Source organism: Streptomyces sp. NPDC048331 (genome assembly GCF_043201215.1).
In the GTDB taxonomy this organism is placed as follows: Bacteria; Actinomycetota; Actinomycetes; order Streptomycetales; family Streptomycetaceae; genus Streptomyces.
In genome coordinates, this window is record NZ_JBICYT010000004.1 from 311646 (window position 1) to 366725 (window position 55080).

Annotated in this window: 57 protein-coding genes (2 of these 57 running past the window's edge); 33 read left to right on the plus strand and 24 right to left on the minus strand. The window is 72.4% G+C overall.

The genetic code is table 11. The annotated features are described in order from the left end of the window. The 3 genes in view from ACGFYY_RS09440 to ACGFYY_RS09450 are tightly spaced (each overlapping or abutting the next) and all read left to right on the plus strand, a layout consistent with a single transcriptional unit that may run on beyond the window. A protein-coding gene (locus tag ACGFYY_RS09440) for an FAD-dependent oxidoreductase (protein WP_393707869.1) crosses the window boundary here: on the plus strand, positions 1–263 show its final stretch. The gene continues 1414 nt to the left of window position 1, outside the view; 263 of the gene's 1677 nt are visible here — the last part of the coding sequence; the start codon falls outside the window, past its left edge; its stop codon occupies positions 261–263. Beyond that, entirely contained in the window at positions 260–1747 is a 1488-nt protein-coding gene (locus ACGFYY_RS09445) for an ATP-binding protein (RefSeq protein WP_393707870.1), read from the plus strand. The genes ACGFYY_RS09440 and ACGFYY_RS09445 overlap by 4 nt, the downstream gene beginning before the upstream one ends. Beyond that, the gene (locus ACGFYY_RS09450; protein ID WP_393707871.1) at positions 1744–2097 is read left to right on the plus strand and encodes a UBP-type zinc finger domain-containing protein; all 354 of its coding nucleotides are present in this window, start codon (positions 1744–1746) and stop codon (positions 2095–2097) included. The genes ACGFYY_RS09445 and ACGFYY_RS09450 overlap by 4 nt, the downstream gene beginning before the upstream one ends. 53 nt (positions 2098–2150) lie before the next feature. Here ACGFYY_RS09450 and ACGFYY_RS09455 read toward each other — a convergent pair whose 3' ends face one another. Together ACGFYY_RS09455 and ACGFYY_RS09460 are read right to left on the minus strand one after the other, a co-directional pair. After that, positions 2151–2741 (minus strand): DJ-1/PfpI family protein, encoded by a 591-nt coding sequence (locus tag ACGFYY_RS09455; RefSeq protein ID WP_393707872.1) that lies wholly within the window; start codon positions 2739–2741, stop codon positions 2151–2153. 5 nt (positions 2742–2746) lie between these two features. Continuing rightward, positions 2747–2890, minus strand: coding sequence for a hypothetical protein (locus ACGFYY_RS09460; RefSeq protein WP_393707873.1), 144 nt, complete (start codon positions 2888–2890; stop codon positions 2747–2749). A 197-nt stretch (positions 2891–3087) separates the two neighbouring features. On the opposite strand from ACGFYY_RS09460, the gene ACGFYY_RS09465 reads away from it, so the two are divergent. Further along, entirely contained in the window at positions 3088–3546 is a 459-nt protein-coding gene (locus ACGFYY_RS09465; RefSeq protein ID WP_393707874.1) for a flavodoxin family protein, read from the plus strand. A 65-nt stretch (positions 3547–3611) separates the two neighbouring features. Here ACGFYY_RS09465 and ACGFYY_RS09470 read toward each other — a convergent pair whose 3' ends face one another. From ACGFYY_RS09470 to ACGFYY_RS09480, 3 genes are all read right to left on the minus strand, one after another. Further along, on the minus strand, positions 3612–4394 hold the full coding sequence (locus tag ACGFYY_RS09470) for a crotonase/enoyl-CoA hydratase family protein (RefSeq protein ID WP_393707875.1): 783 nt from the start codon (positions 4392–4394) through the stop codon (positions 3612–3614). A 71-nt stretch (positions 4395–4465) separates the two neighbouring features. Then, positions 4466–5182, minus strand: a complete 717-nt coding sequence (locus ACGFYY_RS09475) for a response regulator (RefSeq protein WP_393707876.1) — start codon at positions 5180–5182, stop codon at positions 4466–4468. 15 nt (positions 5183–5197) lie between these two features. Next, a complete protein-coding gene (locus ACGFYY_RS09480; RefSeq protein ID WP_393707877.1) occupies positions 5198–6484 on the minus strand; it encodes a sensor histidine kinase in 1287 nt (428 codons plus the stop codon). 262 nt (positions 6485–6746) lie between these two features. On the opposite strand from ACGFYY_RS09480, the gene ACGFYY_RS09485 reads away from it, so the two are divergent. Continuing rightward, a complete protein-coding gene (locus ACGFYY_RS09485; protein ID WP_365271428.1) occupies positions 6747–7181 on the plus strand; it encodes a hypothetical protein in 435 nt (144 codons plus the stop codon). Between the two features lie 119 nt (positions 7182–7300). Here ACGFYY_RS09485 and ACGFYY_RS09490 read toward each other — a convergent pair whose 3' ends face one another. Further along, positions 7301–8089, minus strand: a complete 789-nt coding sequence (locus ACGFYY_RS09490) for an SDR family NAD(P)-dependent oxidoreductase (protein ID WP_393707878.1) — start codon at positions 8087–8089, stop codon at positions 7301–7303. Between the two features lie 72 nt (positions 8090–8161). Between ACGFYY_RS09490 and ACGFYY_RS09495 the strand changes: the two genes are divergently transcribed. From ACGFYY_RS09495 to ACGFYY_RS09520, 6 genes are all read left to right on the plus strand, one after another. Next, the gene (locus tag ACGFYY_RS09495; protein WP_365271434.1) at positions 8162–8797 is read left to right on the plus strand and encodes a WHG domain-containing protein; all 636 of its coding nucleotides are present in this window, start codon (positions 8162–8164) and stop codon (positions 8795–8797) included. Positions 8798–9179: 382 nt separating this feature from the next. Beyond that, positions 9180–10655 (plus strand): ATP-binding protein, encoded by a 1476-nt coding sequence (locus tag ACGFYY_RS09500; RefSeq protein ID WP_365271437.1) that lies wholly within the window; start codon positions 9180–9182, stop codon positions 10653–10655. Between the two features lie 6 nt (positions 10656–10661). Continuing rightward, on the plus strand, positions 10662–11069 hold the full coding sequence (locus ACGFYY_RS09505) for a roadblock/LC7 domain-containing protein (RefSeq protein ID WP_030713382.1): 408 nt from the start codon (positions 10662–10664) through the stop codon (positions 11067–11069). Then, positions 11066–11425, plus strand: coding sequence for a DUF742 domain-containing protein (locus ACGFYY_RS09510; RefSeq protein WP_365271441.1), 360 nt, complete (start codon positions 11066–11068; stop codon positions 11423–11425). The genes ACGFYY_RS09505 and ACGFYY_RS09510 overlap by 4 nt, the downstream gene beginning before the upstream one ends. After that, positions 11406–12026, plus strand: a complete 621-nt coding sequence (locus ACGFYY_RS09515) for an ATP/GTP-binding protein (protein WP_393707879.1) — start codon at positions 11406–11408, stop codon at positions 12024–12026. Before ACGFYY_RS09510 ends, ACGFYY_RS09515 begins: the two co-directional genes overlap by 20 nt. Continuing rightward, positions 12023–13420, plus strand: a complete 1398-nt coding sequence (locus ACGFYY_RS09520; RefSeq protein WP_393707880.1) for a cytochrome P450 — start codon at positions 12023–12025, stop codon at positions 13418–13420. The genes ACGFYY_RS09515 and ACGFYY_RS09520 overlap by 4 nt, the downstream gene beginning before the upstream one ends. Positions 13421–13480: 60 nt before the next feature. Here ACGFYY_RS09520 and ACGFYY_RS09525 read toward each other — a convergent pair whose 3' ends face one another. Beyond that, positions 13481–14542 (minus strand): hypothetical protein, encoded by a 1062-nt coding sequence (locus tag ACGFYY_RS09525; protein ID WP_393707881.1) that lies wholly within the window; start codon positions 14540–14542, stop codon positions 13481–13483. A 206-nt stretch (positions 14543–14748) separates the two neighbouring features. Beyond that, positions 14749–15666: a methyltransferase domain-containing protein gene (locus ACGFYY_RS09530; RefSeq protein WP_365271453.1), complete on the minus strand. Its 918-nt coding sequence runs from the start codon at positions 15664–15666 to the stop codon at positions 14749–14751. 665 nt (positions 15667–16331) lie between these two features. On the opposite strand from ACGFYY_RS09530, the gene ACGFYY_RS09535 reads away from it, so the two are divergent. Beyond that, on the plus strand, positions 16332–17369 hold the full coding sequence (locus ACGFYY_RS09535) for a PP2C family protein-serine/threonine phosphatase (protein WP_365271458.1): 1038 nt from the start codon (positions 16332–16334) through the stop codon (positions 17367–17369). A gap of 37 nt (positions 17370–17406) precedes the next feature. Here ACGFYY_RS09535 and ACGFYY_RS09540 read toward each other — a convergent pair whose 3' ends face one another. From ACGFYY_RS09540 to ACGFYY_RS09560, 5 genes are all read right to left on the minus strand, one after another. Further along, positions 17407–17841 carry a hypothetical protein gene (locus tag ACGFYY_RS09540; RefSeq protein WP_393707882.1) on the minus strand — a complete coding sequence of 145 codons (435 nt, stop codon included), beginning with the start codon at positions 17839–17841 and terminating at the stop codon, positions 17407–17409. A 120-nt stretch (positions 17842–17961) separates the two neighbouring features. Continuing rightward, positions 17962–18108, minus strand: a complete 147-nt coding sequence (locus tag ACGFYY_RS09545) for a hypothetical protein (protein WP_393707883.1) — start codon at positions 18106–18108, stop codon at positions 17962–17964. 135 nt (positions 18109–18243) lie between these two features. Then, positions 18244–18654: a DUF4259 domain-containing protein gene (locus ACGFYY_RS09550; RefSeq protein ID WP_393707884.1), complete on the minus strand. Its 411-nt coding sequence runs from the start codon at positions 18652–18654 to the stop codon at positions 18244–18246. 93 nt (positions 18655–18747) lie between these two features. Further along, the gene (locus ACGFYY_RS09555; protein ID WP_393707885.1) at positions 18748–19578 is read right to left on the minus strand and encodes a tetratricopeptide repeat protein; all 831 of its coding nucleotides are present in this window, start codon (positions 19576–19578) and stop codon (positions 18748–18750) included. A gap of 134 nt (positions 19579–19712) precedes the next feature. Further along, positions 19713–19907: a hypothetical protein gene (locus tag ACGFYY_RS09560; RefSeq protein WP_393707886.1), complete on the minus strand. Its 195-nt coding sequence runs from the start codon at positions 19905–19907 to the stop codon at positions 19713–19715. 305 nt (positions 19908–20212) lie between these two features. Here ACGFYY_RS09560 and ACGFYY_RS09565 point away from each other — a divergent pair, with 305 nt between their 5' ends. Then, entirely contained in the window at positions 20213–22963 is a 2751-nt protein-coding gene (locus ACGFYY_RS09565; protein WP_393707887.1) for a LuxR C-terminal-related transcriptional regulator, read from the plus strand. 167 nt (positions 22964–23130) lie between these two features. Here the strand turns inward: ACGFYY_RS09565 and ACGFYY_RS09570 are convergent, their stop codons facing one another. From ACGFYY_RS09570 to ACGFYY_RS09595, 6 genes are all read right to left on the minus strand, one after another. Beyond that, on the minus strand, positions 23131–24063 hold the full coding sequence (locus ACGFYY_RS09570; protein ID WP_393707888.1) for a Crystal protein ET79: 933 nt from the start codon (positions 24061–24063) through the stop codon (positions 23131–23133). Positions 24064–24161: 98 nt separating this feature from the next. Beyond that, positions 24162–24455 (minus strand): hypothetical protein, encoded by a 294-nt coding sequence (locus ACGFYY_RS09575; protein ID WP_393707889.1) that lies wholly within the window; start codon positions 24453–24455, stop codon positions 24162–24164. A gap of 242 nt (positions 24456–24697) precedes the next feature. Beyond that, positions 24698–25291, minus strand: a complete 594-nt coding sequence (locus tag ACGFYY_RS09580) for a hypothetical protein (RefSeq protein WP_393707890.1) — start codon at positions 25289–25291, stop codon at positions 24698–24700. A gap of 94 nt (positions 25292–25385) precedes the next feature. Further along, positions 25386–25679, minus strand: coding sequence for a hypothetical protein (locus tag ACGFYY_RS09585; RefSeq protein WP_393707891.1), 294 nt, complete (start codon positions 25677–25679; stop codon positions 25386–25388). 232 nt (positions 25680–25911) lie between these two features. Continuing rightward, positions 25912–26658, minus strand: a complete 747-nt coding sequence (locus tag ACGFYY_RS09590) for a hypothetical protein (RefSeq protein ID WP_393708018.1) — start codon at positions 26656–26658, stop codon at positions 25912–25914. Positions 26659–26785: 127 nt separating this feature from the next. Further along, positions 26786–27691 (minus strand): LysR family transcriptional regulator, encoded by a 906-nt coding sequence (locus ACGFYY_RS09595; protein WP_393707892.1) that lies wholly within the window; start codon positions 27689–27691, stop codon positions 26786–26788. 74 nt (positions 27692–27765) lie between these two features. On the opposite strand from ACGFYY_RS09595, the gene ACGFYY_RS09600 reads away from it, so the two are divergent. The 5 genes from ACGFYY_RS09600 to ACGFYY_RS09620 all read left to right on the plus strand — a co-directional run bounded on the left by ACGFYY_RS09600 (position 27766) and on the right by ACGFYY_RS09620 (position 34334). Continuing rightward, the gene (locus ACGFYY_RS09600; protein ID WP_393707893.1) at positions 27766–28773 is read left to right on the plus strand and encodes a threonine/serine dehydratase; all 1008 of its coding nucleotides are present in this window, start codon (positions 27766–27768) and stop codon (positions 28771–28773) included. 70 nt (positions 28774–28843) lie between these two features. Then, positions 28844–29938: a polyprenyl synthetase family protein gene (locus tag ACGFYY_RS09605; RefSeq protein WP_393707894.1), complete on the plus strand. Its 1095-nt coding sequence runs from the start codon at positions 28844–28846 to the stop codon at positions 29936–29938. 368 nt (positions 29939–30306) lie between these two features. Then, positions 30307–31773: a hypothetical protein gene (locus ACGFYY_RS09610; protein WP_393707895.1), complete on the plus strand. Its 1467-nt coding sequence runs from the start codon at positions 30307–30309 to the stop codon at positions 31771–31773. A gap of 19 nt (positions 31774–31792) precedes the next feature. Further along, positions 31793–33292, plus strand: a complete 1500-nt coding sequence (locus ACGFYY_RS09615) for a hypothetical protein (RefSeq protein WP_393707896.1) — start codon at positions 31793–31795, stop codon at positions 33290–33292. 13 nt (positions 33293–33305) lie between these two features. Further along, positions 33306–34334 carry a beta-ketoacyl-ACP synthase 3 gene (locus ACGFYY_RS09620; protein ID WP_393707897.1) on the plus strand — a complete coding sequence of 343 codons (1029 nt, stop codon included), beginning with the start codon at positions 33306–33308 and terminating at the stop codon, positions 34332–34334. 31 nt (positions 34335–34365) lie between these two features. On the opposite strand, the gene ACGFYY_RS09625 is transcribed toward ACGFYY_RS09620, so the two are convergent. Next, positions 34366–35145, minus strand: a complete 780-nt coding sequence (locus ACGFYY_RS09625; protein WP_393707898.1) for a lysophospholipid acyltransferase family protein — start codon at positions 35143–35145, stop codon at positions 34366–34368. 206 nt (positions 35146–35351) lie between these two features. Between ACGFYY_RS09625 and ACGFYY_RS09630 the strand changes: the two genes are divergently transcribed. The 3 genes from ACGFYY_RS09630 to ACGFYY_RS09640 all read left to right on the plus strand — a co-directional run bounded on the left by ACGFYY_RS09630 (position 35352) and on the right by ACGFYY_RS09640 (position 37189). Continuing rightward, complete coding sequence (locus tag ACGFYY_RS09630; RefSeq protein ID WP_365279649.1) at positions 35352–35603, plus strand: acyl carrier protein; 252 nt, start codon at positions 35352–35354, stop codon at positions 35601–35603. Next, complete coding sequence (locus tag ACGFYY_RS09635) at positions 35600–36805, plus strand: beta-ketoacyl-[acyl-carrier-protein] synthase family protein (RefSeq protein ID WP_393707899.1); 1206 nt, start codon at positions 35600–35602, stop codon at positions 36803–36805. Before ACGFYY_RS09630 ends, ACGFYY_RS09635 begins: the two co-directional genes overlap by 4 nt. Before the next feature lie 171 nt (positions 36806–36976). Further along, on the plus strand, positions 36977–37189 hold the full coding sequence (locus ACGFYY_RS09640; protein ID WP_393707900.1) for a hypothetical protein: 213 nt from the start codon (positions 36977–36979) through the stop codon (positions 37187–37189). 103 nt (positions 37190–37292) lie between these two features. On the opposite strand, the gene ACGFYY_RS09645 is transcribed toward ACGFYY_RS09640, so the two are convergent. Then, the gene (locus ACGFYY_RS09645; RefSeq protein WP_365279640.1) at positions 37293–37607 is read right to left on the minus strand and encodes an NIPSNAP family protein; all 315 of its coding nucleotides are present in this window, start codon (positions 37605–37607) and stop codon (positions 37293–37295) included. A gap of 126 nt (positions 37608–37733) precedes the next feature. On the opposite strand from ACGFYY_RS09645, the gene ACGFYY_RS09650 reads away from it, so the two are divergent. The 5 genes from ACGFYY_RS09650 to ACGFYY_RS09670 all read left to right on the plus strand — a co-directional run bounded on the left by ACGFYY_RS09650 (position 37734) and on the right by ACGFYY_RS09670 (position 45572). Next, positions 37734–38981 carry a TerD family protein gene (locus tag ACGFYY_RS09650; RefSeq protein ID WP_393707901.1) on the plus strand — a complete coding sequence of 416 codons (1248 nt, stop codon included), beginning with the start codon at positions 37734–37736 and terminating at the stop codon, positions 38979–38981. Positions 38982–39107: 126 nt separating this feature from the next. Continuing rightward, a complete protein-coding gene (gene lanKC, locus ACGFYY_RS09655) occupies positions 39108–41768 on the plus strand; it encodes a class III lanthionine synthetase LanKC (protein WP_393707902.1) in 2661 nt (886 codons plus the stop codon). Beyond that, the gene (locus ACGFYY_RS09660; RefSeq protein WP_365279627.1) at positions 41765–41905 is read left to right on the plus strand and encodes a SapB/AmfS family lanthipeptide; all 141 of its coding nucleotides are present in this window, start codon (positions 41765–41767) and stop codon (positions 41903–41905) included. The genes lanKC and ACGFYY_RS09660 overlap by 4 nt, the downstream gene beginning before the upstream one ends. Positions 41906–41979: 74 nt before the next feature. Then, positions 41980–43776 carry an ATP-binding cassette domain-containing protein gene (locus ACGFYY_RS09665; RefSeq protein WP_393707903.1) on the plus strand — a complete coding sequence of 599 codons (1797 nt, stop codon included), beginning with the start codon at positions 41980–41982 and terminating at the stop codon, positions 43774–43776. Further along, a complete protein-coding gene (locus tag ACGFYY_RS09670) occupies positions 43773–45572 on the plus strand; it encodes an ATP-binding cassette domain-containing protein (protein WP_393707904.1) in 1800 nt (599 codons plus the stop codon). The genes ACGFYY_RS09665 and ACGFYY_RS09670 overlap by 4 nt, the downstream gene beginning before the upstream one ends. A 31-nt stretch (positions 45573–45603) precedes the next feature. On the opposite strand, the gene ACGFYY_RS09675 is transcribed toward ACGFYY_RS09670, so the two are convergent. Further along, complete coding sequence (locus ACGFYY_RS09675; protein WP_393707905.1) at positions 45604–46218, minus strand: response regulator transcription factor; 615 nt, start codon at positions 46216–46218, stop codon at positions 45604–45606. Positions 46219–46610: 392 nt separating this feature from the next. On the opposite strand from ACGFYY_RS09675, the gene ACGFYY_RS09680 reads away from it, so the two are divergent. Together ACGFYY_RS09680 and ACGFYY_RS09685 are read left to right on the plus strand one after the other, a co-directional pair. Then, entirely contained in the window at positions 46611–47018 is a 408-nt protein-coding gene (locus ACGFYY_RS09680) for a YciI family protein (protein WP_393707906.1), read from the plus strand. A gap of 8 nt (positions 47019–47026) precedes the next feature. Further along, positions 47027–48205, plus strand: coding sequence for an RNA polymerase sigma factor (locus tag ACGFYY_RS09685; protein ID WP_393707907.1), 1179 nt, complete (start codon positions 47027–47029; stop codon positions 48203–48205). Here ACGFYY_RS09685 and ACGFYY_RS09690 read toward each other — a convergent pair. Together ACGFYY_RS09690 and ACGFYY_RS09695 are read right to left on the minus strand one after the other, a co-directional pair. After that, positions 48154–48561 (minus strand): DUF2809 domain-containing protein, encoded by a 408-nt coding sequence (locus ACGFYY_RS09690; RefSeq protein WP_393708020.1) that lies wholly within the window; start codon positions 48559–48561, stop codon positions 48154–48156. The genes ACGFYY_RS09685 and ACGFYY_RS09690 overlap by 52 nt on opposite strands. 139 nt (positions 48562–48700) lie before the next feature. Further along, positions 48701–49765, minus strand: a complete 1065-nt coding sequence (locus ACGFYY_RS09695; RefSeq protein WP_393707908.1) for an alkene reductase — start codon at positions 49763–49765, stop codon at positions 48701–48703. Positions 49766–49908: 143 nt separating this feature from the next. Here ACGFYY_RS09695 and ACGFYY_RS09700 point away from each other — a divergent pair, with 143 nt between their 5' ends. From ACGFYY_RS09700 to ACGFYY_RS09720, 5 genes are all read left to right on the plus strand, one after another. Beyond that, positions 49909–50448: a MarR family winged helix-turn-helix transcriptional regulator gene (locus ACGFYY_RS09700; protein WP_393707909.1), complete on the plus strand. Its 540-nt coding sequence runs from the start codon at positions 49909–49911 to the stop codon at positions 50446–50448. A 115-nt stretch (positions 50449–50563) separates the two neighbouring features. Next, a complete protein-coding gene (locus ACGFYY_RS09705; protein ID WP_393707910.1) occupies positions 50564–50878 on the plus strand; it encodes a three-helix bundle dimerization domain-containing protein in 315 nt (104 codons plus the stop codon). Positions 50879–50909: 31 nt separating this feature from the next. After that, complete coding sequence (locus ACGFYY_RS09710) at positions 50910–51884, plus strand: polyphosphate kinase 2 family protein (RefSeq protein WP_365278269.1); 975 nt, start codon at positions 50910–50912, stop codon at positions 51882–51884. A gap of 63 nt (positions 51885–51947) precedes the next feature. After that, positions 51948–54668, plus strand: coding sequence for a cation-translocating P-type ATPase (locus ACGFYY_RS09715; protein ID WP_393707911.1), 2721 nt, complete (start codon positions 51948–51950; stop codon positions 54666–54668). 13 nt (positions 54669–54681) lie between these two features. After that, positions 54682–55080, plus strand: partial view of a SulP family inorganic anion transporter gene (locus tag ACGFYY_RS09720; protein ID WP_393707912.1) — the beginning only. Its footprint extends 1377 nt past the window's final position; only the first 399 of its 1776 coding nucleotides appear in the window; its start codon is at positions 54682–54684; its stop codon lies beyond the right edge, outside the window.

The following is a 55080-nucleotide window of genomic DNA, read 5'->3' on the forward strand; positions in this document are numbered from 1 at the left end:
CGGCCCCGCTGACCGACTGGCTGGACGGTACGGTGCTGCGCGACGAGCACGGTTTCATCCTGGCCGGACCGGACCTGACGGCGGACGGGCGCCCGCCGGCCGAGTGGGGACTGGACCGGCCGCCCTACCACCTGGAGACCAACATTCCCGGTGTGTTCGTGGCGGGCGACGCACGCGCCCAGTCCGCGAAGCGCGTCGCCTCCGCCGTCGGAGAGGGAGCCATGGCCGTCATGCTCGTCCACCGGTACCTGGAGCAGTCATGAGCGGACAGGCCATGCCCTGCAGCCCGCAGGAGATCGCCTCGTTGTTCCTGTTCGAGAAGTTGACCCCCGAGCAGCTCGGGCGGCTGTGCGCCGAGGGGCGGGTGGAGCGGTTCGAAGCCGGACCGGTGTACACCGAGGGCGGCACCGCCACCTGCTTCTACGTGATGATCGAGGGCACGGTCGTACTGTCCCGGCGGGTCGGCGGCGACGACGTCGAGGTGAGCCGGACCTCGCAGCGCGGCGTGTACGCGGGGGCGATGCAGGCGTACCTGGGCGAACAGGTGCCGCAGGCGTACACCAACTCGATGCGGGTGACGGAGCCGACGCGGTTCTTCGTGCTGCCCGCGCAGTCGTTCGCGGACATCATGCGGGAGTGGTTCCCGATGGCGGCACACCTGCTGGAGGGACTGTTCTTCGGCTCCAAGAACACCCAGCGGGCCATCGGGCAGCGCGAACGGCTGCTGGCACTGGGGTCGTTGTCGGCCGGCCTCACCCATGAACTCAACAATCCGGCGGCGGCGGCCGTCCGGGCCACGGCGACACTGCGGGAGCGGGTCGGCAAGATGCGGCACAAGCTGGCCCACATCTCCCAGGGCCAGTACTCGCGCGAGACGATCGCCGACCTCATCGAGATCCAGGAGCGGACCGTCGAGCGCGTCGCGAAGGCGACGGCGCTGAGTCCGTTGGAGGCCTCCGACCGGGAGGACGAGCTCGCCGACTGGCTGGACGAGCACGGCATCGCGGAGGGCTGGCGGCTCGCCCCGACGTTCGTGCAGGCCGGGCTGGACACGGACTGGCTGGAGCAGGTCGCGGCGACCGTGGCCGAGGAGATCCTGCCGTCGGCGATCGGCTGGCTCAACTACACGGTCGAGACCGAGTTGTTGATGGACGAGATCGACGACTCCACCACCCGCATCTCCCACCTCGTGGACGCGGCCAAACAGTACTCGCAGCTCGACCGAGCCCCGTATCGGGTCGTCGACGTCCACGAACTCCTCGACAGCACGCTGCTGATGCTGTCCGGCAAGATCGGCTCACGGGTGCGGGTGGTCAAGGAGTACGACCGCTCCGTACCCGACGTGCCCGCCTACCCGGCGGAGCTCAACCAGGTGTGGACCAACCTCATCGACAACGCCGTGTTCGCCATCGGGAGCACCGGCGCGCAGGGCACGCTGACGGTCCGGACCGCGCGCGAGGGCGACCGCCTGCTCGTGGAGTTCGGAGACACCGGACCCGGCATCCCGGCGGACATCCGCAGCCGCATCTTCGACCCCTTCTTCACCACCAAGCCGGTCGGCGAGGGCACAGGTCTGGGCCTCGACATCTCCTGGCGGATCGTCGTCAACAAGCACCACGGCAGCCTCCAGGTCGAGTCCGCCCCCGGTGACACCCGGTTCCAGGTGCTGCTGCCCCTGACCGCCCCGGCCCCCGAGACCGAAGCAGAAGCCGAAGCCGCGACCGAAACAGCTGAGGAGCGCGCATGAGCGAGATCGAGGGAATCGACCCGGGCGCCGCGCCCACCGGCACCGGCTGCGTCGAGTGCGACGAGCTGGGCGGCTGGTGGTTCCACCTGCGGCGCTGCGCCCAGTGCGGCCACATCGGCTGCTGCGACTCCTCCCCGGCCCAGCACGCCACCGCCCACTGGAAGTCCACCGGCCACCCCCTGGTGCAGAGCTTCGAGCCGGGTGAGGACTGGTTCTGGAACTACGCCACGGACGCCCTGTACGACTCCGGCCCCGAACTGACCGCCCCCCGCGACCACCCGGCGGACCAGCCGGCCCCGGGCCCGGCCGGCCGGGTACCCGAGGACTGGACCCGGCGCCTGAACCGCTGACCCGCGACCCCGCCGGGCGGCGCCGGCGGGGTCGCGAGGGTGCGACGGTTCGCTCAGGCCCCGTCGCCGACGGGCGGCGTCCATACCGTGCCGCGGGCCTCGTATTCGAGCATGGTCTCCACGCTCGTCGCCACCTCCGCACCGAGTTCGCGGCGTACGAGCCACAGTGCGAGGTCCAGCCCGGAGGTGATGCCGCCGGCGGTGACCAGGTCGCCGTCGTCCACCACACGACCGTTCTTCAGGAGGCCGCCCCGCTTCTCCAGGTCGGGCCGCGCCTTGTGGTGGGTGGTGCAGGGGCGGTTCGTGGTGAGGCCCGCGGCGGCCAGCAGCATGGTGCCCGTACAGACGGAGCTGACGGTGAGGCCGGGGCGTACGGCCGCGGCCAGTTGCCTCGGGAGGACGCCGCCGCGGATCTCGGCCCATACGCCGGGGCTGTCACGGCGGGCGTATCCGCCGCCGGGCACGAGGAGGATGTCCGCGGCGCGCGGATCCCAGCCGTGCTCGACGGTCACGCGCGTGCCGTAGGCGGCCCGCACGACCCCCGGCCCGGAGGTGGAGACGTAGCGGACGTCCACCTGCCGGCCGGTGAAGAACCGCGCCGCGCAGAAGACCTCGTAGGGCGCGGCGAAGTCGAGCTCCTCCACACCGTCTACAGGACCACGTGGACGCGTAACGGCCCCGCCGGCTTCCCGACGAGTCGCGGTTCCGCCGCCGCGGCCACCCCGGCGGCGCTCGCGAACGCGGCCGCGGCGCCGACGGCGACCTGGGCCCGGAGCACGTTCCTGCGGTTCATCCGACGGTTCCTTCCGTTCAGCGCGGCTGAGCCCCGGTGACCGGCCCGCCGCTCTCCAACAGGAGTCGGGACGGCCTCCGGCCGGGTTCCCGGGCCACGTTGTGGCGGGCACCACAGCGGGGTGTCACATCCGGCGGGCCTGTCCGGTCCCTGCTGCGGAAGGCGCCCTGCGAAGTCGACCGACGAAGGAGACGCTCATGAAGACCTTGCTGGTGTGCACGTCCGTGTCCCACGGCAACACCCGCCGCGTCGCGGCGGCGATGGGAGAGGTGCTCGGCGCCCGTGTGGTCACGCCGGAGGAAGTATCGACCTCGGAGCCGGGGGGCTACGATCTGGTGGGCTTCGGCTCCGGTGTGTTCTCCCGGCGGATGCACCCGGACCTGCTCGGTTTCGTCCGTGCGCTGCCGGCGTCCTCGGGGCGAGCCTTCGTCTTCGCCACGAGCGGTCTGCCGCCATGGACGAGCGCGCCGTTCACCCGCCCGGCGGTACGGCTCCTCGAAGGCAAGGGCTACCAGGTCGAAGGCACCTTCACCTGCCGCGGGTTCGACACGTGGGCCCCGTTCAAGCTGGTCGGCGGCATCAACAGGCGGCGTCCGGACGGGGACGACCTGGCCGCCGCCCGCGCGTTCGCCGAGGGCCTACGGCTCGGCCGATGACCGGGCGGCCGGGGTGCGGGAGGCTTGCGGTGACCGGGTACGCCGCTCCTCCCAGCCCCGTGCCGCTACTGCCCGAAGGCGCCGTGTCGGCCCGCTCCGGCGGCGAACCGGCCCGCGCCGGCCTGCGTCTCGCCCGCGGTCAGTGGCACCATGCCGTGCCGGCACTCCCCCGCCAGTGCGTCCTCCTCGGACAGTCCGTGCTGTTCCAGGACGGACAGCCGGTCGTGGCGCAGGCAGATCCGGGGGAATCCGGCGATCTCGCGAGCCAACTCCTCGGCTGCGGTCCTCGATCCGCCCGCCGGGACCACACGGTTGGCCAGCCCGATCCCGTGCGCCTCGGACGCCGATACCGGACGGCCCGTCAGGATCAGGTCCATGGCCCGGCTCTCGCCGATCAGGCGGGGCAGCCTCACCGTACCGCCGTCGATCAGGGGGACGCCCCAACGGCGGCAGAACACCCCGAACACCGCGTCCTCCTCCACCACCCGCAGGTCGCACCAGAGCGCCAGCTCCAGGCCGCCCGCCACCGCGTGCCCCGCGACGGCCGCGATCACCGGCTTGCCGAGCCGCATCCGGGTGGGCCCCATGGGTCCGTCGCCGGAGGCGAGCACCTGGTTGCCGCGCTCGGTGCCGATGGCCTTGAGGTCGGCGCCCGCGCAGAACGTACCGCCCTCGCCCCAGAGCACGGCCACGGCCGCGTCCTCGTCCGCATCGAACTCCCGGAACGCGTCGGCCAGTCGTGCCGCCGTCGGCCCGTCCACGGCGTTACGTACCTCTGGCCTGCTCAGGATCACCGTGTACACGGGGCCGTCCCGCTCCACGCGTACCGAGGCCCGCTCGTCCGCCATGCCCGTTCCTTTCCCGCTCGCCGATCTCCATGGTGGGGTGGGGTGGCCGCCGCGCGCGGGACCCCGGACGCTCAGCCCGGCCGGCCCACGTCAGCTGGGGAGCAGGGCGGGCCCGTCGGGCCGCCGGGCGTCACGAGCGCGGTCTCGTAGGCGAAGACGACGACCTGCGCGCGGCTGGAGAGCCCCAGCTTGGCCATCGCGCGGTTGAGGTGGGTCTTCACGGTGGCTTCGCTGATGAAGAGTTGCTCCGCGACTTCCGTGTTCGTCGCACCCGTGGCCACGAGTCGCAGCACATCGCGCTCCCGGCCGGTCACGGTGTGCCATTCCGGGGCGATCACCCCCGGTGATGTCGGCCCGGGACGGTACGCCTCGATCAGGCGTCTGGTGACGGTCGGCGCGAAGAGCATGTCGCCCGAGGCGACGGTGTGGACGGCGGCGACCAGGCGTTCGGGAGGGGTTTCCTTGAGCAGGAACCCGCAGGCCCCGGCACGCAGGGCGTTGTAGACGTATTCGTCGAGGTCGAAGGTGGTCAGCACGAGAATCTTCGGCGGTGTGACACCCGCGTCACCCGCCCGGCGAAGGATGCGTTCCGTCGCGGTGATGCCGTCGGTACCCGGCATCCGGAGGTCCATGAGGATGACATCGGGGGCGGTGGCCTCGGCCAGTCGGAGGGCTTCTTCCCCGTCGCGGGCCTCGCCGACCACGCACAGCCCCGGAGCGGCGTTCAGCAGAGCCACCAGTCCGGCACGGATGAGTAGTTGATCGTCGACCACCAGTACCGTCGGCATCGGGGAATGCGGTCCTCATCGGATAGGGACGTCCCCGGAGCCCGGGGCCGGCAGACCACCCGGCCGGTCACCGGTGGTGGGGGCCGGAAGGGTGAGTCGCACCTCGAATCCGCCGAGGGGGCGGGGGCCGGCGGTGACCGACCCGCCGTAGATCTTCGCGCGCTCTCTCATACCGATCAAGCCGTGACCAGGTGACATCTCCTGGTTTGGCTGGAACTTGTCGCCCTCGTCGTTCATCACGCGCACCACGATGGTGCGGCGTTCGTAGCGGATGGTCACGGCCGCCCTGGTCGGTCCCGCGTGCTTGAGCACATTCGTCAGCGCCTCCTGGACCACGCGGTACACGCACAGGGCCATGCCCTGCGACAGCCGGGGCGGGGAGCCCGTGACCTCCAGGGTGACCTCGACCCCCGCGCCGCGCACCCGCTCCAGCAGTCGTTCCAGTAGGTCGATCCCGGGGGCCGGGGCGTGATCGACGCCGTCCTCCAGCGCGTGCGCGCCGCCGGGGACGGTTCCCGCGTCCCCCTGTTCCTCCTGGCCGACCCTCAGGAGTACGAGCATCCGGCGCATCTCCTCCAGCGCCTCCCGGCTGGTGTCGGCGATGGTGTCCAGGGCCCGGCGGCTCGCCGCCGGGTCCGTGGGGAACACGTACGAGGCCATGCCCGCCTGGAGCGAGATGACCGACATGTGGTGGGCGACCACATCGTGCAGTTCCCGCGCGATGCGCACCCGCTCCTCCGTGAGCGCCTGGAGGGCCTTCTCCTCCTGCTGTCGACGCAGTTGGAGGGTCAGTTCGGCGAACTGCCTGTTCCGTTCGGCGAGCGCTCCCGAGCCGCGTCCGACCACGAACACGACGGCCGGGAACAGGACCGCCTGGGCGAGGACGGTCGGCATCGAGCTGTGCTCGATGTTGCCGATCCCGGCGTACACCCACACTCCCCCTACGACGGCCGCGCAGACGAGCGCGGTGGGGAGGCGACGGGTCGCCGCCACCGTGTACAGGCCCAGGAGCGCCGGCATCGAATTGACCACCGGCCAGTACCCGCAGGCGATGAACAGGACCCACAACACACAGGCGGCGGCGAACACCACGACGGGCGCGAGCCGGCGGGCCACCATGACCAGACCGACCAGAGCGGTCAGGACCGCCCCCAGCACGTCCACCGACCGCCATCCGGTCGGCGGCCGCTCCTGCCCCAGCAACAGGCCGGCACCGATGTAGCCCAGTGCGAGCAACAGGTCGGTGAGCAGCGGGCGGTGCCTTCCGCCGAGCCTGTCGAGAAAACCCGATCCAGCGTGCATCGGCGCAGCCTACGGGCCATCGGGCGGCGGGGCCATGCGCCTGAGGCGGGACCGGGCCCTACCGCGCCCGCAGGGTCCCGCTACCGCCGTGGTTGCAGGTCGGCCGCCCGCCACCCGTCCCGGGTGGAGAGTCGAATCATCCGGGCGCGGGCCGCCGGGCGGCCCCCGGCTCGCCTAGCTTTCTGTCGGGCCGACCGCCGGAGCGCAACGGGGTGGCGGCGGCCCGTCGACCTCCGATTCCCTGAGAAAGGGAGACACAGCCATGACCACTCCTGTGCAGCGCACGCTTCTCGGAGCCGCCGCCGTCGCCTCGGCCCTCGTCATCGGGCTCGCGGGTACCGCGAGCGCGGCCACCATGGGCTTCCACCAGACCTCGACCAGCGGCAAGGCCGAGATCAGCGGCACCTACGAGTACCACGTGTCGGGGTCCGTCCCGGGAACCCAGGAGAAGATCTACTCCGGGTCGTTCAAGGGCGCGACGGCCAAGGACAAGGTGGCGGGCGACGGTTACGAGGCCGTCCTGGCCCTGGCCTACCAGGACTGGAAGGACGGTGCCTGGCACCGTGTGACGAACCATGTCGCGGTCGTCAACGGCTCGAAGAGCTGGACCTTCAAGAACAAGAAGGACGTGAAGGCGTACGCCTGCGACCGCAAGGTCGGCACCAGCAAGCTGCTGAACTGCCGCGCCGCCTGGTAGGCCGCTTCCGCCACAGCCCGAAGGGCGGGTCGTCACCCCTGTGACGGCCCGCCCTTCGGTGCTTCAGGAGGCGCGTCCGGACGTCCGCGCGGCGCGCCTCGACACGGTTCCGCGCCCGGTCACGCCTTGAGGGCCCGCCCCGCCACGGCCAGGGCGAGGCGGCGGGGGACCAGGGCGGACGCCGTGGCGTTGAGCCGGTTGGTGAGGCCGACGACGATGCTGGCGGGGGTCCTGCCGCGTTCCAGCGCCCGGCGCGTCGCGGTGACGACCTGCTCCGGGGTGGCCATCCGGCCCACGGCGGCGTCCCGGCTGCCGACGACGTCGAAGAACTCGGTGCGGACCGGCCCCGGCGAGACGGCGAGCACCCGCAGGGAGGAAGCGCGGGTCTCGTACGCGACCGCCTCGGTGAAGTTCAGGACGAAGGCCTTCGTGGCGCCGTAGACCGCCATCGCCGGGGTCGGCTGGTAGGCGGCCGCGCTGGCCACGGTGACGAGGGCGCCCCGGCCGTCGGCCGTCAGGGCGGGCAGGAACTCTCGGGTCAGCTCCGTGACGGCGAGCACGTTGAGCTGGATCATCTCGCTGATCCGGCCGGGGTCCTCGTCGGCGAAGGAGCCGTGAGTGCCGAAGCCCGCGTTGTTGATCAAGGTGTGGACCGGTACGCCGAGTGCGTCGAGCTCCGCGCGCAGCGCTGCCGCGGCACCGGGCCGGGCGAGGTCCACGGCGATCGGGCGGGCCGTGATCCCGTGGCTGCGCTCCAGGTCCGCCGCCAGCTCCTGGAGCCGGTCGACGCGCCGGGCGACGAGGACGACGTCCGCTCCGCGCCGCGCCCACTGCCGGGCGAACTCGACACCGAGGCCTGCACTCGCCCCGGTGATCAGGGCTGTGGTTCCGCGGTATGTCATAGACATGGGTCGGGCTCCGTTCCGGGACTCCGGTCGATGGTCGATACTTGAATGTAGGCAGAGCAAACATTGTTGTCAATGACAACATCAGAGGAGGGAATCGCCTTGGCCGACGCCGACGCGCCTTATCACCACGGCAATCTCAGGGAGGCCCTGCTGGCACGCGCGGAGGACGTGCTCGCGTCCTCGGGGGCGGACAGCCTCTCCCTCCGCGCGCTCGCGCGGGACCTCGGTGTGAGCCACGCGGCACCGGGCCGCCACTTCCGTGACCGCCAGGCGCTGCTGGACGCGCTCGCCGTGGGCGGCTTCACCCGCCTCAACGCACGCCTCCGGGCCGCCGTGGGCGATGCCGGACCCGTCACCGCCCGGCTCGCCGGCATGGGCCGCGCGTACATCGACTTCGCCGTCGCGCACGCCCCGCTGCTGAGCCTGATGTTCACGGCCAAGCACGCCGACCGGTCCAGCGACGAACTGCGCGCACTCGGCCACCAGAGCCTGGAGATCGCCGCCGAACTGATCGCCCTCGCCCAGCGGGAGGGCGTCGTACGGCCGGGCGACCCGGCCCGGCTCGCCCAGGTCGCCTTCTCCGTGGTGCACGGCCTCGCCGCCCTGGCCGTCGGCTCCCTCCTCGAGGACACACCGCTGGAAGAGGCGACGGACCTCGCCCTCGACATCCTGCTCACCGGCCTCGGCACACCCGGTCGCACCGCGTAGGGGCGTCCGGCCGCCTCCTTCGCGACTTAGCGCATTTCCGCCTGCCGCGCCACCGGCGCGCGAAGGGGTGCGGCCGGAACCGATCGGAACGTGCCCCTGCGTTCCCGCGCGAAAAACGGCGCCGTCAGGCCGCCGACCTCCCGTTACGTCGGCACGGACCGTACGTCGGCCCCTTTTCCCGCCGAAATCCGGCGTCATCGATGGCGCATAACGGTTCCTCCGGTCCGATGAACTCCAACGAAAGCTCACATGCGGGAAGTTGGGCGTAGTTATGCTCCCGCCCACCGGTCAGAAGGCCCCCCTTTTCGATAGTTCGAGGACGCCGATGGAGCAAAGAGGTACTCCCCCCGAAAGTCCCCCCCTGGAGGGAAGAGCAAGCCGAATGCTGCCCGCGATCGCGGTCGTGGCCGCCGCCTGCCTGGTGGGAGCGCTCGCTTCCGCATCGGCGCCGCTCGGCACCGCCCTGATCGCCGTCGGCGCCGTGTGCACCGCGGCGGCCTTCGTCGAAGCGAGACGGCGCGGGCGCGCGCTCGCCGCCGGGCGCGCCCAGGTCGCGGCCCTCCAGCACGCGCTGGCCCGGCAGGAGGTCGAGGCCGCCCGGCTCTCCGAGTCGGTGCTGCCCGAGGCCATCGAGCGACTGCGCAAGGGCGAGCTGGCCGAGGAGGTACTGACCGCCCTGGGCGGGCGCGGCGGCCGCGGCACCCGCTGGGGCGACGACGAGGCCCTGACACCGCGCTTCAGGGCCGCCCTCCAGGCCGTCCTGGCCCACGTCATCGACGCGGTCGACAACGAGGAGAGCCTGCGCGACTCGGCGCAGCGTGCCTTCGTGAACGTCGCCCGCCGCGTGCAGGCGATCGTCCATCAGCAGGCCCACGAGATGCGCGAGATGGAGGACCGGCACGGCAGCAACCCGGACGTGTTCGGCGACCTGCTGCGGCTCGACCACGGCACCGCCCTGATCGGCCGGCTCGCCGATTCCATCTCGGTCCTCGGTGGCGCGCGCCCCGGCCGCCAGTGGAGCCGGGCCGTCACCCTGTACAGCGTGATGCGCGGCGCGATGTCGAGGATCATCGACTACCAGCGCGTGGAACTGCACTCGGTCTCCGAGGTCGCCGTCGTCGGTCCGATCGTGGAACCGCTGATCCACACCCTGGCGGAGCTGCTGGACAACGCCACCCGGTACTCGCCCCCGCACACCCGGGTCCACCTGACCGCCGTCGAGGTGCAGTCGGGCATCGCCGTCGAGATCGAGGACGGCGGCCTGAGCATGAGCGAGGAGGCGCGCAGCCGCGCGGAGAAGATGCTCGCGCAGGCGCAGTCCGGGATCGACCTCAACGACCTGGGCGAGACGCCGCGGCTGGGGCTGGCGGTGGTCGGCCGGCTGGCGCAGGCGTACGGGTTCCAGGTGTCCCTGCGCTCGTCCGCGTACGGCGGCGTCCGCGCCGTGGTGATCGTGCCGCAGCACCTGATCACCACGGCCTCCTCCGCGACCGGTCTCGCCCACGGCATCGGCTCCTCCTCGGGACCCAGGGCCGTGGCCGCCACCCCGCGCGAGCACCCCTTCGACCGCTCGTCGGCGGGCGTGGGCGTGCCCCGGCCGGCTCCGGCTCCCAGGCCGGCGCCCGTGAGCGCCGGGCAGCCGGAGACCGCCGCACGTACCTCGACCGGCCTGCCGCAGCGACGTCGGAAGGACCGTGTGGCCACCTCCGAGGCGCGGCCGGCCCCGGAGCCCCGGTCGGCCGACGACGGCGGCCCCGGGATGTGGCTGGAGGCGTTCCACAGCGGATTGTCCGGCACGCCCGGCCACGATGCGCCGGGTACCGAAGGCACGTCGGGTTCAGCCACCAAGGGGGCGTAAGCAGTGATGACTCAGCGAATCAGCAGCATGGACTGGATGCTCAAGGACCTGGCCGCCGGAGTGCCGCAGACGCGGCACGTGATCGTCCTGTCCGCGGACGGTCTGTGCGTGGCGCAGTACGGGGCCGAGACCGACACGGCCGACCGCCTGGCGGCGGCCTGCGCGGGCCTGCAGAGCCTGGCCGGAGCGGTGGCCGCGGAACTGCCCCGCTCGGAGGGCCGGATGCGTCTCGTCGTGATCGAGATGGACGGCGGGTTCTTCTACCTGATGGCCGCCGGCGACGGCTCCTACCTCGCGGTCCTCGCCGACGAGGGCGTGGACGCCGGCCTGATGGGCGCACAGATGCGGAACCTGGTGACCCGAATGGGGGACCACCTGAGCAGCCCGCCCCGACATGACGGGCAGCCCGCGTGAATGAGCCACCCACAAGCTGGGAGGACGGCAGCCCCGAACGGCTCTACGTCATCACCGGCGGACGCAGTGGACCCTCCACCGCCGTCCATCTGGACCTCGTGACCTTAGTCGTGGCCAAAGGGTCCGCCCGGCCCGAGATGCAGCCCGAGCAGGCGGCCATCCTACGGATGTGCCAGTCACCGCTGTCGGTGGCCGAGATCGCCGCGTACGCGAGCCTGCCCGTGAGCGTCGTCACCGTGCTGGTCGGGGACCTGATGGCCGCTCAGCGCGTGTACGTCCGCCCGCCCGTTCCCGCCGCGCAGCTACCCGACCTTGCTCTGATCGAGGCAGTGATCGATGGACTTCAGAAGCTCTGACCCGCCCGCCGGGCCACGCCCGGCGGACATACTCCCGCAGACCGCCGCGGCCGCCGTGAAGATCGTCATCGTCGGCGGATTCGGTGTGGGCAAGACGACGATGGTCGGTGCGGTCAGCGAGATCAAGCCGCTGACGACCGAGGAGACGATGACCAGGGCCGGTGTCGGCGTCGACGACACCTGGGGCGTGGACCGCAAGATCACCACCACCGTCGCCATGGACTTCGGCCGCATCAGCATCAACGACGAGCTGGTCCTCTACCTGTTCGGCACCCCGGGCCAGGAGCGCTTCTGGTTCCTGTGGCGCGGGCTCTTCGAGGGCGCGCTCGGAGCGGTCGTACTCCTCGACACCCGCCGCCTGGAGATCAGCTTCGATGTCATCGGACGGTTGGAGGAGCGGGGCGTGCCCTTCGTCGTGGCCGTCAACTCCTTCCCCGGCGCACCCGAGCATCCGCTGGAGGAACTGCGCCAGGCCCTCGATCTGCCCCCCGCCGTCCCGATCCTCGTCTGCGACGCCAGACGACGGGACTCGTCCCGCGATGTCCTGCTGACCCTCATGCGCTACCTGCACTCCCAGGCAGCCACCCAGGAGGCAATGTGAGCACCACCCCCACCCCACCGCCCGAGTGCCCCGCCCACGCGGCGGCGGCGACCTCGGGCGGTCTCTACCGGCTCCACGGAGCGGAGGCCCAGGCCGATCCCCTCGCGCTGTACGAGAAGCTGCGGGCCGAACACGGGCCGGTGGCCCCCGTCCTGGTGAGCGGTGACCTCCCGGCCTGGCTGGTCCTCGGCCACCGGGAGAACCTGGACGTGGCGCGCACGTCCTCGCGCTTCGCCCGTGACCCGCGGGGCTGGCGCGACATGCGGGAGGGCCGGGTACCGGCGGACACCCCGCTCGGTCCGATGGTCTCCTGGGTACCGGTGTGCAACTTCACCGACGGTCCCGTGCACGAGCGGCTGCGCTCGGCCGTGGTGGAGTCCCTGGAGCGCTTCGACAAGCGCGGCATCCGCCGCTACGTGACCCGCTTCGCCAACCAGCTCGTCGACCAGATCGCGGCCGAGGGGTACGCAGACCTGGTGTCGGCCTTCTCCGACCAGCTCCCCATGCTGGTCATGACCCAGCTCGTCGGAGCGCCCGACGAGCACGGCCCGCTGCTGGTCAACGCGGCGCGCGACATGCTCCAGGGAACCGAGACGGCCCTGCAGAGCGACCGTTACGTCACCGCCACGCTGGAACACCTGGTGGTCGAACGCAAGGCCAGGCCGGTGCGCGACCTCGCCTCATGGCTGATCGAGCACCCCGCGAACCTGAGCGACACCGAGGTGCTGATGCACCTGCGCGTCGTACTGATCGCGGCCTACGAGACCACCGCCAACCTGATCGCCAACACGCTGCGCACCGTACTGACCGACCCGCGCTTCCGGGCCAGCCTCTCCGGAGGGCACATGACGCTGCCCGACGCCCTGGAGCAGGTCCTGTGGGACGACCCGCCGATCAACACGATCATCGGGCGCTGGGCCACGGGTGACACCCTGCTCGGCGGCCAGCAGGTGAAGGCCGGCGACATGATCCTGCTGGGGCTGGCCGCGGGCAACGCCGACCCGCAGATCCGGCCGGATCCCGAGGCCTCCGTCCACGGCAACCGTTCCCACCTGGCGTTCAGCAGCGGCCCGCACGAGTGCCCGGGCCAGGACATCGGCCGTGCCATCGCGGACACCGGCATCGAGGTCCTGCTGGACCGGCTGCCCGACCTCCAGCTGGCGGTCGACGCGAGCGAGCTGCAGTGGCGCGGCACCCTCATGTCACGCCACCTGCTGTCCCTGCCCGTACGGTTCGCCCCGCGCCCCGTACCGAGCACGCAGCCCGAGGCAGAGCAGCCGGCCGGGCACCCTGAGCACGTGTTCGTCCCGCCGCAGCCGACGGCCGCGCCCCCGGTCCCCGGTCGCCGGCGCCGCGGGGTGAGCTGGTGGCGGCGGCTGCTCGGCATCGGCTGACGGCTCCGCGTACCGAGGCCCCGACCGCACCGGTCGGGGCCTCGGGCGTGTCATCACCGCTCAGTCGCGCACGTGTACGTGCTGCCACCAGGAGGCGAGGGCCGGCACGTCCGGCGGCTCGGTTCCGGCGAACCGGGGCAGGTCGGCGGAGCCGGGAACATCGGCGGATCCGGGAACATCGGCGCAGCCGGGAACATCGGCGAACCGGATCGCGAACCGGGCTTGGGCGAGCGGCAGTTCATGCCGGTTGCGCGGGCTCGCGTACCGCGGCGCCCGGCTCTGCCAGGTGATGGAGCCGGCCACGTAATGGCCCAACGCCGCCAGATGACGCCGCAGTTGCGCGTCGGCGCCGGCCTCCAGGCGCGTCCGGAGCGTCAGGAAGAGGACCATCACCCGGTCACGCAGGGCCACCGCGAGCGGCACCGCCTCGGCGGGTGAGCAGTTCTCCTGGTGGGCGAGGACGTTGACCAGATTCACCTCGCGCGGCTCCAGGTGATCGTCCTTGTCGTAGGAGAACAGGTCGTTGTCCGCGCTGACGACGAATCCCGCCGCATCGGTCAGTGCCGTCAGGGCGCGGGAGCAGAGCACGTCGGCCGGCAGCCGGTCCCCGCGCGCGACGTCGGACCAGGTCAGCGAGAAGCGCGTGCCGTTCGCCAACGGCCCCATGGCGACGAAGTCGTTCAATCTCGGCATGGTGCCCGCCTCGGCCTGGGCGGCCCGCCAGGCCGCTCCGAGCAGCCAGTCACGCGTCCCCTCGACGAACCTGCGCAGCTCGTAGGGTGTGAGCAGGGCGTGGGTGCGGCGGACCAGGTCCAGCAGCGCACGGGTCATCGGTCCGTCGGGCAGCACCGACGCCCCCGAGTCCTCGATGGTGCGCAGCAGGCGTACGCCGTGTTCGACGACGGCCCCCGTCCCCACCTCGTCCGATCCCGAGTCCTGCCAGTCGTCGACGGCGTTGGCCCAGTAGTTCCACTCGGTGAAGAGCAGGAGGGCGTCGACGCTCCCGTCGGGGATGATGCGGCAGGAGAAGTCGGCGCTGTGCGTGGCGAGACCCCAGGCGCGCTCGACCGGATCGGGGTAGACGCCGAAGGCGTCCAGCCACTCGACCGCCTGGGCCTCCACCCACTTCGCCCGGGGATGGACGAGATCGCGTTCCAGGGGGCAGTAGAAGGCCGGCAGGCGCGCACCGAGGCGGGAGGGGCGCGGCGCCGGTGTCGGTGGCGCCGGCGGTGTCGGTGTCGGTGGCGATGCGGGTGCGGGTGCTGGTGCGGTTGGCGCGGCGGATGCGGGTATGGAAGCGGGTAGGGGTACGGGTACGGGTGGCAACGTCATCGGCGGCCCCCGATCCGGAACTGCAGCAACCGGGTCTGCACCGCGTGGTCCCGCCAGAGCCGGAAGAACCTGCTGTGCGCGATCGTCGACTGTTCGAGCCGCTCGCCGGTCCAGGCCCCGGGCGCGGCGTCGACCCCCGCGCGGAGCCGATCCAGTTCGGCGGTGTTCCACGCCATGGACTGCACCCAGAACTCCGCCACCGAGTCCGTCACGTCCTCCTCATGCACGAGTTCGAACCCGGCCGCCTCGGCCGCGGTCAGGTACTCCCCTCTGAGTCCGAGTCGCGTTCTGTAGTAGCCGTCGATGAACTCGCGCCAGGTGGAGCGGCCCACGAAGTGTTCCTGGATCCCGAACCACCCGCCGGGCTCCAACGCCTTGGCGACGACCTCGAAGAGCCGGGCCCGGTCGGTGTAGCCGCTGCTCTCGTTGGCGTAGACGGCGTCGTAGGCACGGGTCTCGTCCAGGTCGTGCACATCGGCCAGTACGGGGTCCAATCTCTCCCCGACCCCGGCCTGCAGGGCGAAGTGCCGCACGATCGGGATGTGTTCGGCCGCGACGGTGAGGCTGGTGACCGCCGCTCCGTGCTCCTGGGCCCAGTAGAGCGAGGTGCCACCGAGCCCGCAGCCGATGTCCAACAGCCGCCGGGGAGGCGCCTCGTACGCGCCCCACGCTCGGGCCGAGTGCTCGACGATGCGCTCCTGCGCGTCGAGCATGCGCTGCTTCACGACGCTCTGGGGGACGGTGGTGTCCGGCGGGCCGTCCGGATACAGCCCCACGTGGAAGTGGACACGCGGGCCCGGGCCGTACTTGTGCAGGATCTCCTGGGTCTTGTGGCTGTAGTACAGCTGTATGGGATCGTCCGCGGCCGAACCCTGGTCGCCGGCTAAGGACGCTACGAGGGGGGTGACGCGCATGGGGTGTCCGCCCTTTCGTGGGGTAGGGCTGCCGCCGGGACACGCTGTCACCGCGCTCATCGCGTCCCGTTCGGCACACTGTCGAAGCACGGATCATCGTGGCACTTCACAGGCCCTACGTCAGCCCACTGGAGCAACACGGAACGGCGTCCGAATTTCGCCGGTGTGGAGCCGACCGACACCGGTCGTACGGCCGGCCGAGGCCGATCGAGTCGGGGTGAGGGCCACATCAGGTCGCGGAGGCCGCGTCCGCGGCGTCCGGAACGCCGGCTCGGTGCGGGCCGGCGACGGTGGCGAGATAGCGCCCGTGCGCACCCGTGCGCACCCGTGCGGGGACGGCCGCCGGCGGGTGCCCGTCACCGCCCGTCACCCCATCGCGGACGGCTTCGGTCCGCAACGAGGTCCGGCCGGGACGGTGAGGGTCGCCGGGTCGCCCCCGCGGGCTGCGCGGGCCCGTCAGGACGCGGAGGAGCGTCCCGGCTTCCGTGGGCGGAGGCCCCACGTTCCACCTGGTCGGACCGTCCGTGGGGAGCGCCGGGAGGGTCCGGGGCAGGCGGTCGGCTCCGATCGCCAGAGCGCTATGCCCCCATTACGTAGATATCCTGTGAAGTGTGATCGAGTCTGGAAGGCCGCGGCTCCGCCGGCGCCCCGGCCCGGGAAGACTTGTGCGGCTGTCGCCGGTCATCCTGACCGTCGTCATCGCCAGCCTGGCCTACGCCACTCCCCCGGAGATGGCCTTCAGCCGCCTCCTGCCCGCAGCGCCGGCCCTCGCCGCCGCCATGTGGCCGGTGCTCCCCACCGTCCTGCTCGGGACGGTCTGCCTGCTGCTGATGATCGGCCTCGGCATGGTCTTCCCCGACCTGGGGACGTGGTGGACGGCCGCGGGGATCATCGCGGTCACCGTGGCCGCCGCGTACGGGAGCCACGTCCGGCTCCAGCGGGAGCGCACCCTCTTCCAGGTACGGCTCGTCGCGGACGCGGCGCAGCAGGTGGTGCTCAGCCCCATGCCGCGCCGCTTCGGCCGCGTCGAGATCGAGTCGCTCTATCTCGCGGCCGCGGCCGAGGCCCGGATCGGCGGGGACTTCTACGAGGTGGTCGACACCCCGTTCGGGATCAGGCTGCTCATCGGTGACGTACGCGGCAAGGGCCTGCCCGCGGTGGGGGCGGCCGCCGCGATCGTCAACGCCTTCCGGGAGGCCGCGTACGACGAGACCGACATGGTCGACATCGCCCGCCGCATGGATGCCAGCAGCATGCGCTACAACGGCGCCTTTCCACCCGAGGGGCCGTTGGAGCGCTTCGCCACCGCCCTGCTCGTCGAGATTCCGCACGGGGGGAGACGTATCGACATCCTCAACTGCGGACACCCTCCACCTCTGCTCCTGAACGCGGGGAAGGTCCGCGCCCTCGAACCCAGCACCCCCTCGCCCCTGCTCAGCCTCGCGGAGTTGATCGGCGACCACTACAGCGTCGACACCTTCGACTTCGCCCCCGACGACCTGCTGCTTCTCTACACCGACGGGATCGCCGAGACCCGCGCGCGCGACGGCGAGTTCTTCCCGCTGGCGGCCTGGATGGGCCGACAGCCCCCGACACCACCCGACGAGCTCCTCACCGCGCTGCACCGCGACCTGCTCGACTACAGCAGGGGCCGCCTCGACGACGACATCGCCGCCCTCGCCGTACGTCTGTGCGAGTCCTGAGCGAGCCGCACCACTGCGCTCCGCAGGGCGGGGCGGGTCAGATCTTCAGCTCGATACCGAACCCGCCCGCGCCGGGCGCCGGAACCCGGTCCGGGTTCTCCCGGTCCGCGGGACCCGCCTCCGGGGCCGGAGCGGGCTTCGTGGTCTCGGGCTTCGTGGTCTCGGGCTTGTGCTCGCAGTACACCTTGCCCTGGTAAAACTTGCAGCCCGGCATGTTCTGCACGTCCCGCGGCTTGCTGTTCTTCTTGCCCTTGGACCTGTCCTTGCCACCCCGCTCATGCTTACCGTTCGCATTCCCATGCCCACTCTTCGCATGGTCACCACGGCCGGCCGCGAACGCGGTCACCTCGCCGGTGTGCGGCGCGGCGGCCTCGGCGGCGAACGCACTGGTGGGCACCAGTACACCGCCGGTGACGAAGGCGGCCGAGACGGCGAACATCGCGAAGCGCTGCTTTCGGGTGCTGCGGACCATGAGAGTTCTCCGATGAAGAGGCGACGAGGGTCAGGTTCCAGAGGAGAGGAGCAGAAATGTCTGCTTTGTCCCCTCACTAAGAGCCTGGCCACGGAACTTCACCGGCCCGTCCGCCGACTGTCACAGGCGCGTGACAGGCCCCTTCGATCCGTCCGGCGGCGACTTCAGGTGGGCGTCCTCGTCGGACCGTGCGACGGCGGCGAAGCGGCACAGGTCTCGCAGCTCAGCGACGGTGGGGAGCCGGCGGGCCACGTCATGGACGGTCATGGGCTCATCCGACCGGAACCCTCTGACATCAGCCTCTGACATCAGCCCCGCGCCCGTCGGACATCGCGGTCAGTGGCAGTTCCAGAGCCGCACGCCCCACGAGGAGCGCGTCTCCGGACGGAAGCGGCCCTGCAGTCAGGGCGTGGCGTCCAGGACACGAATGATCCTCCGGATCGTCGCCCGCCATTCCTCCGCATCGGCGCCGTCGACCCAGCCCACAGCGAGCTCCGATCCGTCCTGCAGAACGCGACGCAGTGCCCGGACTGCCACAGGGCGCAGCGAAAGCGGTATGTCCGGCAATTGCCCGGAGGGGCCGTCGTCAGGGCCGATCACCACCTGGCTGCCCGGAATGCGGCTCGCGAGGAGGGCGGAAGCGGCGACGGCTTCGGCCCCGTCGCCGCCGTCCACACGTGAGCCTGCTTCCGCCACCTTCACGACAGCTCGCGTCATCGCCTCGACGACCTGCGCGGCCGACATCCCCGCGAGTCCATCGACGAAGTCTGCGGCCAGGTCACTGTCGAACGGATTGGTCCCCCACGTTCCCATTCCACCCTCACCTTCCCCTATCCGTACGCGCTCAGGGGAGCATCTCAGCACGCTGTGACAATGGCGTCCCGACCGGCGGCGCGATGCGCCCGCTCAAGCACTGTCGATCCGATCGAGCAACGCCTTCGCCTCCACGGTGCGACGGTGATCCGGGCCGAGTGCGGCCAGGCAGGCGTCATGGGCGGCTACGGCGGGCGGACGAGCCTCGGTGCCGCGCTCCAGGCCGAGAAGGGCGGTGGCCGTGGCCAGCTCGACCGCGCCGGTTTCCGAGCGGCACTGCTCCGGGGGCAGACCGCGGAACAGCTCGTCGGCGCGCTTCGCCTCGGCGAGCGCCTCCTCGTGGCGGCCTTGGCCGTTGAGGCTGCGGGCCAGACCGAGACGCAGGACCAGGGTGAACCGGTCCGACGCGCGGTGGGCGGCAAGTGCCTCGTACGCCAGCGCCTCCGCCTCCGAGTGGCGGCCCAGCGCGGTGAGGGCGAAGATCTGCCCGTTACGGGCAGCCGTGGTGATGAGCGCCATGTCCGGCCCTGTGCCGCGGGCCGCGACCCGGGCGACGGCCGCACACTCCGCCTCGCATTCGGCGTGCCGGGCGAGTGAACTCAGCGCCTGCGCGCGGTCCGAGCGCACTTTCAGGGTCTGCGGGTGTTCGGCGCCGAAGATCCTGCCGAAGACCGGCAGCAGTGCGTCGTACGTGGTGACGGCATCGGCATGGCGTCCCTGAGCGCCCGCCGCGAGCGCGGCGATACCCAGTGCCAGTGGCGCGTACGCGTCGTCACGCGACCGGGACCGGGCCGCGGCCACGGAACGCGCCTCGGCCTCGGCCGCGGCATAGCGCCCCGCCTGGTACAGGGCCGCGGCCTGGTCCAAAGGGGTTCTCGTCGTCCGGGCGGCCCCGCCTCGGCCCCGCCACGAAAAGAGTTTCATGCCCGGAGCATACGAAGGTCACACACACCGGTTCGAAGGAGAGGTCAGGTCAGGGTTCGACCTGTGCGTTCGAGCCCACGGCGGGCTGCTTGCCCGCTCCGTCGGCTCGCGTCGCCTGGCCGGAGCCTCCCGGATCAGGAGCGGGACCAGGGCCGCCGTCCGTTGGTACGGCGGGTACGGCCGGCGCCGATGCCCGCGACGTGCAGGGCCAGGGCCGTGAGCCCGAGCAGCATCACGTTCGTCGAGGAGAACACCACGTTGGTGCCGATCTCCGCGGCGTTGATCAGGAATGCGACGAAGAACAGTACGGCGGCGGCTGTGCCGAGCATCGTGGGGCTCCTTCCGAGAGGTGTCGTCCGTATGCCCCCGCAATGCCGCGGCACACCCGTACGACCGCGGACGGCCTCTGACCGGGATGCGGAGGAAGGCACGAGCAGTCCGCGAGAAGAGTGCGGCTTCGTCGCTCCGGGGTGCCGGGCGGTGCGTGAAGATCCGTGACGGAAAGGGCGAGATCAAGCTCTTTCACACCAGAGATCACGCCGTTTCCCCGGTGATCAGCCGACTGGCGTCGCCCAAGGGTGAAGATCGAAAACCCCGGAGGGTAGGACGAAGGGGGCGAAAGGGGTGGGGACGCATGCTCTTGGAGCGAGAGGGAGCGCTGGGCGCTGTCTCGGCAGCGGCGGCGGCCGCGCGCGCGGGCGGTGGCCGCTGGGTCCTGCTCTCGGCACCGGTGGCCGGTAGCGGACGGACCGCGCTGCTGGAGGAGGTCGTACGGCGGCAGACCGATGGCGGCGCCATGCAGGTGCAGCGTGCGCGCGGCGTCCCCGAGGAGGCCGACTTCCCCTTCGGGCTCGTCCGGCAGTTCCTCTCGGACGACGAGGTGCTTCCCTTCACGGGACTGAGCGGACCGGATGAACAGCGGCTGTGCCACATGCTGGTGACACGGCTGGGCCGAGCCGCGGCCGAGCAGCCCGTACTCGTCGCGGTGGACGACCTCCACCACGCCGACGAGGTCTCCCGGCGCTGGATCGGCTACCTCGCGCGCCGCATCGCCGACCTCCCGGTTCTGCTGGTGGTCACCGAGTGCGCCACGCCGTCGGCAGTGGTGCCGTTCCCGCCCTCCGCCGGCACGTCCGTCGTCCTCCACCCCCTCAGCGACTCCGCCGTCGGCCTCATGGCCCGGGAAGCCGGCCTTGATCACAAGGACACGGAAACCTGCGTCGAGGCGGGTGGCGGGAACCCGGCCCTGGTGCGGGCGCTCGTCTCCGACCTCGCGGAGGGTCGGCTCTCCCGTCCGCTCTCCGCCCCGTCGCACACCCGGTACCGCGACACGATCGCCGAGTGGCTGAGGCGGAAGGCCGATCCGTGTTCGCGCCACGCCTGCCTGGCCCTCGCCGTCGCGGCCGAGGGCGGTTTCCACACCGACCCCGTGCTCCTGCGCAGGCTCTCCGGCCCCTGCGCGTCCGACCGTTCGTCGTGCGAGCGGTCGGTGCGCCGTCTCGGCAGGTTGCTGAGTCATCCCCTCGCGAGGGAGGCCGTTCTCGCCGCGGCGGAGCCGGGAGAGATCACCGCGCTCCGCATCCGGGTCGCGGAACTGCTGGACGAGGGCGGCGCCCCCGCGGCGGCCGTGGCGGCGGGGCTCCTACGCCTGGACCGGCCGGGCGAGTCGTGGATGGTCCGCGCTCTGGACGAAGCGGCGCAGGACGCGGTCCGCACCGGTCACGTGGCTCGGTCGGCCGAGTACCTGCGCCATGCGCTGAGCGGTCCGCTCGATCCGGAGCGGCGCGCCGACCTCACGGTACGTCTCGCCTCGCTGGAGCTTCCGCACAACGCGACCGCCGCCATCCGCAGGCTGCGCAGCGGACTGGAACTGCATTCCGACCTTCGGGAGCGGGCGACGACGGCGACCAAGCTCAGTGCGGCGCTCGTCGCGAGGCGGGACACCGGTTCCGCGTTACGGGTCCTGCACCAGGCCGGTCGCGCCGGCGACGCCGAGCTGGTCCAGATGGTGCAGACACTCGGTGCCCTCATCTCCTCGCACGACAACGATGCCTGGCGCACCGCCATCGCCGGTCTGCGCGCCCTCGCCCCCACGGCGGCCCCCGCCGTCGAGCCGCTCGTATGCGGACTGATCACCGAGTACGAAGCCGGAGCGGGCCTCTGCTCGGCGGCCGAGGCGGTCGCCAGGGTCCACCCGCGACTGGCCCTGCCCGTGGACCCCCAACTGCGCACCGCCTGGCTCGGCAGCGCCGCCACCCTGCTCCAGTGGGCGGACCGCCTGGAAGAGGCGGTCGAGTTGACGGCCTCGTGCCTGCCGGCCACGCCCGTTCCCCCGGACCTCACGAACGCGGGCACGCAGTGCCTGCTCAGCGTTCGAGCCGAAGCGGCCTTGTGGGCCGGAGCGTTCGACCGCGTCATAGCCGAGAACGGGCCTTTGGTGGAGGCGACCGCCGGGCAGGGGGTCCGGCTGCCGCATCTGACGGCCATGGTGGCGATCGCACGGTACGAGACGGGCGGGCGCCGCGAGGCGTGGAGGACCGTGGACCTGGTCGGCCCGCCGCCCGTGAACGACAGTTCCTGGGAGTGGAACGAGATCCGTTACGCACGGGCCCTGCTGCACGCGGCGGACCTCGACTGGGCGGCGGCCCTCGACGACTACCTGGCCTGCGGGGCGGGTCAGCGCGCTCATGACTTCGTCAGCCCCGTCGCCACGCCGTGGCGTTCCGGAGCGGCGATCGCCCTGGTGCGGCTCGGTCAGCGGGAGGCGGCCCGCGAACTCGCCGAGGAGGAGTTGCGCCATGCCCGGACCTGGGGCACCGCCCGTACCGTCGGCCGGGCACTGCGGGCGGTCGCCGCTGCCGTGGGCGGCAGGATGGCCCTGAGTTCGCTGACCGAGGGCGCCGAGCTGCTCAGAACGAGTCCCGCACCCGTGGAACTCGTGGAGACCCTGGTCGATCTGGGAGCCGCCCACATGGAAGCGGGCAACCGGCGCAAGGGTCGCGAGGCACTGCGCGAGGCGCACGCCGTGGCCCTGCGGCTCTCCGCGCCCGCCACCGAGAGCGGGGAGCCGGGCGGTGCCGCGCGTCTCCTCGTGATGGTGGACGACGCGCTGCGCGCAGCCGGGGCGCGGAAGAGGAGCACCGGCCACGCACTGACCCTCGCCGAGCGGCGGGTGGCCGAGCTGGCGGCCGAGGGCCGGACCAATGCCCAGATCTCCGCGGCGCTGTGCCTCACTCGCCGCACCGTGGAGACGCACCTGACGCACGCCTATCGGAAGCTGCGCATCGCCCGGCGCGCCCAACTGGCCTCCGCAATGGGACGCGAGGAGCCGGCGGCGGACCCGGGGACCGGCGCGGGGGATCCGGGGAGCCAGGGCGGAGCGTAGGGGCGGAGCGTAGGAGCGGAGGGGCGTACAGCCGCGCGGCGACCGGACGAAGGGGCGGGGCTCGTTCCGACGGCCCCTGCCGGATCCCGGGAGGGACGGTTCGGCAGGGGCCGGGGAACACGCGTCCTCCCCGGCGGTGACGGTCTCCCGTCACCGCCGGGGGAGCGTCAGGACTTCGACACGGTGAAGGAGGCCGAGGCGTTGTCGCCGCTGCCGCCGCTCCGGCTGCAGGTGTATCCGCTCGGGACGGAGCAGCTGTACCCGTTGCTGCCCGTGTAGGGGTTGTTCCAGTACACCGTCACCTTGTTGCTCTCACCGGTCATGCCGAAGGTGACCGAGCCCTCCGTGCCGGTCATGAAGCCCTCCGACTCGCTCGCCCACTTCGCGGTGACGCCGGGCTGGACCATGGAGGGAGGCAGCATGCCGTCCGACCAGATTCCCCAGCGCAGCCACGAACCTTCGCGGGCCAGCAGCTTGCCCGAGTTGTTGGTCAGGGTCACGGTCGTGCTCCGGGCCGCGGTGGCTCCGGGCACCGTACTCGTCGGGGACTGCGCCTTCGCCGCCCATGAGGGCTGGACCGTGAACGTGACCGCGGCGTTGTTGCCCCCGCCGCCGCTCCTGTAACAGCTGTACCCGGACGGGACGCTGCACTCGTAACTGTTGCTGCCCGCGTAGGGGTTGTTCCAGTGCAGCTGGACCTCGCCGCCCGAGAGCGCGTACTTGGCACGTCCCTCGGTCCCGGTGGCGAAGCCGCAGGACTCGCTCGCCCAGCGCGGGGACTTGTCGTTGGGGATGTTGTCGGGCGGCAGCATGTCCGTCGTCCAGCAACCGTGATCGAGCTTCTCCCACGTCTTGATCAGGTTCTGCCCGGTCTTGTTGACCAGGGTGACGCTCGTGGAACGCTGCGCGGTGGTCCCGGGCAAGGTCTTCGTTCCGCTGTCGGTGACCGGGCTCCGCTCCGCGGACGCCTGCGGTGCGCTCTGCCCCGTCGAGGCCTGCGCGACGGGGGCCAGGGCGAGCGTGCCCGCCGCCATGAGCACGGCGGTGAGAGCACCCGCGGCGGTGCGTCCGAGGTGGGTGGTGGAGGTCTTGAGCTGCATGAGTCAGTCATCTCGCTTCGAGGTAGCGGCGAACGGGAGCGGGCCCTGTTCGCCTGGTTCACACACGGGTGCCACAAGCCGTACCGGCGCCGTGCGCGTCACTGGACGTAGAGGACCCACGTGCTGTGGCCGCTGTACTCGATCAGCATCTTGGTGGCCGCCCCGAGGCCGTACAGCACCCAGTAGTTGGCTTCCGCCTCCAGGTGCGAGGCGAATTCACCGGTCCATATCCAGATTCCGGACGCCGAAGCCGCCATGGGGGCGGCGGGCGCCACCGATGTCTGTTCCGAGGCGGCGGAAGGCGAGGCGGCGTACGCTTGGGCGCCCCCGCCGGCGAGAACCGCTGCGGCGAGCACGGCGCACAACGAAGCCGCGCGAATTGTTCTGCGCATGACAATGTCCTTTCGGTATCACGGAAGCCAACAGCCTTTCCCCCGCGCTGAGTCGGCTGTCGACGCAGCTATGCGGTGGGGCTCGGCGTGGCGCCAGACTGTCACGGCGCGGCCATGCTCAGGCATCGTGGAAAACCGCGAACTTAGCCGGTGGTCCCGGCCTCGAGGCAGGCGGCTCGCCCGCCGCGGCGTCGACCAGCAGGGCGGCCACGAGCGCAGGTCGTGGGCGTACGCGTACTCGCTCAGAGACCGGTAGGCGCACCCGTCCGCCCGCGCGTCCCGTTCGCCCCAGTGGCGTCCTCCGCGGAGCAGCACCAGGGCGTCCGCGGGTCGCCATGCGGTACGCCGTCCAGCGCGGCCGGCAGGCCGACCGCGGCGAGGAGTTCCATGGGGAGTTCCTTGTCGGCCTGGCCGAGAGCCAGGCCGAGCCAGCGGTCACCGCCGGACAGCGGCCAGGCGTACATGCTCGTGGTCACCTGGCTGAGGGTGCAGAGCGGCTCGGGCACGTCACGCCTGGCACCGTCCCCGTCCCCGTCCCCGCACTCGGCCCAGAGTTCCACGACGAGCGGATCGCCCCAGCGCGCGGTGCACACCGCGATCAGGGCGTCCAGGCAGGCGCTCAGCTCCGCGTCCACCTGCTCCCACACCTGCGGGTCCTCCGCGTCCCAGAAGTCCCGGCTCCGGTGCAGGACCCGGATCAGATGGTCCGGGCCGCCGTCCCCGGTGTCGTCCTGGAACTCCGTCTCGGGGAAAGGCCTTACGACGAGGCCGTCGATCAGCGGGAGACAGGCCTCGGGGGTGGCGTCCGTGGCGGATCCGGAGTTCTTGCTGCTCATGGGTAGGGAGCGTAGAAGACGGCACCGACAGCCAAGGGCTTCGTGACCGAGGGCGACGGCGGCCGGCGCCCACGCATCGGGTTCACCCTGGCGGTCAGTCGAATTCGGGGTTCCCGGTGACATCTCCGCGGGTGCGGATGCGGTAGCGGACCTCGAGCCCTTCGGGGCCCTGAGCTCGAATCGCGCCCCACGGGAGGGTCTGGGCGGTCTTGAGCGTGGTGAAGTTCGGGTCCTGGACCACCTGGATGGTCACCCCGTTCACCTTTCGGGTGAGGGTGAGTGCGTCGCGCGGTTCACGGATCTCGACGGAGGCCTTATGGCCGACTGCCACGTGCAGGACCACCAGGCCACTGCGCCCGATGACCTCGTTCCTGTCCCGAACGGCCACCACACCACCTCATTCGCCGGGGGCGCCCCGCCACGGCCGTGGCAGGTACTCCGCTGCGCCGACGATGCTAGCGACAGCACTCGGAAGCACCGGGGAAGGCGCGCCTGTGCGGCGCGCCGCTTCCCGACCGGTCGCGGCGCGGCGGCGTCGAACGTCGCATCAACCGCTTGGAGCACCGGCGGGGCATCGCCACCCCCGTCTCCCCGGTCGGACTCTGTGTCGCCCGCACACCTCAGGAGCAGGAGCGAAGCGCGTCGTCCCAGGCACCGGGGCTGCGGTAGTGGTTCCTGTGTCCGGCGGCAAGTACGTGGCGTAGTTCGGCGAGATGCCGGGTGTTCGTGGGGAGGTCCAGCCGGCCGAGGATGGTCAGTGCGGCAGCCGGCCGCAGGTCGCCGTACACGTCGTGGAAGCTCGCCAGGAGGCCGTGGAAGACGGCCGAGTGCAGGGCAGGGAGCCGCATGGCGGTGCGGTACGTCGGCTCCTTCACCGTCCAGCGCACCGGTCCCGAACACTCCAGGACCCGACGGGCTCGGCGGAGCAGAGCTTCCGACCGTTCGGACACCGTCCGGTCGATGTCGTTGCCGAGGACCTCGGCGAAGGCCGTCGCGGAAGTGGCGTGGTCCTCGAACCAGTCCACCCACAGCGAGTAGGTGATGGCCTCGGCGTCCCGGTCCGCCTCCAGCCGCTGACGGTAGCCGTCCCACAGCACGTCGGCCGGCAGCGGGCCGGCCGCGTCCTCGTTCGCGAACCGGATCTCGCACGTGACCCAGTACTCGTCGAGGAGGTCCAGCAGTCCGAAAGCCAACCGCACCTGCTCGGCTGCGTCCAGGTCTTCGGCGAACACATCGCCGGCCCACGCGTGCGCCACCTGGTTGGCGGTGAGGAGCACGTCCGGCTCCTTGTCGCTCACCCACCCGTCGCGCATCTGGCTGACGCCCTGATCGGCCAGCCAACGCCGCGCCGCCTCCTCGGCCTGCATGTCCACCCGGGAAGTATGACAAGCCTCGCAGGATCCGGACGAACGGTTCCGCCGCTGGTCGGCGGACGGAGCCTGGAGCCGGCTCCTGGCCCATGTCCCGCAGGCGGCCCAGTGCGACTGCCTCGACTCACTCCGGCCAGGGGACGGGCTCGACCGCCGTGTCCGCGAGGACCCGAAGGAACGCTTCGATCGGGGCCGCGAGCGGTGGGGCTCCGTAGACGACGGCGTCCACGAAGCGGTGGTCGTCCGGGAGCCGGTCGATCCTCACGTCGGGGTGTCGGTGCGCGCGGAGGGCGAGGCCGGGCAGCGTGGTGACACCGAGGCCGGCGGCGACGAGTGCCTGGGCGGCGACGTAGTCGTCGGTCTCGAAGGCGACCTCCGGGGTGAAGCCGCGCTTCCCGCACGCCGACAGGAGGTGCGTGCGGCACCGCTCGCAGCCGGCGATCCAGCGTTGTCCGCGGTAGGTGTCGAGGTCGGTGGGCGGACCGGGCCAGGACGCGCCGGCCCGGCCGACGACGTAGAGCGGCTCATGCAGGATCGGTGTCACGGTGTGGCCCTCGCGGTCGCCGGGCGGGCCGTCACCGTGATGGAAGGTGAAGGCGACATCGACCTCGCCGCGCCGCAACGCCGCCAGGGCTTCGGGGGGTTCCGCCTCGGTCAGCGCCAGTTCGATGTCCGGGTGGGCGGTGCCGAAGGCGGCGGCCACGGTCGGTACGACCGTGGCGAGGGCGGAGGGGAACGCGGCGAGGCGCACCCGTCCGGCGCTGAGCCCGGCATGGGCGGCGAGTTCGGTCCGGGCCGAATCGATACGGCCGAGGATCTCCTCGGCGCGGTCGGCGAGCAGCCGGCCGGCCTCGGTCAGCCGGATGCCACGGCCGGCCCGCTGCACGAGCGGCACCCCGGCCTCGGCTTCGAGCCTGGCGAGGTGGTGACTGACCGTCGGTTGCGCGTAGTGGAGCGCGGCGGCGGCAGCCGTCACCGAGCCCTCGCGGGCGATGGCGGCGAACACGCGGAGTCGGTTCTCGTCGAACATTCATCGATAATATCGATGGATCCATCTGGAACTGACATTTGTCCTATGGATGGCCTGCTGCGCAGCATGAGGGCATGCACAGTTCCGCGATACCCCTCCCCCTCCCCCTCCCCCTCTCCGTCTCCGACGTCCTTCGCGCGCGCCGTCGGCAGAGCGCGCACCTTTCCCCGACGCCCTTGCTCTCGTACCCGGCCCTCGACGCCTCTGTCGGCGCCGGTGTCCGTGTGTTGGTCAAGCACGAGAACCTGCAGCCGACCGGCGCCTTCAAGGTCCGCGGAGGCATCGCCCTGCTGGCCGGCATGGATCCTGACGAGCGCGCCCGCGGTGTCCTCTCGTACTCCACGGGCAACCACGCGCAGTCGCTCGCCCATGCCGCAGCGCTCTTCCGCGTCCCGTGCACCATCGTCATGCCCGAGAACCCGAACCCTTTGAAGGCCGAGGCCGTGCGCCGCCTGGGCGCCGAACTGGTCACACACGGCGGCGACTTCGACGCGGCACGCCGTCACGCCGAGCAGCTCGCGCCCCGGCGCGGGATGCGCCTGGTCGGCGCGGCGAACGAACCGGGCCTGATCGCGGGCGTGGCCACCGCCTACCTGGAGGTCTTCGAGCAGGAACCGGATCTCGACGCGATCATCGTGCCGGTCGGCGGTGGCAGCGGCGCCGCCGCCGCTTGCCTGGTGGCGGCGGCGATCAGCCCGCGCTGCCGGGTCATCGCGGTGCAGTCCCGCCACTCGCCGGCCGCGCACGACTCGTGGCGCTCCGGCCGCTGTGTCGAGCGCCCGAACACCACGACGGCGGAGGGTCTGGCCACCGGATCGGGCTTCGAACTGACGCAACGTCTGCTCCGCGAGCACCTGGCGGACTTCCTGCTGGTCGACGACGAGGAGATCCGGCGGGCACAGTGGTTGCTCATGCGTGATGCCCGTACGGTGGCCGAAGGGGCCGCCGCCGCACCGCTGGCCGCGCTCCTCGCGGTGCGCGAGGACCTCGCGGGGCAGCGGGTGGCGATCATGTGCACCGGCGGGAACGCCGGAGAGGCCGACCTGCTGGCCTGTCTCTCCGCGGCGGCCCACCGGGGATGAACGGTTCGCCTCGTGGTCCGGGCGTCGGCGGCCGGCCCACGGGGGTGGTCGGTCGTCGATACTGATCTTCATGCATGCCAACGTCACCGCCGCCACCCTGGAACGCGTCGCCGGTCACCGGATCCGCTTCGACGCCCGCTTCGAGCAGTACTTCGACAGCCTCGGCGAGCGTTTCGACGTCCCGGTGCCCAGCCGGTACGTCCCCCGCTGCCTGGAGCTCCTGCGGGAGTTCTCCATGCGTGGTGGCAAGCGGCTGCGGGTCGTCCTGCTGTACGAGGCGGCCCGGCTGGTCACCACCGACGCGATACCGGGGCTCGCCGAAGCCGCACTGAGCATCGAGCTGCTGCAGACGCACGGTCTCGTCCACGACGACATCATCGACGACGCGCCCCTGCGCCGCGGCGGCCCCTCGACGTACTACGCCTACCGCGGGGAGTTCCCCGGCCAGGACGCCACCGCTCTCGGGCTCGCGATACTCGCCGGGGACCTCGCCGCGTTCCTGTCCACCCAGGTCCTGCTGGAGGCCGAGGTTCCCGCCGAGCTCCGCCAGGCGCTGCTCGGCGTGCACACGCGCACCGCCGCGGAAACGGTGGCCGGGCAGATCGCCGACCTGGAGCGGGACTCCCACACCGTGCCCGACGAGGAATTCCTGCACACCGTCACCGACTTCAAGAGCGCCCGGTACTCGATCCTCGCGCCGCTCACGATGGGCCTGCTGGCCGCCGGTGAGGATCCGGCACCGCACGCCGAGCGCCTGCACCGGTACTCCCGGCTGGTGGGCGTCTCCGAGCAGATGCGCGACGACTTCCTCGACCTCTTCGGCCCGTCCGGCGCCGACCCGGCGGCCGAGGTGAAGTCCACCGGGGCGGACATCCGCTCAGGCCGTCGCACCTACGCCGTCCGCGCGGTGCTGGCCGCCGCGACCGGGGCCGACGCCGCCCTCGTGGAAGCGGCGCTCGGCGATCCCGCCTGCCCGGACGAGACCCTGGGCCGGATCAGGGAGATCGCCCGCGCCACCGGCGTGGACCGGCTGCTCAAGGCGGAGATCCGGCGGCACGCGGAGGCGGCCGCCGCCGAGGCGGCGTCCTGGGCACCGTACTGGCGCCCGGAGGCCGTGGAGTTCTTCCAGGGTCTGCCGATGTGGAACGTCGACCGGATGTCCTGAGCGGCGGGGAAACCGACCGACGGCGCCCGACCACCCCCGACCACCCCGACCGCCCCCGCCGAGCCGCGCCCCGCTCCACCGAGCCCCGCCGAGCCCCCGGTCAACACCGGGCGCCCGTGATCACCCCCGGGGCACGTCGAATCCCGCCCGGCGAACCGGCCGCTCGCGGGCGAGCCGCACCCCCGTGGATCCGGGCCGCGCTGGGGTCCGGCCGGCGAGCGACGCTGCTCCGCGCGAAGTTCCCCGCCCGCGGGCGGCCGCCGGGGCGGGCGGAAACGATCACATTCGGTGCCACCATGCCTCCGCACACACCGGGTAAGGGCGGGCTCGGCCGTGAGGCCGGTGCGCAGGGATGAGAGGTACGGAAAGTGGCACCTCGCGTGGTCCAGCAAGCGGATGGGTGTCTCCCCACGCGGGAGGGCCCGGACACCGTCGGCGAGGGGCCGGCAGTCACAGGCGCCCCGGCCGCCACGGGCGCCCCGGCGACCGGACGAACGGACTCCGAACTCCTCATCGCCGCGTCGGTCCTGCTCGCGGACGCGGCCCTGACGGCCAAGCAGTCGGGGGCCGAGCTCACGGGAGCCCTGTTCAACTGGCGGTTCGGCCTGGAGGCGCTACGGCGCCCCGCCTGGGCGCTCGGCACGGCGGTGGCCTGTGCCCAGGCGCTCACCCGCCCGTCGGGGCTCGGGTTCGGGGCCAACGGCGGCCTGATCGGCGAACTGGCCCGGATGGCGGGGAACATGGCCTACCGGCGCCCCGCCAAGATCGCCATGGCGGTCGACGCCTTCGCCCTGCGCATCAAGGCCGCCGCGGTCGAGCACCCCAACCTGGACTCGCCGCCCGCCCGGCGCGTCACCGACGCGATGGTGGCCGGGAACCGCCTGGAGGCGCTGCGGGCCATGGGTGCGCTGATCGAGCTGCTCGGCGTGACCCGCGCCCTCACCACGATCAGCCCCGTGATCATGGAGCTGCTGGCCCTGCTCGGGATGCTCGACGAGAACCCGGTCAACGACGACTTCTCCTGGGTGACGCTGGCCGGCGGGGTGCCGACCACCGACCCCTTCCTCGGACTGCCGAGTTCCGTGCTCAGGTTCCTCAACCCCGGGCCGGGTCGCGCCGAACGCGCCGAGCCGGACCCGATCCTGGCGAAGGTCCTCGCCACCTCGCAGAACGACATCGTCAGCTACGTGAACGACATCGGCGCCCTCGGCAACCACGGCCTGGTACTGCTGCGCCGCGTGGCCTGCGCCGACGGCGCCGTCCGCCATGTCCTGCTGCTACCGGGGACCAGCTTCGGGCTGTTGAGCAACAGCACCCCCCAGGACCTGGTCGGCGCCTTCGACGGGCTGCTGCGCACGGACACCACGTACACGCGCGCCGCGAAGAAGCTGCTGCTGCGCGCCGGGGTCCCGGCCGGTTCGGAAGTCATGATCGTCGGGCACAGTCTGGGCGGGCTCACCGCGATGAACCTCGCGACCGACGTGGAGGTGTCGTCCACCTACCGGATCACCCACGTGATCACGCTGGGCTCCCCGATCGACGGCAAGCGACCCGCCGACCACACCACGCGGGTGATCAGTCTCGTCAACAAGCACGACGTGATCCCGATGTTGGACGGGCGGGGACCGGCCTCACCCAACGACATCCCCGAGAGCTGGGTCGAACTGGCCTGGCTGGACGAGTCGTACGACTACCCGCTGTCGCACGCCCCGCAGGCGTACTCCGACTCCCTGCGCGGGGAGCTGACGCACCACCGGGAGCAGGTCAACAGGCTGATCGGCGCCTACGACGGTGAAGTCGTCGGCAACCAGCCGTACATGCTCCGCGACAAGTGACCACGAGGGAGACCGACCGATGACCCCTGTCGACAGTCCGGCCACGGCGGCGCGACGTCCCGCGACGGCCTGGCCCTTGGAGAACGCCCTGTTCAGCGCGGCCATGGTCGCCCAGCGGCTGCCCTGGACGGACGCCCCGGCCCGGGCGCTGGGACTGGACGCGCTGACCCGGGGCGGGGTGACGCGCCGGTTGCTCGGGCACCTGCGCCGCACCCGGTCCGGCCGCCCGGTCACGCTGAGCACCCCCTACGGCTCGTTCCTGGTGCCGCTGACGCCCGGCGACACCGAGGGGCTGCTCACCCGGGCCGACGAGGCGGGGGCCCTGGGCCCGGCGTCCGGGCTCACCTCGGGCGGCCGGCGGTACGGGCTGTCGCCGCACGCGCCGTTGGACCAGGAGGCGGCGGCCGCGCCGGCCGCCGATCCGCGGTCGCGGGAGGCCTTGGACGCCCTGCTGGCCGAGGACGTGGACCGGGCCGTCGCGGCCCGCCGCGGGGACGGCACCCTGGAGTGGCAGGCGTGGTACCGCGACATGCTGCGGCTGAGCCGCCGGGTGGTGGTGGGCGCCGGGGCCGCTCCGGACACCCTGCTGAGCGAGGTGATCGCGGTCGCGACGTCCACCGCGGGCGACCGGTCGTACGGGGCCGGGTCCGCGGCCCTGCGCCGCCGCCTGGAGTTGCACCTGACCGACCCGGATCCCGATTCCCTGACCGGGCGGGTGCTGGCGCGGGGCGCCGATCCGGACGCCGTGGCCCCGGCTCTCGCGCACGCCCTCGCGCTGGTCTCCGAGGCCGCCGCCGGGACCGCGCTGCAGGCACTGGCCCTGCTCGCCGCGGGCGCCGCCGTCTCCCCGGCGGACGCCGTGGGCGAGGCGTTGCGCCGGTACCCGCCGGTGGCGGCCGCCGTGTACCCGGTGCGGGCGCCGTTCGTCTGGGAGGACCTGGCGATCGGAGCGGGTACGGAGATCCTGCGGGCACCCGGATGGTTGCGCCGTCCGGGCGACGCGGACGGCACGGTCCCGGATCCGATCCCCTCGGCGCTGTGCGCGGACCCGACGGGTTGCGCCGCCGCGCGGTTCGCGGCACTCGTCGCCGAAGCGGTCGTACGGGTCGTCACGGCGCGGGTCCGCCCCGTACTGATCGCACCGGCGTGCACCGCCGACCGGCTGCCGGACACGCTCGACCCGCGGACGCTGCTCGTGGCGCTGCAGGACGTCGACGACCCCGGGGTCCACGAGGACCACCGTGGACGTGCGGGCGACGGGCGGGTGACGGTCGGCACGGCGACCGCCGTACCGGTGTCGGCGTACGGGTACGCGCCGGCGTCGTACGGCGCGCTGGCCCACGCCAGTGCCGACCGGTTGGAGCGGCACGCGGAGAGTCTCGCGGCCTGTGCCGACAACAGCGGCTGGAACGAGGACGAGGCGGGCGAACGCTTCCGGATGATCCTGCTCGGGCACGCCGAACGGTGCGCGGAGGCCGCCGACGACGTCCGGCGCGCCGCGCAGCGTCTGTCGGACTGAGGGGGACCGTCACATGCGTACTTCGATCCTGGCGGGGCTCGGCTCCTACGTCCCGCCGCGCACCGTGACCAACGCGGAGTTGTGCGGGGGGCGGGCGCTGGGCGACGAGTGGATCCGCGAGCGCATCGGCGTGGCCGGCCGGCGGATCGCCGACGGCGAGGCCACCGTGGACCTGGCCGTACGGGCGGGCCGGCACGCGCTGACGGCGGCCGGGGCGACCCGGGCCGACGCGGTCGTGCTGGCGACGATCTCTCCGGACCGGCTGCTTCCGGCCGGGGCGCCGGAGGTCGCGGCACGGCTGGGGCTGGGTACCGTACCGGCGTTCGACCTGGGGGCGGGGTGCAGCGGCTTCCTGTACGGCCTGGGCGTGGCCTCCTCGATGATCACCGGCGGGGCCTTCGACAGCGTGCTGGTGGTCGCCTCGGACGTGTTCAGCGCCTTCCTCGATCCGCAGGACTGGCTGATGTCGGCGATCTTCGGCGACGGGGCGGGGGCCGTGCTGCTCCGGGCCGGCGCGGCGGACACCCGGGGCACCCCGGGTGTGTTCGGGCCGTTCGACCTGGGCAGCGACGGGACGCAGGCCGACCTCCTGGAGGTTCCCGGCGGGGGTGCGCGGGCACGGAAGCGGATGGTGGCGGAGCCCGGCGGGGAGGAGCCTTCCGCGTACTTCCGGATGGACGGACCGACCGTGCGCAAGCAGGCCGTGGTCGGGATGTGCCATTCGCTGACGCGGGCCCTCGACCGGGCGGGGTGGTCCCTCCGCGAGCTGGACCGGGTGGTCGCCCACCAGGCGAACCAGCGCATCCTGGACGGCATCACCGACGAGCTGGGGCTGGCCCCCGGCCAGGTGTTGTCGCACATTGGCTCGTACGGGAACACGGCGGCCGCCTCCGTTCCCGTCCTGCTGGCCCAGGCAGCGGCCGCCGGAACGCTGATGCCTGGGCAGCGGGTGGCGCTCACCGCGTACGGGGCCGGGCTGGCCTGGGGCTCGACCACCCTGGTCTGGCCCGAGGTGCGGGCGGTGACCGAAGGCGACGGCTGAACCGCGGACCGGCCCGGTCACCGGCGGGGCGCTACCAGAAGGGGGTGTCCCGCCGGTCTCGTTCCCGGTCCACCAGGGCCTGCACCGCGGCCTGGGCGTCGGCGCACAATCGCCGGGCGGCGGCGGCCCGTTCGGCGTAGGACGTCGGCCGGGGCGGCGCGGGGATCGGTTCCCCGACGGTCACGAGCCACTTCGAGGGCAGGGGGAAGACCGGGGTGATCGGGAAGTAGGGGAGGTCCAGCAGGCGGGCCAGGGCCGGGATCTCCCCGATCCGGGGACAGGCCTCCTCGGCTCCGATGACGGACACCGGGACGATCGGCGCGCCCGCCCGGACCGCGGTGACCGCGAATCCGGGGCTGAAGGGGCGGAGTCGGTATCGCTGACGGAACGGCTTCTCCAGTCCCGAGATTCCTTCCGGAAACACTCCGACGAGTTCACCCGCGTTCAGGTGTTCCAGTCCCAGAAGCGGATCGAGAGGAATCGCGCCTTTCTTGCGCGCGTACGAACCGATCACCGGGAGACGGAATACCACGGGCGCCGCGGGGACGTGCAGCGGGCGATGGACGCTCCGGGTGAAAACCTTCTGAAGAACGAAGCCGTCCAGGCCCCAGGCGCCCGAGTGATTGGCGACGACGACCGCCGGCCCGTCGGCCGGAATGTTCTCCAGCCCCAGGACGTCCAGCCGGAACCAGTCGTCGACGAGCCAGTCGAGGAGCTGGTCCCAGGCCGTTTCCCCGGCATCGCCGAGCAGCCTCTTCATGTTCTTGAGTTCGGCGCCGGCCGCACCGAGCACCTCGATCACATCAGTCATGCTTTCCGACACAAATGATCCTCACCCTCATGTTTCGAATCATCAGGAAGCCGTTCCGGAGCGGGTTTTGAGTAAATACCTTGCCGTGGTAGTTATTTGAACGCGAGAACGCCCCCGTCGGGGAATCGCTTCCGCTCCCCCGCTCCTCCGTCGGCCGTTGCGCCACCATGCTGCAATGACCTCGATACCGCAAATGAGAGCTCCTTGTGACCACTTCCGCGCCGGAATCCGTCCTCGACGTGATCAGTGAACTGCTCGTCGAGAGGTTCGAAGTCCCCTCCGACGAGGTACAGCCGAACGCGCCCATGCGCGGCCTGCTGGTCGACTCGCTCATGGTCGTCGAGATGGCCATCACCGTGCACGAGGTGCTGGGCGTCAAGGTCGAGGAGGACGAGCTGCGCGACGCGACCCTCGCCGAGTTCGCCGCGTCCGTCGAGGCCCGACGGACGGACCGTTGAGCCTTCGCGCCGAGGCCGTCGTGACCGGGCTCGGCCTGGTCACCGCCGCCGGGTGCGACCGGGACAGTACCTGGTCGGCCGTTCTGGCGGGCCGCTCCACCGCCGCCCCCGACGCCGCCCTGGGCGGTCTGCCCGTCTCGCTCAGCTGCCGTGTCCCGGAACTGGACCACCCGGTCCTGCGGCGGCGCGGCGGGGCCCGACTGGATCCGGTCTCCCGCTTCGGCCTGACCGCCGTGGCTCAGGCGCTCGACCAGGCCGGGCTCGATCCGCGGGACTGGGACGGCAGCCGGGTGGCCGTGGTCACCGGCGGCGGTGTCGGCGGGGCACGGTCGCAGGAGAGCGCGCAGGCCCGACTGGTCGAGCTGGGACCGGAGTTCGTCTCGCCGTACTTCCTCACCGGCTACCTGGTCAACATGGTGTCCGCGAACATCGCCCTGCACTTCGGGGTGACCGGTCCGGCCCTGTCCACGTCCACCGCCTGCGCCTCGGGCACCACGGCCCTCGGCCTCGCCCGGGACCTGCTCGCGACCGGACAGTGCGACATCGCGCTCGTCTGCGGGTCCGAGGCGGCTGTGACCCGGCTGAACGTGACCGGCTTCGCCCAGCTGGGCACCCTGTCCGGAACGGGATCGCGGCCCTTCGACCGGGCGCGGGACGGCTTCGTCATCGCCGAGGGCGCCGGCGCGCTGGTCCTGGAGCGCCCCGGCCACGTCGTCGCCCGGCGGGCCCGGCCCCTCGCCCGGCTGATCGGTTACGCGGCCTCCACGGACGCCCACCACCTGGTGGCTCCCCACCCGGAGGGGCGCGGCGCCGAACAGGCCGTCCGCGCGGCCCTGTCGGACGCCGGGCTGGCCCCTGGAGACGTCGGGCACGTCAACGCGCACGGCACGGCGACCCGGCAGAACGACGAGATCGAGGCCGCCGTCCTGCGGCGCGTGTTCCCGCACCGGCCGCCCGTCACCTCGGCCAAGGGCACCCTCGGGCACACCCTCGGCGCGGCGGGCGTGATCGAGGCGGCGCTGACCGTGCTGGCCCTGGCCGAGGGCACCGTGCCGCCGACCGCGGGGCTGCGCGAGACCGACACGGGCATGGACATCGATGTGGTCGGTGGGACGGCGCGGAACCATCCGTCGTCGGTCGCCCTCAGCAATTCCTTCGGCTTCGGCGGCCACAACGCCGTGGCGGTCCTCGCCCGCGCCTGAGGGAGCGGGACGGGCATGCCCGTACGCGGGACGGTACGGTGCCCGCCGGGCCGGGCATTCGGGTGGCGGACCGCCGTGTCGGGCCGCCCGCTCCGGCCCGGTTCGCCATCCTGGGCCAGGCACGGCATCACGATCGCCGCTGCCCTCCCCCACGGCGAGAAGGAGTACGGCATGCCGACGGACGCGGTCGGGCGTTTCCTCGCGGCTCTCGGACCGCAGCAGCGGGAGGCCGTCACCGGCAGACCGCAGGAGGACCAGGAGCGGCTCGCGGCCGCCTGGGAGCGGGAGCTGGTCTCGGACGACGAGCTCGACACCCTGGACGAGTTGTCCCCGCCCGCGGCGGAGGCCGAGGCGGCCCGTCGCGTCCTGGACCGCGAAGGGTGAGGTCGAGCCGGCGGCTCGGTCGGCATCGGCGCCCGGCTGTTCGTCGTGGGCGGGCGCCGCTCCCGAACGTGCCAGGTGCCGGACCTGTCAGGTGCCGGACGTATCAGGCGCCCGGGGTGTCGAGCGGCCGTAGGAAGCGGCGCTCGTACCGCTTGATGCAGCGGGTTTCGCGTGCCAGGTCGAAGGCGGCCTGGCACTCCGGGTCGGACATGCTGTCCGTGCGGTACTGCTCGTAGGCGGCGAAGCCGGGGAAGGAGAAGAGGGCGTAGGCGATGTCGCTGTCGCCCTCGCTGGGCAGGAAGTAGCCGTGGTGGGTGCCTCCGAACCGGTTGACCAGCCGGACCCAACGGCGCCCGTACTCCTCGAAGTCCGCGAGCTTGTCGACGTCGATCTCGTACTTCAGATGAATGGTGATCACCGCCCCATCATGCCGGGCCCCCACGACTTCCCCCGCGCGGAAGCAATCGCCGCCTTCGGGGGAGGGATCGGGCCACATCCTCGTACGCTGCGGACGTAGGAGAGAAGCAGCGGAAGGGGGAACCGCATGTCCATGCGGAAGGGTGCCAACGTACCGGTGCCGAGTGCCACGGTCCGGGTGGAGCTGGGATGGCGAGGGGGTCCCGGGACGCCCGATGTGGACGTGTCGGCCCTGCTGCTGACGGCGGCCGGGAAGGTGCGGTCGGACGACGACTTCGTGTTCTACAACCAGCCCGTGCACCCCAGCGGTGCCGTGCGCCACGAGGGACGGCGTCAGGACGGGGCGGGCGTGGTCGAGACGATCGGGGTGACGCTGTCCGGGGTGGAGGACGAGATCGGGACGGTGGTGGTCGCGGCTTCCACCGACGGCACGTTCGGTCAGGTGTCCGGCCTCTTCGTCCGCGTGCTGGACGCGCGGAGCGGCGTGGAGACGGCACGGTTCGACGCCACGGATGCCACCTCCGAGACCGCGTTCGTGCTCGGGGAGCTGTACCGACGGGCCGGTGCGTGGAAGTTCCGAGCGGTGGGTCAGGGGTACGCCTCCGGGCTGGCCGGGCTCGCCACCGACTTCGGGATCACGGTGGACGATCCCGGCCCGGCCCCCGCCCCGACTCCGCCCGCGCAGGTGCCGTCGCCCGTGCGGCGGGAGGTGGATCCGCCCGCGCCCGCCCGCCCGGTACGGCTGTCGAAGATCACCTTGACGAAGGCGGCCCCTACGGTATCGCTGACCGAACAGGGGGCCACCTCCGGAAGCATGCGGGTCAATCTCACTTGGAGCGTCGCCGCGCCGCCGCGCGGGTGGATGCGTAAGGGGAACGATGCCGTCCGGTTGGAGGACGTCGACCTCGACCTCTCCTGCCTGTGGGAGCTGCGGAACGGGACGAAGGGGATCGTCCACCCCATCGACAACCAGTTCGGCTCGTTCCACCAGCCTCCGTACATCCAGCTGGACCACGACGACCGGACCGGAGCGAGCGAGGCCGGCGAGAACCTCACGATCAACCTCGATCACGCGGCCGAGATCAAGCGCGTCCTGGTCTTCGTGGTCATCTACGCCGGGGCCACCAGCTTCGCCGGGCTCCAAGGGGTCGCCACCCTGCATCCGCCCGTCGGTCCGCCGATCGAGGTGCGGCTGGACGAATGCACCGTCCCCTCGCCGGTGGCCGCCATCGCCCTGATCGAGAACGTGGGCGGGGAGCTGATCGTCCGCCGCGAGGCCCGGTACCTCCTGCCGGCGCCCGGCATCTTCAAGCAGCAGGCCGCGGACATCGAGTACGGCTGGGACATGAGCTGGCAGTCGGCGAGCAAGGACTGACCCGCCGGCCTCCTTCCGCCCCTTGGTGACTCGTGCGTACTGCACACCTCATCGGTGACAGCCGCGACTGTCGCGGCCCTCGGGCCGCGTGACAGCGTGAGGACGTCACCGACCGAGGGAGCAGGAGTGAACAAGGGGTACGCCGCCTTCTGCGACGCCGACCGCTGGTTCTACGACGCGCCGTACCGGCGGGCCGAGGAGAACCACCCGGCCGCGCACGCCCCCGTACCGGCGGGGTGGCAGACGCACCGCAGCGGGGACTGGCTGGCGCTGCGGCCCGTCGACGCCCGGCTTCCCTCCCAGGGCTGGAAGATCCATGTGTCGGCGTGCCTGGACAACGCCGAGTCCGTCCTCGAACGGGTCCGCGCCTACTGCCTGGAGCGCCGGATCGCGTTCAAGTTCGTACCGAGTCGGTACCTGTTGCACCTGCGCAACGCGAAGTACGCCGACCGTGCGGCGAGCGGCAAGTTCCTCACCGTGTACCCGGCGGACGAGGAGCAGTGCCGGCGCGTCGCCGAGGAACTCGACGGACTGCTGGCCGGGGAGCCCGGCCCGTACATCCTGAGCGATCTGCGCTGGAACGACGGTCCCGTGCACCTGCGGTACGGCAGCTTCACCCTGCGGCACTGCTACGACGAGCGCGGTGAACTCGTCCCGGCGATCGAGACCCCGGACGGCCGGCTCGTTCCGGACCCGCGGGGTCCGGTGTTCCAGCCGCCCGAGTGGGTCGAGATGCCCGCGTTCCTCGCGCCCCATCTGGCCCGGCGGGCCGCCGCCACCCTCGAAGGCCTCCCGTACACGGTCGAACGGGCCCTGCACTTCTCCAACGGCGGCGGTGTCTACGCCGGTCGTGACGTGCGCACCGGCGAGCCGGTCGTCCTCAAGGAGGCGCGCCCCTTCGCGGGACTCGCGGCCGACGGGGCGGACGCCGTCACGCGGCTGCACCGTGAACGCAGGGCGCTGGAGCAGCTGACCGGGCTGGCCTGTGTGCCCGCGGTGCACGGCACCTTCACCGTGGGCGACCACCACTTCCTGGTGATGCAGTACCTGGAGGGCAAACCGCTCAACACCTACTTCGCCCGCCGGCACCCGCTGATCGAAGCGGACCCGGATCCTGCGGAGCTCGCGGAGTACACCCGGTGGGCGCTGGAGGTCCATCGGCGGGTGACGGCGGCCGTGGACGCGGTGCACGCCCGCGGCATCGTCTTCAACGACCTGCACCTGTTCAACGTCATGGTCGCGGAGGACGAGGCGACCGGTGGGATGTCGGTCGCACTGCTCGACTTCGAGGCCGCCGCCCATGTGGACGAGGGGCTCCGCCAGACCGTCGCCAACCCGGCGTTCGTCGCCCCGGCCGGGCGACGAGGTTTCGCCGTCGACCGGTACGCCCTGGCCTGCCTGCGCCTCGCCCTGTTCCTGCCGCTGACCAGCCTGCTGGTGCTGGACCGGGCCAAGGCGGCGCACCTGGCCGACATCGCCGCCGAGCAGTTCCCGGTCCCGCGTACGTTCCTCGACGAGGCGGTACGGGAGATCCTCGCGGACCCCGGTCCTGGCTCGGGTCCTGGGTCCGGTCCTGAGTCGTCCGCCCCTCCCCCTACCCGCCCTTACCTGCCCGTCGAGCCGGGCGACCGGGCCGCCGCGTGTGCCTCGATGACGGCGGCGATCCGGGCGAGCGCCACCTTCGACCGCGAGGACCGCCTCTTCCCCGGGGATCCGGCCCAGTTCGCGACCGCCGGCGGCGGAACCGGATTCGGTCACGGAGCGGCCGGTGTGCTGTACGCGCTCGCCGAGACCGGCGCCGACCCGTGGCCCGAGGCCGAGGAATGGCTGCTGGCCCGGACCAAGGAACCGGCCTCCGGCATGCCGCTGGGCTTCTACGACGGCCTCGCCGGTCTCGCGTGGACCCTGGAACGGCTCGGCCACCGCGACCGGGCGCTGGCCCTGGCCGAACGGCTGCTGGACCAGCCCTGGCAGTCGGCCGGACCCGACCTGCACGGCGGACTCGCCGGCATCGGCCTGGCCCTGGATTCCCTGGGCTCGACCACCGGCGAGGGCGCGCTGCACGCGGCGGCCCTGCGCTGCGCCGACCTCCTCGCCGATCCCGCGACCACGTCCGGGCCGCGACGGGCCGGCCTGCTGCACGGGCACAGCGGTCCCGCGCTGCTCCACCTGCGGCTCTACGAACGTACCCGCGACCAGGAATGGTTGATCCGGGCCGGCCGGGCCCTGCACCGCGATCTCGACCGCTGTGTGACCAGCGTCTTCGGTACCCTCCAGGTCGACGAGGGCTGGCGGACGATGCCCTACCTCGGCGCCGGCAGCGTAGGGATCGGCATGGTGCTGGACGACTGGCTGGAGCACGCCCGGGACGACCGCTTCGAGCGCGCCCGGCCGGAGATCGTCCGCGCCGCCCAGGCGACCTTCTACGCCCAGCCCGGCCTGTTCCGGGGTGCGGCCGGCATGATCCTCCACCTGGCGCGGACCACGACTCCGGGTCCGGGTTCCGGCGCCGCGGACATCGCCCGACAGGTGGAGGCCCTGGCCCGGCACGCGGTCCCGTACCGCGGCTTCCTGGCCTTCCCCGGCGAGCAGATGATGCGCCTGTCCATGGACCTGTCCACGGGCACGGCCGGCGCGCTCCTCGCCCTCGGCAGCACCGCGCCCGGTGGGCGCGCGCACCTGCCGTTCCTCCCTCCGCCGCGGTCGGCCGCGGCGGTCCAAGAGCCGGTCCCCCTCGCGGGGGCCGTGTCCCATCGGAACACCACAGTGAAGAGGAAACGGACATGACGCTTCTCGACCTGCAGTCGATGGAAACCCCCAAGGAAGAGACCACCGAGGTCGCGCACGGTGGCGGTGGTGGCGGTAGCCGCGCCAGCCTGCTGCTCTGCGGTGACAGCAGCTTGAGCATCACGACCTGTAACTGATCAGGGATCAGGTCCTCCCGGGCCCGGGCGGTACGCCGCCCGGGCCCGCACCACACCCCTGGAGGCCGCGCCCCATGACCGTGCCCGATCCTCCCGGCGAGGCGTCGGCCGACCGCACGGCCGACCGGGCCCTGCGGGCGGCCGCACGGCACAGCTCCGGCCGCCTCGCCGCCGCGTCCGTCTGTTCGGTGGCGGCCGCCGGCGCGGCCCTGGCCGAACCGGCGATTCTCGGCCACACCCTCGACCTGCTGCTGCGGCAGGACGCCGCGGGCGCCCGGTGGACCGCCTGGTGCGCGACGGTGATCGCCGCCGAGGTGCTGCTCGACGCGGCGACGGCCCGGCTGACCGGCGGTGTCGACGCCCGCTCCACCGCCTGGCTGCGCCGGCTCGGGCTCGGGCGGCTGCTGCGCACCGCGCCGCACCGGATCGCCCACCACTCCCCCGGCGAACTCTCCGCCCGGCTGACCGCGCAGGCCACCACCGCCGGGGCCGTTCCGGCGGCCGTCGTGACCGCGGCCGTGGCCCTGCTCCCCCCGCTCGGCGGGCTCGTGGCGCTGTTCCTGGTCGACGTGTGGACCGCGCTGGCCTTCCTCGCCGGACTGCCCGTGCTCGCCCTGCTGTTGAAGGCGTTCGCCCGTGACTCGGGCGCCAGCGTCAGCCGCTACCAGGAGGTGCAGCTCGACCTGGCCGGCCGGCTCGTGGAGGCCCTCGGGGGCGCCCGTACCATCGCCGCCGCCGGCACCGCCGAGCGCGAACAGGCGCGCGTACTGGCCCGGTTGCCGGAGCTCGGCGTCGAGGGGCGGCGGACGTGGCGGATCTACGGCGCGACCGTCGCGCGCACCGGTGCCCTCATGCCCCTGCTGCTCCACGTCGTCCTCGGCGTGGGCGGGATCCGCCTCGCGGAGGGCGCCCTCGGCGTGGGCGGGCTGCTCGCCGCGGTGCGCTACGCGGGCCTCGCGGCCGGGGTCGGAGCCGTGACGGGGCGGCTGGCGGCCGTGGTGCGCGGCCGGGCCGCCGCCCGCCGCACCGCGACCCTCTTCGAACTGCCCGAACTGCCGCAGGGCGAAAGCCGGTTGCCCGCAGGCGGGTCGGGCACGCTGGAGCTTCGCGGGGTACGGGTCGTCCGCGCGGGAACCGTACTGCTGCACGACGTCGACCTGCGGATCCCCGGCGGGACGACCGCCGTCGTGGTCGGCCGCTCCGGCTCGGGCAAGACGACGCTGGCCGCCGTCGCGGGACGGCTCACCGCGTGCGACGCGGGCCGGGTCCTGCTCGACGGCGTGCCGCTGGACGAGCTGTCCGGCGAGGAGTTGCGCCGTGAGGTCGGCCACGCCTTCGAACGACCGGCCCTCTTCGGGGGGAGCGTCGCGGCCGCCATCGCCTTCGGCGGCGGTCCGGACCCGGACCCAGCCCCGGACCCGGGGGCCGTGCGCACCGCCGCGCGGGCGGCCGGGGCCGACGCCTTCGTGCGCCGACTCCCGGAGGGGTACGACACCGCGCTCGCGGACGCGCCGCTGTCCGGCGGGGAGTTGCAACGCCTCGGCCTGGCACGGGCGTTCTGTCGTGCGGGGCGGCTGCTCGTCCTGGACGACGCGATGTCGAGCCTGGACACCCTCACCGCCCGTCAGGTGGAGCGGGCACTGGTCCACGACGTGCGGCCGGGGACCCGCCTGGTCGTCGCCCATCGTGTCTCCTCGGCCGCCCGCGCCGACCTCGTCGTATGGCTCGACGCGGGGCGGGTCCGGGCGACCGGTACGCACACGGAGCTGTGGCCGGACGCCGACTACCGGGCGGTGTTCGGCGAAGGGGCCGCACCGGAACGGGAGTCGGAACCTGCTGCGGAGCCGCCGGACCGGGAGGCGGTCCGATGAGCGAATACGGCACGTGGCGGCGGGTGTCCCGGGAGGGCCGTCGCTTCCTGCGCGGCCGGACCCGGACCCTGCGCCGGCTCGCGCTCTGGTCCCTGCTGGAGTCCGCGCACACCTTCCTCGGGGGTTACGCGGTGGCCCGCGCCCTCGACGACGGCTTCCTCGCCGGCCGTACCGGTACGGGCATCGGGTGGCTGGCCGTGGCCGGTGCGGGCGCCCTGCTCGGCGCCCTCGCCCTGCGCGGGGTGTTCGGCGGCCTCGCGGACCTGGTCGAACCGCTGCGCGACGGCCTGGTGCGGCGCTCCGTGCGGCAGGCGATCGGGCGGGCCGTCGCCGATCCGGCGAAGGGGTCCGGGGCCGCCGGTGACTCGGGTGCGGTCTCCCGGCTGACCCAGCAGACCGAGATGGCCCGGGACTCCTTCGCCGGACTGGTGCTGATCGCCCGGTCGTTCGTCTTCACCGCCCTGGGCGCGCTGCTGGGGCTGGCCGCACTGGCCCCCGTCCTGCTGGTCCTCGTCCTGCCCGCGCTGTTCCTGGGGACGGCCGCCTTCCTCGCCACGCTGCGCCCGATGGCACGCGTGCAGCGCGCGGCGCTCGACGTCGACGAGGCGTTGGCCGCGCGCGCGGGCGAACTGGCGGCGGGGCTGCGTGACGTCGTCGCGTGCGGGGGCGGGGCGGCCGCCGGGGCCGGGGTCGAGCTGCTGATCGCCGAGCAGGAACGGCTGACCGGGCGGCTCGCGCGGTGGACCGCCCTGCGCACGCTGGCCCTCGGTGTCGCGGGCCGGCTGCCGGTCGTCGCCCTGCTGGCCGGAACGCCCTGGCTGCTCGGGCGGGGGGTGAGCGCGGGGGCCGTGGCCGGGGCGCTCACCTACCTCGTGCAGTCACTGTTGCCCGCCCTGGACGCGCTGATGACGGCGGTCGGCGCGGCGGGCACCCGGCTGCTGGTGGTGCTGGACCGGTTCTGCGATCCGGAACCGGCGCCGCGACCGGCGTCCGAAACCCCGGCTTCCGCGGCCCCCGTGGCGGACGCGGGACCGGTAGCCGCGGCGCTCGCGCCACCACCGGCTCCCGCCGTCGAGCTGCGGCGGGTCCGTTTCGCCTACGGTCCCCGCGCACACCCGGTGCTCGACGGCCTCGACCTGGTGGTCCGGCCGGGCGAGCACCTGGCCGTGGTGGGGCCGAGCGGTATCGGCAAGTCCACCCTCACCGCGCTGATCGCCGGTCTGCTGCCGCCCGGCCGGGGAACCGTACGGGTGGCGGGCGCCCCCGCGCGCGGCGCCCCGGGGACGGCCGCCCCCGGATACGGACCCGACCTCCGCCGGACGCTGCTACCGCAGCAGGCGTACGTCTTCACGGGGACGGTCCACGAGAACCTGACCCACCTGTGCCCCGGCCCGGTGTCCCCGGGTGAGGTGGAGCGGGCCACGGCCGTCCTCGGCGCGGACGCGCTCGTGGCCCGGCTCGGCGGACCGGACGCCGTCGTCGACCCGGGCCGGCTCACCCCGGGCGAGCGACAACACCTCGCCCTCACCGCCGCCTATCTCTCCCCCGCCCCCTTGCTGCTGCTGGACGAGGCCACCTGTCACCTCGACCCGCGCGCCGAGGAGCGTGCCGAGCGGGCGCTCGCGGAGCGCCCCGGCACGCTGGTGGTGGTCGCCCACCGCATCTCGTCCGCCGCCAGGGCCGACCGGGTCCTCGTACTCGACGGGACCCGGGCGGTGTGCGGCACGCATGCGGAGCTCCCGGCCAGGTCGCCCCTGTACCGGGATCTGGTGGGTCTGTGGGACGGGCAAGGGTGAGGAAGGGTCCGGGGGCCTTCGGGCCGACGGCTCAGACCCAGCCGGCTCGCCGGGATATCCGGATGGCGTCGATCCGGTTGCGGGCGCCGGTCTTCCGGGTCACGGCGGCCATGTAGTTGCGTACGGTTCCGCTGGCGAGGTGCAGGGCGCGGGCGATCTCGGCGATCGAGTCGCCCTCGGCGGCGCGGGCCAGCACGCTGAGCTCGCGCGGGCTGAGCGGCATGGGGTCCGCCTCCATGAAGGCGGAGGCCAACGTGGCGTCGATGAAGCGTTCTCCCGCCGCGACCTTGGCGATGGCCCGGACCAGCCGGGAGGGCGAGCCGTCCTTGTCCACGTAGCCGAGCGCCTGGGTCCGGAAGGCGCGCCGCAGCGAGCCGGGCAGGTCGGCCCGTGCGAGCACCAGCAGGGGTGTGGGCGTGGGCGAGTTCGGCAGCAGGCGGGCGGTGCCCGCGTCCGCGCGGAGGGCGGCCGACACCCCCGGACAGTCGAGGTCCACGACCACCACGTCGGGTCGTAAGAACTCGGCCTGGCGCGCGGCGGCCCGCCAACCGGCGGACGTGACGTCGAAATCGCCTTCGCATCTCAGCAGCGCGGCCAGGGCCGACCTCACGAGGCACACACTGTGCAGCACCAGGACCTTGGTCATCGGGGTTCCCCTCACGAGACGATCGATCAGCATCAAGCGGCTGCCCAGCTACCACCGCGAGGGAACGTCACGGCGGGAGGCGTGCGGGGGCGCGTGGCCTGACGTCGGCCCTCCGCCCGTTCCGCCCCCGCGCCGCCGATGGCCCTCCCACCTCGGCGGGCATCCGGAAAGCGCCGCGGAACCGCCCGGGAGGCGGAAATCCGGATGGGCTGATTCCGTGCGCTTTCGGCGGGATCCACGTCGGCCCGCCGACGGACGACGCACCGGGGCCCGGGGCCCGGAGCGACCTGGAGCGAAAAACTTCGGACGGGGATGTCGAGAACCCGTGGCCGGCTCCGTCCCAGGGGTGAAGGCGACCACAATGGGTCGCACCAGCACCGAGGAGAAGCGTCATGGCCAAGTACCTGCTGCTCAAGCACTACCGCGGCGCCCCGGCAGCCGTCAACGACGTACCCATGGACCGGTGGACGCCCGAGGAGATCTCGGCGCACATCCAGTACATGAACGACTTCGCGGCACGCCTCGAAGGGACCGGCGAGTACGTCGACGGTCAGGCACTCGCGCCCGAGGGGACGTTCGTCCGCTACGACGGCGAAGGGCGCCCGCCGGTCACCGACGGGCCGTTCCCGGAGACCAAGGACCTGATCGCCGGCTGGATGGTGATCGACGTCGACAGCTACGAGCGCGCCGTCGAACTGGCCGGAGAGCTGTCGGCCGCCCCCGGGGCGGGCGGGAAGCCGATCCACGAATGGCTCGAGCTGCGTCCGTTCCTGACCGCGCACCCCTCCACCACGGAGTGACCTCACCGATGGACGAGGCCCGGCTCAGGAGCCTCACGCCGGCCGTGCTCGGGGTCCTCGTCCGCCGCGGAGCGGATTTCGCGGCGGCCGAGGACGCCGTCCAGGAGGCGCTGATCGAGGCGGTCCGCACCTGGCCCGCCGATCCGCCGCGCGACCCGAAGGGCTGGCTGGTCACCGTGGCCTGGCGCAGGTTCCTGGACGCGACCCGGGCGGACGACGCCCGCCGCCGGCGTGAGGACCTGGTGGACGAGGAACCGCCGCCCGGACCCGCGCCCGCCGTGGACGACACCCTCCAGCTGTACTTCCTGTGCGCCCACCCGTCCCTGTCGCCGTCGTCCGCGGTGGCGCTCACGCTTCGCGCCGTCGGCGGGCTCACCACCCGCCAGATCGCCCAGGCCTACCTGGTACCCGAGGCGACCATGGCGCAGCGCATCAGCCGGGCCAAGCGCACCCTCTCCGACCATGGGGTCGCCCCTGCTCGAAGAGCTCGGGGAAGGTTCGACCGTCCCGGCGACGTCGCCACCGTGCTGCGCGTCCTCTATCTGGTCTTCAACGAGGGCTACTCGGGGGATGTGGACCTCGCCGGTGAGGCCGTCCGGCTGACCCGGCAGCTCGCGGCCCGCATCGACCACCCCGAGGTGGCCGGGCTGCTCGCCCTCATGCTGATCCACCATGCCCGGCGCGCCTCCCGGACCGCGCCCGACGGCAGCCTGGTGCCGCTGGCCGAGCAGGACCGTGGCCAGTGGGACACCTCGGCGATCGCCGAGGGCGTACGGATCCTGCAGGCGGCCCTCGCCCGAGACCGGCTGGGCGAGTTCCAGGCGCAGGCCGCCATCGCGGCGCTCCACGCGGACGCGCCCACCGCCGAGCGGACGGACTGGGTGCAGATCGTCGAGTGGTACGACGAGCTGGCGCTCCTGACCGACAGCCCGGTGGTGCGGCTCAACCGCGCGGTGGCCGTCGGTGAGGCCGACGGGCCGCGCGCCGGGCTGGCGGCGCTCGCGGCGCTGGACGACGCGCTGCCCCGCCACACCGCGGTGGCCGCGTACCTCCACGAACGCGACGGCGACGTGGTGACGGCGGCCCGGCTGTACGCCGAGGCCGCTCGGAAAGCGCCCAACCTCGCCGAGCGCGATCACCTGACGCGGCAGGCCGCCCGGCTGAACACCGCCCGCCGGTCCCCCTGACCGGCCGCGGACGGCGCGAGCGCGGTGTGGAGGAGGCAGCCCGCCGCCGCGCCGACCACGTACCAGAACAGGTCGGGTGCGTTGAAGGTGGAACCGAGGACCAAGCGGGCCACGGTGCTGTGCCGGGAGAGTTCCGCGGGGACGGAGGTCAGTTGGAGGAACTCGACGGCCCAACTGGCGGCCACCGCGGTCCCGGCCGCCCGCAGGGGCGTCAGGCGGGGAGCGACCAGCACGACGAGGGTCAGCAACAGGACGGTGTACAGGGCGTCTCCCCCGTACTTCGCCGTGCTGCCCGTCCCGGCGGCCCGCAGCCCCAGCCCCGCGCCCACCGTCACCACCGCGGCCGTGGCGGCCATCAGCCGGATTCTTCGGGGGTCGGGCGCGGCGGCGCTGTCGCGGCACGGGGGTATGGAATCCACGGGGTCATACTGCCGGAGCCGTCCGGGCCGATCGGCAGGACACCCCGGGACGTCCTGGGACGTCCTGGGACGTCCTTCAGCGCGTCGGGTAGTCCGTGTAGCCGCGGGCGTCGCCGCCGAAGAAGGTGGTGGGATCAGGGGTGTTGTACGGGCCTTCGGTGCGCAGGCGCTCGGGCAGGTCCGGGTTGGCCAGGAAGAGCGCCCCGAAGGCGAGCACGTCGGCGACGCCGTCCTCGATCAGGGAGAGGGCGCGGTGGTCGGTGGGGCCTTCGGTCGCCGGGTTCAGTACGAACGGTCCGGAGAACTGCTTGCGCAGGGCGAGGGTGGTCTCCCGCGCCTCCGGGCCGGCCTCCAGGACGTGGAGGTAGGCCAGGCCGAGGCCGTCGATCTCCTCGACCAGTGCCTCGTAGGCGGGCTGCGCGTCGGGCTCGGAGATGTCGTTGTAGGTGTTACCGGGCGAGACGCGCAGCGCCGTGCGCTCGGCGCCGATCGCGGCGGCCACCGCCTTGACCACCTCGACCGCGAAGCGGATCCGGTTCTCCGTGGGGCCGCCCCACTCGTCGGTGCGCAGGTTCGAGCCGGGGGCCAGGAACTGGTGGATCAGGTATCCGTTGGCCCCGTGCAGTTCCACGCCGTCGAAGCCGGCCTCGATCGCGTTGCGGGCGGCCTGCGCGTAGTCGGCGACGGTCTGCCGCACCTCGGCCGCGGTCAGCTCGTGCGGGGTGACGAAGTCCTTCATGCCCTCGCCGGTGAAGAGCTGCCCCTGGGCGGCCACCGCCGACGGGGCCACGGGGACGAGGCCGTCGGGCAGCAGGCTCGGGTGACCGATGCGGCCGGAGTGCATCAGCTGGGCGAAGATCCGGCCGCCCGCCGCGTGCACGGAGTCGGTGACCGCACGCCAGGCGGCGACCTGCTCGGCGCTGTGCAGGCCGGGGGTGAAGGGGTAGCCCTGTCCGACGACGGAGGGCTGGATCCCCTCGCTGATGATCAGGCCGGCGGAGGCGCGCTGGGTGTAGTACTCGGCGACGAGGTCGGTGGCGATACCGCCCTGACCGGCACGGCTACGGGTCATGGGGGCGAGGGCGATCCGGTTGGAGAGGGTGGCACCGGCGACGTGGACCGGTTCGAAGGCGGTGGTCATTTCTACCTCACACAATAGTTGGTCGGCCAATGATTGGCTGCGAGATGCAGCGTACCCCATTACTTGGCCGGCCAACATAAAGGGAGGTCGGAAGGTAGAATCCCTCTCGTAGACGTGCCGGACCGACCAGGAGGAGCCCTTCCATGACCGCGGAACCCGTACAGGAGCCGCGCTCCGCCACGCACTGCGCGGCGGTGCCGAGCGCTGTGCTGGACGGGCCGGTGAGTCATGCGATCAGCCGGGTCGCCCGGCTCCACCGGATCACGGCCGGCCGGGCCCTGCGGAACCTGGGGCTGCACCCGGGGCAGGAGTTCCTGATGATGCACCTCTGGGACAGCGGGGCCGTACGCCAGTCCGAGCTGATCAAGGCGGTCGGCCTCGACCCCTCGACGGTGACCAAGATGCTCCAGCGCCTGGAGCAGTCCGGCCACGTGCGGCGCCGCCCGGACCCCGCGGACCGGCGCGCCTCCCTGGTCGAGGCGACGGAGGCCAGCCGCGGACTCCTCGTCGAGGTCCGCACGGCATGGGGTGAACTGGAACGCCAGACCCTGGACGGCCTGGACACCGCCGAACGCGCCGAACTGACCCGCCTCCTGGACAAGGTCGAGGCCACCCTGTGCGCGGAGGTCGCCCGCGGCGCCGCGGAGTGCGACGCCACCTACCGGGGACCCGGCGCCTGCTGAGAGAGCTGTCCCCACACGGTGGGCGATCTTGCCCGGTTTGGCAGAGAATCGCCATGAAGGACGTCCTCACCCGATGCCGGCATGTGCGGATCGGTCGGTCCGAAGGTCGTGGGAAATGGCACCGGCAACACTCCAGGGCTCGGAACGGACCGGGACCGTCCCCGCCCTCGCGGAACCCAGGGCGCCGGCGCCGGACGCCGGGTCACCCAACCCGGAGGAACTCGCCGCCGCCCGGACCACCGTGGCGCGCCTGCGGGCGGCCTACCCCTCGGTCGACGCGGCCACCGTCGAGGCGACGGTGGAGGCCGCGTACGCGTCGTTCCGCCAGGCCAAGGTCAGGAAGTACGTCCCGATCCTGGCCGAGCGTCGGTCCCGGAAGGCGCTGGCCGCGGCCGGGAGCACCCCGCCCGCGGTGAGGAACGGGCCATGACGGCCGGGGGCCGGGGAAGGGGCGCGCGCTGATGTCCGACAAGAGGGCCGAACGCATCGCGGACTTCATCGAGCCGCTACGGGTGCCACCCGGATCGAAGGTGCGCCTGGAACGGGACTACGACCCCCGCTACAAGGCCGGCATGAAGAAGCGCGACGGCGTCGAGCTGCTGCGCACCGGGGTGTCGCTGCTCGCCGAGTACCAGGAGCGGCTGGCCGCCCAGGACACGTACGGCGTGGTGCTCGCCCTCCAGGCGCTCGACGCCGGAGGCAAGGACGGGACGATCCGCCATGTGATGAGCGGCGTCAATCCCCAGGGCGTGCGGGTCAGCAGCTTCAAGGTGCCCTCCTCCGAGGAGCTCGGCCACGACTACCTGTGGCGCTACGCCCGGCGGCTGCCCGCCCGCGGCGAGATCGCCATCTTCAACCGCTCGCACTACGAGGAGGTCCTCGTCGTACGGGTCCACCCCGAAGTCCTGCTCCGGCAGCAGCTGCCGGAGCACGTGCTGCGTCCGGACATCTGGGACCGGCGCTACCGGGAGATCAACCGCTGGGAGCACTACCTCACGGACAACGGGTTCAAGGTGGTGAAGATCTTCCTGAACCTGTCCAAGGAGGAGCAGCGCACCCGTTTCCTGAAGCGGATCGACCTGCCGGAGAAGAACTGGAAGTTCTCCGCCGCCGATGTCCGGGAGCGGCGCCGGTGGGACGAGTACCAGCACGCGTTCTCCGAGATGTTGTCGGCCACGAGCACGAAGTGGGCGCCGTGGTACGTCGTGCCGGCGGACCGGAAGTGGTTCGCGCGGATCTGCGCGGCGGCGATCCTCGCGCACACCCTCATCGACATCGATCCGCAGTACCCCGATGTCGGCGAGGAGGCCCGTAAGGATCTCCTCGTCACGAAGCGGAGCCTGGAGCGGGAGGCCCCGGCCGGTGCCCCGGCCGATCCGTACGCCACCCGGCGGGACGGGACGAAGCGGAACAGGCCGAAGAAGAAGCGTGGCTAGCGCTCCTCGGACGGCGTGCGACCGGCCCGGACGTGTCCGCGGCCCCGGATCGGAGGCACAACCATGACGGTGCGGTCGGATTCCGTGGCGGAGCAGCCCCCGCCCGCCGGGGACGGCTGGTACGCGCGCTCCCCCGAGGAGGTCGTCACGGCCTTCGGTGTCGATCCCGCGGTCGGCCTGTCCGGGGCGCGGGCGACCGAACTCCTGGCGGCGCACGGCCCGAACGCGCTGCCCGAGGAGCGACACGTCCCGGCCTGGCACCGGTTCCTCGCCCAGTACCGCAGCTACATGCAGATCGTCCTGGTCGTCGCGGCGATCGTCTCGCTGCTCATCCAGGAGTGGACCACCGCGATCCTGCTGGTCGCGCTGACACTGCTGAACGCGGTCGTGGGCATGCGCCAGGAGGGCAAGGCCGAGAGCGCCATGAACGCGCTGAAGTCGATGCTGAAGGCGACGGCGCGGGTGCGCAGGGACGGCCGGGAGGCCGAGATCCCCGCCGAACAGCTCGTCGACGGCGATGTCGTGCTCATCTCCGCCGGGGACCAGGTGCCGGCGGACGGTCGCCTCATCGAGGCCAGCGCCCTGCAGATCGACGAGTCGGCGCTGACGGGTGAGAGCGTCCCCGCGGCGAAGGAGACCGGGCCGCTGCCCGGCACGGGGCTGTCGCCCGGCGACCGGACCAACATGGCGTTCATGAACACCCCGGTCACCCATGGCAGCGGCGTCATGATCGTCACCGCGACCGGGGCGGACACCGAGCTCGGCAAGATCTCCGGGATGCTGTCGGCGACCGAGAAGGAGGTGCCGCCGCTCACCAAGGAGCTGGACCGGCTGACCCTGTGGATCACGGGGGCGGCGGGCCTCACCATGATCGTGATGTTCGCCCTGGGGCGGCAGCGGGACCAGGCCTGGGACGTCCTGTTCGTCAGCGCGGTCTCGCTGGCCATCGCGGCCATTCCCGAGGCCCTGCCGACCGTGACCCAGGCGATCCTGTCCGTCGGGAGCCTGAACCTGGCGAAGCGCAACGCCATCGTCAAGGAACTGCCCTCGGTGGAAACGCTGGCGTTCACCTCGGCGATCAACTCGGACAAGACCGGCACCCTGACGATGAACCAGATGACCGCCGTCGAGGTGCTGAGCCCCACCGACCGGTACACCGTGTCGGGCATGGGCTACGGACTCGAAGGGAAGATCCACCACGCCGCCGGATCCGCGGCCGGGATCGAGGACGCGATCCTGCCCTACGTGGTGGCCAGCGACGCCAAGCTGGTGGGCGGCGCGGTGGTGGGCGACCCCACCGAGGGGGCGCTGCTGGTGCTCGGGCACAAGGCGGGTCTGGACACCGACGCCACCCGGGACTCCCTCCCCCGACTCGCCACCCTGCCGTTCGACCCCGAGTACAAACTCATGGCCACCTTCCACTCGGCGGTCGACGCCGCCGGCCGGCAGGTCGTGCGCTGCTTCGTCAAAGGAGCGGCCCCCGCGGTGATGGCGCGGGCCACCACCGCGCTCGCGGCGGGCGAGACCGTCCCGTGGGACGCCGCTCTGCTGCGCCGGGCCGAGGAACAGAGCGAGCGGATGGGCGGCGAGGGGCGGCGGGTGATGGCCGCGGCCATGCGTGACCTGGCCCCGGACGCGTTCGATCCGGACGGCGACCTGCTCGCGTACGTCACCGAGCTGCGGATGACCAGTCTCGTCGGCATGGTCGATCCACCCCGCGAGGAGGCCAAGGCGGCGGTGGCCGACGCGCAGGCCGCGCACATCCGGGTCCGTCTGGTGACCGGGGACGACGTCACCACCGGGGCGGCGATCGCGCGGCAGATCGGGATCCCCGGCGAGGCCGTGCTCGGCTCCGACTTCGCCGCCATGAGCGAGGAGGAGCAGCTCGCCCGCATCGAGGGGATCGGTGTGGTGGGACGGGTCGCCCCGGAGCACAAGGTGCTGCTCGCGAACACGCTGAAGAAGAAGGGCGAGGTCGTGGCGATGACCGGGGACGGCGTCAACGACGCTCCCGCCATCAAGGCCGCCGACATCGGTATCGCCATGGGCAGCGGCACGGACGTGGCCAAGAACGCCGGCCGCATGATCCTCTCCGACGACAACTTCGCCACCATCGTCTACGCCGTGGAGCAGGGCCGGACGATCTACGACAACCTCACCAAGTACATCCGGTTCGTGCTGCTCCTGCTGGTCACCTTCGTGCTGACGTTCCTCGGGGCCACCGTCTTCAACATCGCCGCCGGTGAGCCCTTCACCCCGCCGCAGGTGCTGTGGATCCACTTCGTCGTCAACGCCTCCTTCGGCTTCGCGCTCGGCTTCGACCGGGAGAGCGCCGGCCTCATGCGGCGCCGGCCGCGTCCGCGCGGGGAGTCGGTGCTCACCCGGCCCGTACTGGTCACGGTCGGGCTCGGCGGGCTGGCGATCACCGTCCTCCTGCTCGGCCTGATCACGCTCGGCGAGAGCCACTTCGACGACATCGAGATCGGCCGGTCGATCGCGTTCACCGCCTTCTCCCTCTGCCTGATCGTGGCGGCGTTCGAATGCCGCAGTGAGACGGATTCGGTGCTGACGACCTCCACGTTCGACAGCAAGCAGATGAACTGGGTCGCCCTGGCCCAGCTGGTGCTCTCCGTGCTGGTCACCCAGATGGACGGCTTCCAGCGGGTCCTCGGGACGACCGACATCGACGCGCGGCAGTTCGGCTGGGCGCTGCTGGCCGCCGTCGTGCTCCTGCTCGTCTGGGAGTTGGGCAAGCTCGTGGCCCGCCGGTCGAGGACCGCGTGAGCAAGGTCGGCCCGTGACCGCCCGGCACGACGGCCACGGGGTGCTCTCCCGCTTCCGGGCGGTTCCCGGGATCCGCGCGGTGGCGTCCTACCGGCGCGCGTGGCTGCCCAAGGACCTGGTCGCGGGCGTCGTCCTGACCACGCTGCTGGTGCCGCAGGGCATGGCGTACGCGGAGCTGGCGGGGCTTCCGGCCATCACCGGCCTGTACACGACCATCCTCTGCCTGCTCGGGTACGCGGTGTTCGGGCCGTCCCGGATCCTGGTGCTGGGCCCGGACTCCTCGCTGGGTCCGATGATCGCCGCCACCGTGCTGCCGCTGGTGGCGGCGGACGGTGATCCCGAACGGGCCGTCGCGCTGGCGTCGATGCTCGCGGTGATGGTGGCGGCGATCATGATCCTGGCCTCGGTGGCG

Coding starts and splice junctions, on each gene's coding strand:
- ACGFYY_RS09445 (WP_393707870.1), top strand. CDS start 260: ATGAGCGGACAGGCCATGCCCTGCAGCCCGCAGGAGATCGCCTCGTTG.
- ACGFYY_RS09450 (WP_393707871.1), top strand. CDS start 1,744: ATGAGCGAGATCGAGGGAATCGACCCGGGCGCCGCGCCCACCGGCACC.
- ACGFYY_RS09460 (WP_393707873.1), bottom strand. CDS start 2,890: ATGAACCGCAGGAACGTGCTCCGGGCCCAGGTCGCCGTCGGCGCCGCG.
- ACGFYY_RS09465 (WP_393707874.1), top strand. CDS start 3,088: ATGAAGACCTTGCTGGTGTGCACGTCCGTGTCCCACGGCAACACCCGC.
- ACGFYY_RS09470 (WP_393707875.1), bottom strand. CDS start 4,394: ATGGCGGACGAGCGGGCCTCGGTACGCGTGGAGCGGGACGGCCCCGTG.
- ACGFYY_RS09475 (WP_393707876.1), bottom strand. CDS start 5,182: ATGCCGACGGTACTGGTGGTCGACGATCAACTACTCATCCGTGCCGGA.
- ACGFYY_RS09480 (WP_393707877.1), bottom strand. CDS start 6,484: ATGCACGCTGGATCGGGTTTTCTCGACAGGCTCGGCGGAAGGCACCGC.
- ACGFYY_RS09485 (WP_365271428.1), top strand. CDS start 6,747: ATGACCACTCCTGTGCAGCGCACGCTTCTCGGAGCCGCCGCCGTCGCC.
- ACGFYY_RS09490 (WP_393707878.1), bottom strand. CDS start 8,089: ATGTCTATGACATACCGCGGAACCACAGCCCTGATCACCGGGGCGAGT.
- ACGFYY_RS09495 (WP_365271434.1), top strand. CDS start 8,162: ATGACAACATCAGAGGAGGGAATCGCCTTGGCCGACGCCGACGCGCCT.
- ACGFYY_RS09500 (WP_365271437.1), top strand. CDS start 9,180: ATGCTGCCCGCGATCGCGGTCGTGGCCGCCGCCTGCCTGGTGGGAGCG.
- ACGFYY_RS09505 (WP_030713382.1), top strand. CDS start 10,662: ATGACTCAGCGAATCAGCAGCATGGACTGGATGCTCAAGGACCTGGCC.
- ACGFYY_RS09515 (WP_393707879.1), top strand. CDS start 11,406: ATGGACTTCAGAAGCTCTGACCCGCCCGCCGGGCCACGCCCGGCGGAC.
- ACGFYY_RS09530 (WP_365271453.1), bottom strand. CDS start 15,666: ATGCGCGTCACCCCCCTCGTAGCGTCCTTAGCCGGCGACCAGGGTTCG.
- ACGFYY_RS09540 (WP_393707882.1), bottom strand. CDS start 17,841: ATGGTCCGCAGCACCCGAAAGCAGCGCTTCGCGATGTTCGCCGTCTCG.
- ACGFYY_RS09545 (WP_393707883.1), bottom strand. CDS start 18,108: ATGACCGTCCATGACGTGGCCCGCCGGCTCCCCACCGTCGCTGAGCTG.
- ACGFYY_RS09550 (WP_393707884.1), bottom strand. CDS start 18,654: ATGGGAACGTGGGGGACCAATCCGTTCGACAGTGACCTGGCCGCAGAC.
- ACGFYY_RS09555 (WP_393707885.1), bottom strand. CDS start 19,578: ATGAAACTCTTTTCGTGGCGGGGCCGAGGCGGGGCCGCCCGGACGACG.
- ACGFYY_RS09560 (WP_393707886.1), bottom strand. CDS start 19,907: ATGCTCGGCACAGCCGCCGCCGTACTGTTCTTCGTCGCATTCCTGATC.
- ACGFYY_RS09565 (WP_393707887.1), top strand. CDS start 20,213: ATGCTCTTGGAGCGAGAGGGAGCGCTGGGCGCTGTCTCGGCAGCGGCG.
- ACGFYY_RS09570 (WP_393707888.1), bottom strand. CDS start 24,063: ATGCAGCTCAAGACCTCCACCACCCACCTCGGACGCACCGCCGCGGGT.
- ACGFYY_RS09575 (WP_393707889.1), bottom strand. CDS start 24,455: ATGCGCAGAACAATTCGCGCGGCTTCGTTGTGCGCCGTGCTCGCCGCA.
- ACGFYY_RS09580 (WP_393707890.1), bottom strand. CDS start 25,291: ATGAGCAGCAAGAACTCCGGATCCGCCACGGACGCCACCCCCGAGGCC.
- ACGFYY_RS09590 (WP_393708018.1), bottom strand. CDS start 26,658: ATGCAGGCCGAGGAGGCGGCGCGGCGTTGGCTGGCCGATCAGGGCGTC.
- ACGFYY_RS09595 (WP_393707892.1), bottom strand. CDS start 27,691: ATGTTCGACGAGAACCGACTCCGCGTGTTCGCCGCCATCGCCCGCGAG.
- ACGFYY_RS09600 (WP_393707893.1), top strand. CDS start 27,766: ATGCACAGTTCCGCGATACCCCTCCCCCTCCCCCTCCCCCTCTCCGTC.
- ACGFYY_RS09605 (WP_393707894.1), top strand. CDS start 28,844: ATGCATGCCAACGTCACCGCCGCCACCCTGGAACGCGTCGCCGGTCAC.
- ACGFYY_RS09615 (WP_393707896.1), top strand. CDS start 31,793: ATGACCCCTGTCGACAGTCCGGCCACGGCGGCGCGACGTCCCGCGACG.
- ACGFYY_RS09620 (WP_393707897.1), top strand. CDS start 33,306: ATGCGTACTTCGATCCTGGCGGGGCTCGGCTCCTACGTCCCGCCGCGC.
- ACGFYY_RS09625 (WP_393707898.1), bottom strand. CDS start 35,145: ATGACTGATGTGATCGAGGTGCTCGGTGCGGCCGGCGCCGAACTCAAG.
- ACGFYY_RS09640 (WP_393707900.1), top strand. CDS start 36,977: ATGCCGACGGACGCGGTCGGGCGTTTCCTCGCGGCTCTCGGACCGCAG.
- ACGFYY_RS09650 (WP_393707901.1), top strand. CDS start 37,734: ATGTCCATGCGGAAGGGTGCCAACGTACCGGTGCCGAGTGCCACGGTC.
- ACGFYY_RS09660 (WP_365279627.1), top strand. CDS start 41,765: ATGACGCTTCTCGACCTGCAGTCGATGGAAACCCCCAAGGAAGAGACC.
- ACGFYY_RS09665 (WP_393707903.1), top strand. CDS start 41,980: ATGACCGTGCCCGATCCTCCCGGCGAGGCGTCGGCCGACCGCACGGCC.
- ACGFYY_RS09670 (WP_393707904.1), top strand. CDS start 43,773: ATGAGCGAATACGGCACGTGGCGGCGGGTGTCCCGGGAGGGCCGTCGC.
- ACGFYY_RS09675 (WP_393707905.1), bottom strand. CDS start 46,218: ATGACCAAGGTCCTGGTGCTGCACAGTGTGTGCCTCGTGAGGTCGGCC.
- ACGFYY_RS09680 (WP_393707906.1), top strand. CDS start 46,611: ATGGCCAAGTACCTGCTGCTCAAGCACTACCGCGGCGCCCCGGCAGCC.
- ACGFYY_RS09685 (WP_393707907.1), top strand. CDS start 47,027: ATGGACGAGGCCCGGCTCAGGAGCCTCACGCCGGCCGTGCTCGGGGTC.
- ACGFYY_RS09690 (WP_393708020.1), bottom strand. CDS start 48,561: ATGGCCGCCACGGCCGCGGTGGTGACGGTGGGCGCGGGGCTGGGGCTG.
- ACGFYY_RS09695 (WP_393707908.1), bottom strand. CDS start 49,765: ATGACCACCGCCTTCGAACCGGTCCACGTCGCCGGTGCCACCCTCTCC.
- ACGFYY_RS09700 (WP_393707909.1), top strand. CDS start 49,909: ATGACCGCGGAACCCGTACAGGAGCCGCGCTCCGCCACGCACTGCGCG.
- ACGFYY_RS09705 (WP_393707910.1), top strand. CDS start 50,564: ATGGCACCGGCAACACTCCAGGGCTCGGAACGGACCGGGACCGTCCCC.
- ACGFYY_RS09710 (WP_365278269.1), top strand. CDS start 50,910: ATGTCCGACAAGAGGGCCGAACGCATCGCGGACTTCATCGAGCCGCTA.
- ACGFYY_RS09715 (WP_393707911.1), top strand. CDS start 51,948: ATGACGGTGCGGTCGGATTCCGTGGCGGAGCAGCCCCCGCCCGCCGGG.